Here is a 57671-nt window from a genome sequence, read left to right as displayed (position 1 = left end):
TTATCGAAGTTGTGCTGTTTAGTGGTGCATTTGCACCATGCGTTATCGAAATAACTTATGCCTTTCTTGCTAACTTTGTCTAAGTTTATGATTTTAATGAATTTAAATTTTGGCATTGCTCATGCTAAAGATATAAGTGTTAACTGTGCTACTTCGTAACGTTAACCCAAACTAGTGCCAGGCAACGCTAGCTAAGGTTGTTATTGTTTAGCCCGTAAACCTTACCCATGTTGGTTTTTCGTGTCCTGAGGCCAACATGGGTTTTTTTATCCTATCCCACCAACAATTCCCAAACTTTTATCTTTTCTATCACTGTTTTTGTTAGACTAATCTCGTCATATTTATCAGGGATGTATTCGAATTGCTGGCTCTGTATCCGTCGAACAAAATTGAGCACCTTAGTTTTCTACTCGCCACTTTGCTTGAGCAGCAACAGAGCAGTATCTTTGAATCCCAAACCATACTGGTTGAAAGCCCGGGAATGCAGCACTGGGTGAATATGGAACTTGCAAAACATCATGGCGTGGCCATGAACCTTGATTTTCCTCTGCCTGTTAGATTTATGTGGAATGCCGCCCGAGCTATTCTTGGAGAAGACACCATTCCGCGTCAGTCACCCTATCGACGAGAAATCCTCACTTGGCGTATCGATGAGCTTATTCAGCGCTCCGATATTCAAAACAAGCCAGAGTTTAGCGAGGTAAATGCATACTGGCAGACAATCGAGAACTCTCAAGAGCGGGGTGTACAGCGCTTGCAGTTCTCAACTGCGATGGCCGACGTGTACGAACAATACTTAATGTATCGGCCTGAGTGGCTATTGGCATGGGAAGCGGGTGAGTCGCTAAGTGTGCAAAACTCCATGGAACCTTGGCAAGGTGAACTTTGGCGAGAGCTCGTCAGCCAAAACCCACTGCACCCTGCAGGACTTTTAAAGTCTGCGCTTTCAAGTCTACAGCAAGGCACTGTCCCTGAAGGGCTGCCCTCAAGTGTTATTGTATTTGCGATAAACACAATGGCGCCCCAATTTGTTCAGCTACTTGACGCATTATCCACGCATATTGATATACATATTTTTCATCTTAACCCTAGTGTGAACTATTGGGGAGATGCCAAAAGCCGAGGTGAGCAGGCCCGGGTTCTCAGAGAACAGGGTATAGAAAAATGGATGAGTGAAGCACAAAGTCATCCGTTACTTGGAAACCTTGGTAAGCAAGGGCGGGAGCTTTTCAACTTGCTTACCGAACTCAACACCTTCGAAGTGAGCGCATTTGACATTCCCCCGCTTGATGAGGAGCACACGTCGAACACCCTACTCCAGAGAATACAAATCGATATTTTGCATGGAGAGTTATCGGATGCCCCGGTAAATGCTGACGATAGTCTAACTATAGTCTCTGCCCATTCTGCTCTGAGAGAAGTGCAACTACTACACGATCATTTACTACATTGGTTGTCACAAGACCCAGACCGTTCGCCGTCCGATATTTTGGTGATGTGTCCGGCTATTGAGAACTACGCGCCTTTCGTCGATAGTATTTTTCAGCGTGTGGGTACATTTGCGCCTACGCGAGAGGTTCCGCGCTTACCCTGTTCAATTGCCGATAGGAGTCCACTTGATGCCAATCCTATTGTGTCTGCGTTTATAAGCTTACTTTCGTTACCGGATAGTCGTTTTGGGGTGGTAGATATTGTCGATTATCTTCAGTTACCCGCAGTTCAGCGCAAATTTGAGTTTACCCAAGATGATGTGGCGCAGATGACCGTATGGTTACACAAAGCCCATGTGCATTGGGGATTGGACGCACATCATAAAGCGTTAATGTCCGAGACTGAAGATACTAGTATTCAAGATACCTACACTTGGTGGTGGGGACTCAAGCGCCTTCTTTTAGGTATGGCTGCTACCGACAGTGAAACCTTAGTGAATGGGCTACTCACAGTTCCCGATGTAGAAGGCCAAAATACGCTCGTGCTAGGCAAACTCATTGACCTAGTGAGTGCCCTACAACAGCAAGCGAGGTTACTTAACCAAAATCGAACTGCATCAGAGTGGCACAGGTGTTTAGTCGATTTGCTGAATACGTGTTTCGATGCGGACGTAAAAGAACAATCCACCTGGGATATGCTCACTAATGTATGTGCAGATCTTGAACTGCGCTGTGAGGAAGCAGGCTACACCAGCGAACTGCAATTAAGCCAAGTGCGTATGTTGTTACTCAATCGTTTTTCGTCGCCGGATGCGGGCAACCACTTTATGACAGGTCAAGTGACTGTATGTTCAATGTTGCCGATGAGAAGCATACCCTTCAAAAAAGTCTGTATTCTTGGTCTTAACGACGGAGAGTTCCCTCGTCAATCCACACCCATGGGACTCGATCTGATGGCCCAGTCTTCCCGTAAAATTGGCGACAGATCTCGGCGCTTGGAAGACAGATACTTGTTTTTAGAGGCATTGATATCTGCTCGTGACAGCATTTATCTGAGCTATCAGGGTAATGACGTTCGAAACAACAATGAACGCCAAACAAGCCTGGTGCTTGGTGAGCTACTAGACGTTTTAATTAACGGTTATGGTCTTTTGAAGTCAACACTTGTTACACAGGCCCCGTTACATCCTTTTAGTGAGGGAAATTTTACCAGGCCAATACCAAGTTACGAAGCAGGATGGTTGCGCTTAACTGAGTCAATGCGACATCAAATGGGCACAAGTGAATCATTGGACGAGATCGAAACAGTGGTATTGAATGATGTGTATCAAGTCTCAGACATCGCGAATGCATTCAATGACCCTTTGAGTTACTTTGGCCGAAATGTGTTAGGGGTTTACCTAACACAACCTCATATCGAGTTAGACAGTAGCGAACCGTTTGATGTTAACAGCCTGGTGCGATATCAGGTGGTTGACGCACTTATTGATGATGTTGTTGGCCCAGTGCAACATAACGCCAGCTTTGATGCCATTGAGCTAGCTACCATGCGCGGTGATATTCCACAGACACCTGCTACCGAAGTCACTACGGGCGTGTGGAAAGAGGCAACAACTGCTCTGCACGAGGCCATCGGCGATTTACCACAGGAGCTAACCCAAGTTAGCTGGCAGGGTGAACAATTTCAGATACAGGGAGTGGGGTGGTTGGCTGATGATTCAACAATCAATCTTTGCCCCACCGCAATTAGTGATAAGCGAGGTTTCGCCTTTTACCTGTCTCAATTGTGTTTTTGTGCCAGTGGCATTCAACAGCCACTTGACGTTTTCTTCCCGGTTTGGGAAAAAGGAGAGTACAACATCAAAGTGGCGCGCTACGCGCCTGTTGAGCCTCAAATTGCAAAAGATATGTTGTCTATTGTCGAGGAACTTTTCAGTCAATTGCATCGCTGTCCAACGCCCATCTATCTCAGCCTTATTACCGAGTTAGTGAAAAAAGCCGGTAAAAACGATGTGTTTGAGTATCTCGATACGGCTCAGGCCTATGCTGATCTAGCGAATTGGCAAACTCAGTCAAATCAATCGGCAAACATTGCCAACGATAACCCCTATTTATCCTGGTTACTGCCCAGTGGTATCTCGATGGAGCATATAAATCATGCTCCGATATTCACGCTGTTGAGCCACGTGGCCAGTATTAAGAAGGTGGTGAAACTATGAGTTCAAATAACCATCTTGACGTTACCCTTATGCCACTACAAGGCAGACACCTTATTGAAGCAAGTGCAGGGACGGGAAAGACTTACAATATTACTCGGATCTACCTACGGTTACTGTTGGAGAAAAAGCTCTCAGTAAAAGAAATCCTGGTGATGACTTTTACTCGTGCAGCTACCGAGGAAATCCGTAGCAGAATTGGTGAGACACTCCGTGAAATAACACCCTTGTGGGAGCAGGCAGTGCAACAAAATGGAGCGTTGCCAATTGATGCCGATCCCGTGTTTAAACAGGTCTTTGAGGCGAGTGACACGCAGGAAGGGTTAGCGCTACTCAAGGCTGCCCAACTTGAGTTAGATGAGGCGTCGGTATATACCATTCACGGGTTCTGTCAGCAGGTTATAGCCCAACTGGCATTTAAGAGCGGGTTTGCCATGTCGCTCAATCTGGAGACAGATACCAGTGATCTATACCTGACCGCTGCTGAAGATTGGCTCAGAAAGCTGCGCAACGAGTCAGACGCATTTTTGACTCTTGCCGAGCATGGTTGGCATGTGCCTCAAGGTCTACTCGATAGTTTTGGTAGCGCCTGTCGACAATCTCAAATGAGAAAATTGATGGACGAGCCCACGCTCGAGGCAGAGTATGAAGCGGCTATCGCCCGTTTAACTCAATCACTGGCAAATGAATTTGAGTCAACTCGACAAGGCTTACTCAATAACGAGCAAGCCATACTCAGTGGTGTGGTTTTCGGGCACAAAGACGAGCAAAAAAGAACGCAGGAATGGGCAGCTATTCTAGAGTGGCTATCGCTAAAATCATTAACACCGTTAGATAAAACAGCAACGGCTTTTTATCACGGGGGGCGATATAAAGGAGCTGCAGTAAAACCCTTGGTCCCCTTATTTGATGATCTAAAATCCCTTGTGGCTAAGATTAAAAAATCAGTCGCTGACTTAACCGCGCGTAAGCAAAAAGCCCTTGAGAGTTTACCTGCCCTCACTTTGGTAAACGGTGGGATTGATTATATTCAGCAAAGTGTAGCTTCGCAGAAGCAACGTCTTGGAATCATGGATTTTGACGATCTTATTCGCTTACTGGCGAATGAAATTTCCAAGCCAGATACATCAATCGTTTCGGCTCTAAGACAAGCCTATCCGGTGGCACTAATCGACGAGTTTCAAGACACCGATGCTGATCAATATACCATTCTCAATACGGTTTACGAAAAGGGAAGTATAGATACTGCCTTGATGATGATAGGTGATCCCAAACAGGCCATTTATCGATTCAGAGGCGGTGATATTTTTACCTATCTTAGAGCCGGAAATGACGCTGATTTTCGTTGGGTAATGAATACAAATTGGCGCTCTGTTGAGGGAATGGTTGGTGCCTACAATCGGCTTTTTTACGGTACCCCACTATCAGAAACTGGGACAGAAGTGTTTGGTTTTGGGATTAACTATTTACCCGTTGAGTCTACACCTTACGCTAAGGCAGCCAACACACCGTTATCTGACCCAGAGTCCAACCGTAGCGCCATGAACTATGTTTGGTTGCCTGCTAATGAAGATAAGCCAAACGCGCAAACCATGCAGCGTCAGATAAGTCAGTGGATAGGTAACGAGATACACAGACTGTTTAGCAAAGCTACTTTGGGTGAGGCATCAATTAAACCCTCAGATATCGCTATCTTGGTAAAAAATCGCAATGAAGCCTCAGTGATAAAAGCTGTGCTAGAAGAGCAAGGCTTAACCTCGGTATTTTTGAGTGACAGAAACAACCTCTTCACCAGTTCTCAAGCAAGGGATCTGTTCAGCGTGCTTGATGGTATATGGCATTTAGACGACGGAAGAAAAGTCTCGGCAAGCTTAGTGAGTCCCTTATGGGGCATATCGCCCAGAAAACTGGTTTCATTGCTATATCACGATGATGAAGGGCAGTGGGATGAGGTCATGAATGTTGTGTCACAGATGCGGGTACTTTGGCAGCAGAAAGGTTGTATGGCGGTGGTATTGGAGTTACTGCAACAACACTACACCCCCACTAGTAGCCAAACTGAACGAGCACTGACCAATTATCTTCATTTGGCGGAAGTGCTAGAGCAGGCCGCAATTGTGCACAAACGCCCAGAGCAACTATTGGTGTGGCTTTACCGTCAAATAAACTCTCCGCAAGCCGACGAGGAGATGACGTTACGCTTAGAAAGTGATAATCAACTCATTCGCATTGTGACCCAACACGGTTCAAAGGGGTTGGAGTACCCCATCGTGTTTGTGCCTTTCGCCAGTGGCTATAAAGATCCTGCAAAGGTGGGTAACAGCTACGCTAATGTCATGAGCTATTACGATGAATCTTCGCAACAATTAACCTTACAGCTTGGTTACAGTGAATGTGCTGTCGCTCGTTTGAGAGCCGAAAGTCACGCTGAAGATACACGTTTGTGCTATGTAGCCGTTACTCGTGCTGCCCACCGATGCTATATGGGAGTGGCTGAGTTTAAAGACAATGAACAAAGTGCGTTAGCGAGAGCCTTGGGAGTGGCTTCGTCATCAGATGACGGGGGCTGGCAAAACTCATTGGAGAGCATAGCCAAAGAGCCAGATGCTTTTAGTTGTTGTATCACAGTGGAGCCAGATGGCTTAACTCAAGAGCCGATCCATGTTTCGAGTAACCTGGCAGAGCCTCAATTACCAACATTAAGTTTGAGTAAGTTTGCAGGCAAAGCAGAAGAAGCATGGCGTTTGTATTCATTTACCGCACTGTCTAAGCAAACAGCGTCGAACAGTACAGCGCATGTCGTTGATCAACAAGCCAGAGCGTCTGAGAGTTACCCAACGACAGAGGATGATATAGGTTCTGAATTAGCTGATAACGAAGAAACGGCATTACCCTTGAGATTTACTTTAGAAAAAGGGGCAAACTCAGGTAACTTGCTCCACGATAGCCTTGAGCAATTAGATTTTTCACAGCCTAATTGGGCTGAATCTTGTGATCCAATTGCATTGAAATACGGTGTAGGTGATGACCAAAAACCGCTGTTATATGAATGGTTAGCACAGGTACTTGATTCACCGTTATCCAAACAAGATCCCGAATTATGTTTGGCGGCACTTGAGCATAAACAGACGTTGCGAGAGGCTGAATTTTATTTTCCTATGGAACATACTCAGTGGGGAAAGTTAGCCAATTTACTCATTAAACATCGGAAAAACGGCATCCTTGGTACCGATTCTGTTGCAGTCCCCACAAGTTATGCTTCCAACATGGAGGGTATGATGCATGGATTCATCGATCTGATATTTGAGTACGAAGGTAAATTCTACGTGTCCGACTACAAATCTACCTGGCTAGGCGATGCTTTAGTCGATTATGACCGTCTCTCTGTCGCGAAAGACCTGCAGTCACACCTTTATGACTTGCAGTACCTGATATACAGCTTGGCGCTACATCGATATTTAGCTAAGCGTTTACCCGACTACGATCCAGAGATACATTTTGGCGGTGTGTACTACTTGTATTTACGGGGTATGCACCCAGAAAATACGCAAAGTGAAGGTGTGTATTTTTCCAAAATAACCACACAGGAATTGCAGCAACTGAGCGCGATTTTCTCTGACGCCTCAGATACATCAACATCGAATGTATCAACTAAGGAGGGGCAAGTATGAGCGCAGGTAGTCGTAGCGAAAACAATGAAGCTCCCAAAGTCGCCAGTATCGATATTCATTTTGCTGATGCAGTGAGCGAGGTTTGTTCGTTGCCTGAAGGCAAGGCTAACGTTTGGTATCAGCTACTCATTGCCTTGTCGTATTTCCAGCGTCAAGGACACAGTTGTGTTGTCCTAGCTGAACTTGCCAATACCCAGGTGTTGTCGCCCTCAGTTGAGAATAAAACGAATGAAGCAAAACTGAGTGAGACCTTTCCATCACTTTCTGTTTTACAACAAGTGTCACAATTGGCCACCAGTGACCCTCGGCTTACCCCCTTATTGAAGTTTGATGGTAAGCGTTTGTATACCCAGCGTTACTGGCAGTTCGAACAAGAGGTTGCATCATACATAAGTGCTAATACTCAGCCTCAACCTCTATCTGATAATCAAATAAACGCTCTAGCTAAGTGCTGGCCTGCCATGTTTCCAGTGGAAGAGGTTAATGAGCAAGACTGGCAGCAAGTGGCGGTAGCAAAAAGCGTCACCCAGAAATTTAGCGTAATTAATGGTGGACCAGGTACCGGAAAAACTTACACCGTAACTCGTTTACTGCTAGCTCTGCAAAGTATCAATGGCTCACCCAAAAACATTGTGCTAGCTGCACCTACCGGTAAAGCACAACAAAGGATGACTGAGTCTATTTCAAAGAGTTTGTCAGCATTGGAGAATAAGATACCGGACGCTTTGAAGGACAGTATCCCCACTCAAGCGAGTACGATTCATAGCCTCCTCGGTGTCAGAGAACACACCATTGATACACGGTATAGCAACCACCAAAAATTATCGCTAGATGTACTCATTGTTGATGAAGCGTCCATGATAGACCTTGCATTGATGGCTAGGCTAATGCGTGCTATGCCCGAACATGGACGTCTTTATCTTATTGGTGATGCTGACCAGTTACCCGCAGTAGAAACGGGCAACGTATTGGAGCAACTTGCGATTGATGACAATGTCACCGGTGCTGCTCCTAGCCCACTCGTAAATTGGGTCGGTCAGCTTTGCCCACACTTACCGAAATTGCCTGTTAACGAAAACGCCCAACCATGGCTGCATACCCTGGTAGCGGCTCAGCGATTTAAGGGGGCACTTGCAGCGCTAGCGACGGAAATTCAACAAGGTAATGATGACGCTGCAAGCGCTTTGTTGAACAACATTGAATCGCCTCGATTGACGCTTCCCGGTGATTCGGTCTTTATGGCAAACGACATTGACGTTGACATTGAGCGTTTGCAGGGGGTGGCGAGGGAAAGTTTCCAACCTTTGAGGAGTGCTAAAAATCCACAGGAAGCGCTTGACGTTCTGGCTCAGGTAAGGTGGTTAACACCAATCCGCAAAGGTACCCTTGGCGTTGAAGGACTAAACCGATTGATAGAGCGCTCGCTGTCAGTCAATTCCCGCACACCTGAGAATGGGTTTTATCGTGGTCGTCCGATAATGGTGACTAAAAATAATCATGCTCAACGGCTGTCAAATGGTGAGGTGGGAGTCATTTGGCCAGATAAAACAGGTGTACTTAAGGCATGGTTTGAGGGTGATGATGGAGGATTACGCAGTGTATCTTTAGCGCGCCTTCCCAACGTGGAAACGGTATATGCAATGACAATTCACAAGTCTCAGGGTTCTGAATTTGAGCAGGTAGTTATGTTTTTACCTGAACTCGCTGACGAAGTCGCGTCTTCGGTTGGGCATCGCGGTATTTTGTATACTGGCCTTACTCGAGCAAAGCGAGGTTGTTTGATCATTTCCCAACTGCACACTTTTAAAAGAATGGTTAGTACGAAAGCGCAACGTTTTTCTGGTCTTTCAGATGCAATCTGTGAATCACATACATAAAAAAGCCGTATTCTTATGCCAGAGTCGCAAACAGAATACGGCTTTTGCATTATCGTGCAATCCCAGGGTGAAGTGCACGAATATTGGCAGACTACTGTCTACGACGCATGACTAATAAGCTCAGTGCCAAAAGGAGTAGCATTGGGCCTGTTGAGCCACCACCGCTGCTATTGTCAGAGTCTGAAGATTCAACTACTGCACTCACAGTCACTGATACTTCGCTTGTTGACTCATGCACACCATCGCTAACTGTTAGCGTGAAGGTGTGAGAACCAACCGAAAGACCTGACACTGAAGTACTTGCTGCATTTACATCAGCAATATCTCCCGGGCCAGACCAACTGTAAGTTAAGCTGTCACCGTCCATATCGTGGCTCTCGGAACCGTCTAGCGTTGCTAATTGACCTTCGTTGATGTTAGACGCCGTAGCCATTGCCACAGGTGCATCGTCCATCGCAGTAACGGTCAGCAGGAAACTCGTTGATGCCGAATCGTTAGTGTAAAGGTTGTCAGTGACCGTTACGGTAACTTCAGTTTCGCCACTAAAATCCGCATCTGGTGTGATGTCAATCATCGAACCCGCATCGTGGCCATGAACTTCAGCAGTGATATTCTCGCCAGTCACCGTAATGGTGTTAGCACCTGAATCACTGTCAGAATACGCAACCATGATACCCTCGAGTGTCGTGTCTTCAGCAACTGTTTGGTTGTTGATCGCCCCCACGTTGATTGAGCTAGGTACAGAGATTTCGTAAGTAACTGACGCATCGTTCATGCCTTCGATAACATTATCGAATTGAATAGCGATGGTTTCACCGATTGAACCTTCGTTAACACGTACTTGGAAGCCAACGTCAAACTTAGTTGAATCTGGACCCACATAGTCGTAACAAATGATGGTACCGCTTTCAACGTGGTTCGGTAGGTTGTCGTACGCATATTCTGTACCTAGGTAGCCGTAGATAGGTGAGAAGTATCCGCGAGCACCACTGTAACCTTGAAGACCAATTGAACCTTGTCCATTTGAAGAACCAAAATCAACATTGTCGTAGGCCATCACAAGCTCATAGTCACCTTTACCATGACCAGGCTTGCTAACATCCAAGAACAACTCAAAGTCATATGAGTCATCAAAATTGTTCAGCCACAAGGTCTCGCCAGTTTCCCAGTTAAAACCGCCGTAGGTTTCAGTGCGTGCACCATCCCACTCGATGATCACTGTATTGTCTAACGTCGCAACGGAAATACCATTAACTCTTTCTTTTTCCTCGTCATATTCATAGGGAGTACCCATGACTTGAGAAGCAAAGAAATCACCCTTCCACATTACACCAATCAGTTGGTCTGGGAAGCTGTAATAAGGGAATGGTAAGTGAATCGACCAGAACAATGGCAGGCTATCAAGCTTGACATAACCCATAGGACTAATTTCTAGGAAGTCAGTCGCTGCATACTCATAGTTGTTGTATAGCGCATATTCTACGTCGCCGTACCAAAGATAATTGAACGGTAATACAAAATTCTCAGAATAATGTCCACCAGCGCCATATTCAGGATTGATACCATGATCTTCTAGGTTGAGGTAACCACCGTCATGACCTGTAAAGGTAGGTGTATCACAATAGGGATCTTCGACATTGGTTGTGACTACATAGTCATGAGCCCATTCCGCAGAGTTAAGCTGCGTACCGGATACGGTAATGCTATTGCCGTCTTCCACTACGGTGTAATCGTAGTTAGACCGTGTGTAAACGCTGTTAGGGATCAGTGTTACGTGCTCAGGCAGTATCGTGCTAATGTCAAACACGCGCTCACCACCAGTTTGGTTAGATAGTACGCTAAGTTCAACATTAACAATATCACCTGCACGGGCTTGTGTTTGTGAACCCACAACAGAGATTTCATTCTCTCCGCGTTCTAAACGCACAGGAATAAAACCAAGGTTTCCTGGGTTGCCTGCATCCGTACCAATATCTAGCGCAGCGTAATATAGGTCGCCTTTTTCAAGTTCTGGCATATCCCAGTTCACGTCAAATGTATATGGTGTTAGGCCATCAGACATCGCCGGGCCAGTGGCAGTAAGCTCAGCACCCGCTGCTTCGCCAGTTACCACTGCATAAGCCACTTCATAAGTATCTTCAACTCGCTCATGCATGTAGTTAGGGAAGTTATGGACAAGCACCCAATACTTACCAGCATCTGGGTTATTGATGTTACACCAGTTACTTTCATACGCTGCGTTCGACCAACAAATCGCTTCATCTTGAGGGTCTACTTCACCATCGCCATCCATATCGTAACCAACTAACATACCGGCTACACCTTCTTCATAGGCTTGGCTCGCCGTAGAATCTACATGGCTAAGTACTTCAGCGATAAGGCGAGTCGAACCTTCTTCAACGTCTAACCAAATAACATGGTCGCTGTCTTCTACTAAGCCGTCATTGATAGGTGACCACTGGTCGTCATCTTGAGGAATAGTGAAAGTTTCAACTGTCGCTGCTACTGGTGCGTAAACACGTGAAGTAAACTCTGCAATAGGCGACGTAACCAAGTTACCAATGGTCTGTTTACCATCGTTGCGGTGGGCAATAATGTTAATAGCTTCTGGTAAATCGCCGTGGTCAAATCGCATTGCCGCCGGCCAATGAACCTCAGGGATATCTGTATTGTCTGGCGTTAGGGTGATTTCACCGTGAACTTCTAGTTCCGAGTTACCCATTCTGGTTTGACTATCAAGGATTTCACCTTGAATGAGAATGGTCTGAATTTCGCCCGCTTTTAGGGTAAAGGTTTCAGGGTAGGCGCGAAGTTTAACACTGTACTCGCCAGTTTCGGCTGAAACTGTCCACGTCGCATCTCTTGTCGCCTTAACTGTACGCACCCAGTTACAGGTTTGCTCACAGTTCATGTCTAGCACTTGAGGCAAGTTCAAGTTGCGCGGATCACCACCATTGCGAGGGTTAGCGCCGGTAAATCCTTCAACGGTCTCATCCATGATTAGACCAGTAGCCAGTGCATCAGCAACATTGATAATGCCTGAGCCTGAATCGTAGTGACCCGCTTCGCTGCGAACCCCCGTCCAATCTGGAAGCGTAAAGGCCTGCATTGCAGTCATTTGAATTGCAGATTGAATTTCAGATGGAGTCCAGTCTGGGTTTGCTTGCTGAATCAGCGCTAGCGCACCAGCAACGTGTGGGCTAGCCATTGAGGTACCACCCAAGAATGCCCAGTCTTTTGAACCATTGTTGTCGATAAATGGCAGTTCATCAGCGTATGGCGCGTAAATATCGACGCCCGGCGCACCAATGCTAGGAGCAAAGTGGTGTGAGTGGGTTCTTGATGGACCACGAGACGAGAAGTCTGCAACGGAATCGATGATTGCTTCATTGGTTGAAACACTAATCGTAGATGCCGTAATAGTTGCTACGTGATCTGTACCTGTCGCCAACCAGTTCGTCAGTTGATAACCACTGTACTGATCTATGTGAGCGCCGGGTAGAGGATAAGCGTCGTTAAACAAGTCACCTTCGCCATTGTCACCCCAAGATACAGTGTTGTACAGGATGAATCCACCCGCACCACCGGCAAGTACGTTTTCAGCTTTTGCTACACGGGCAATATCACCACGGGCACAAACAACGATTTCGCCGTCAAAAGTGCCTTCGGGGAATGGCGTTAAACAGGCACCGTCGCCAAAAGCCGCTGCATCTACAATAGGGCCAGTGTAAGCATCTGAAATCCCCTGCGCTGAGAGGGTATACGGAGGTGCAGTATCACCACCAGAGAAACCTTCAACAACTTTTCCCTCAACCGCAACTTCACGACCGTGAATAGTGGCGGCAACTACGTTTGTCCATGGTGCAGTGTGACCAATGTTATAGAAACCTGAATTACCCGCAGCGACAGCAACATTGATACCTGCATCACGAGCGGCAAGGAATGCCAGTTCTGTGGGGTCTTCCCATGGGTATGGCTCACCACCACCGATAGAGAAGTTAATCGCATCAACGCCATCTTCAATAGCATCGTCGATAGAGGCAAGAATCGCTTCGTCAGGACACCCTTGGTATTCTACTGAGTAGTTTGCTGGGTAACAGACGCTGTATGAAACTATGTTAGCTCGTGGTGCGACACCAGAGACCATTGGGAATTCATGATCTATTGCCACACCGTCAGGTTCACCAGGGTAAGCAACTAAGATGGGTTGGTTAGCAATTGGGTTACCCGCAGCAGTACCTGCAACGTGAGATCCGTGACCATTAAAGTCTTCACCTACTTGAGGTGCAATTAGTTCATTTGGATCCCATGGTGCTTTGTTAGGGTCTTGGAACTCGTCTGCGTTATAGATATCAGTGATCACTTCATAAGAACGAACACCAATGAGTTTGTTGTTACACATTGATTCGAAGCCGTCGAGCAAACAGTCACCTGCATAAATGCCGTCGCCCCAAGGATTAATATGCACATAACCGTCTTCAGCAACTTCAGCAAATGATGCATGGTCTGTGTTAACACCGGTATCTATGATACCAATAACCATGCCTTCGCCTTTGTATGGCACACCACTGGTAACGTCACCAGACCATACTTTATCCGCGCCGATGTGACCTGGACCCACATCGGTAAATAATTGCTTGTTTGTTGAGCGAGTAATCTGCACTACATCGGGAAGGCTTGCCAAGCTTTGCGCTTCACTTTGGGTTAAACGTACTGAGAATGCGTTAATAGCGTTTGTGTATTGCTCGCGAATATCAAGAGTAACCCCCAGAGATTCAGCTTTCGTAACCACAACCTCTTGTTTGGAATACAAGTACTCTTTGTAAGCTTCTACCGCGGTTAAATTGGCGTTTTCAGGGCTGAATAATTTGACGCTACTTTCGTTACCATAGCCAGAAGAAGCTGCCATCACATTGGTCGCAGCGTAAGTGGCGAGCCTTCCGTCGTAAGTAGCGACTGGAGCGTCTTTCAATCGCACAATGTAGGTTTGTTCACCTACAATACCCTCTTCAGGAATGAACTTTTGACGAGGTTTACCGCCCATGATTTGGCGGTTAACCTTTTGGGAGTCAATGTACCGTGCTGCCGCGGACATTTCCTGACTGTTCTCTCTTTGTGGCTTCTGGATCCTGTCTAGAACCTCTGGTGGAAGCTCTAAGCCTTTGAGCACACCACTGGGTGTGTGCGAGGCGTCTAGAGCAGCCGCAGCGGTTCCCATGCCATACAATATGGCTGCGGTAGCTGAAACTACTGTTTTTATTTTCATGGTATATACCTTTGTTATAGATGTTCCCTGCTGGTCGTTGCCACTTAGTATTGAGGCTTGTTTTTCGACCAGGCTTTTTTGGTATATCACGAAATATTTCAGTCAAATCAGTACTTAATTGTTCGAATTTGTTCGTAAAACGAGCGAATGGGGGCTGCAGAAGAGAATTGTTCGAAGTTGTTCGAATTGATGGCGAGGGGCTTGTGCTTTATAGAAATTTACAACATGGGTTGATACTATTTACGCAGCTACTGCAGTTTAAGTTTAATGAGATTTTAGTTTGTTTTCCCGTCTTCCGAGCGTTCTTTTCATTTTTTGCATATTGATAGTTACGTCCAATACATCCTTTGCTAGTTCATCTAATTATTCTTATTCAACTACTCACAATACTGTCGGGGAATGGCGTATTGGTGCAGCGTTAGGCTATGGCCAAATAGATAATCCAATTGTCGACGCTAGCGAGATCGACTTGTATGTGTTGCCAACATTTGCGTATTACGGTGAGCGTTTCTTTATCGAGAACTTGTCTTTAGGATACGCCTTGCTGGAATCTGATGAAGTAGTTATTGATCTTGCTAGTCGCTTCAACTTAGATGGCATTTATTTCTACCAACAAGACCCTGATTTGCTTGCTGCACTTGGATTTAATGGTGAATTTTATCGACAACCACCAAATCCATTACCAGTGGAACGTGACGTTTCGTATCTTGCCGGTGGAGCAATGACCTTTACGCAAGACAGTATAGACGTGTCTTTTCGATGGTTTTCCGATGTTACTGGTGTACATGGTGGTAACGAAGCAGAGGTGAGTGTCTACCGCTCGTGGCACTGGGATGATTGGCAAATTGCATTAGAAGCCCTAGTCACTAGAAAGAGTGGACGCCTCGTAGACTATTATTACCGAGTTAACGAAAACGAACTGGGATATGTTTTTGACGGTTACACGCCAGCCTCAGAAGCGATTAACTTCAGTGTTTTTCTCTCTATGCGACGCACTATTAATGACAATTGGAACTATTTGTTCACCTATAAACACACCTATTTAGATGATGTGATATCCAACAGCCCTCTGATTAATAATAAGGGTGTCGCTTCATATTTCCTGGGCATTGAATACTATTTATAGCAAGGAAGAGAATGCGATACATCACACGTAATATCGCCATCGCTACATTTGCGTTTATTAGCGCCCAGGTTTGGGCGCAAGAGCAGAGTTGGTTTAGCACCCAGTCAGTCGCTAAATACATGCTCTCGATAAAGCCGCAGATCTGCGAAGTTAAAGAATTTGGTGAATACTGTGATGTCTCTATCTTTGTTTCTGCACTAGAACCCTCCATTGCTCAAGTTTGCTTATACAAGGAGGAGTGCAACGAGCCTCTGTGGTGTGGAATGGTGTCTGATTCAGAGACCAAATTGGCACAACAGCTAGTGAATGAAAATCAGCGGTTCTACCTGGCGGAAGGGGAGCTAGAGGTTGCAGCTGTTGATTTTCGCGTTGCCGTTTTTCAACCAGCCCAAACTCGAAAACGCAGAAGATATGGTTTAGGTTTGTAGTACTTATGGCTCTAAATACGTCTATTTTACTTATCGAAGATAACATCAAGCTAGCGAACCTTATTACCCGCTATGTTACACCTCATGGCTATACTGTCGAACATAAGGTTAATGCAGCCGATATAGAAGACATAAGAGAAATGACCTTCGATTTGATACTGTGCGATGTAATGTTGCCCGATGGAAATGGTTTCGCGCTGTTCCCTAAGCTCCGAGAAGTATGTGATGCACCTATTATATTTCTCACCGCACTTACCGACGTGAAAGACGAAATCAAGGGGTTAGATCTGGGGGCGGTAGATTACATTACAAAACCTGTACATCCTCAGTTGTTACTCGCTAGGATTAGAGCTAATTTGCGCGAAGGGCCGCGAGAGTACGATTGTTCAACCCTTTCAATAGGTGATAGCTTAATTCTCGACAAAAATGCAGAAACCGTTACTTATCAAGAGCAAGCACTAAATTTTACACACCATGAATTTGAATTGTTGTGGATTTACGCACAGTACAAGGACAGGCCTCTGACAAGAGAGTTTATCTTTAACGAGTTGATGAAACGGGAATATGACGGGCTTGATCGTACTATTGATGCAAGAACAATGCGTCTGCGTAAGAAGTTACAAGGTCTTGCCATTCCGGGATTAAGTATTCGTACTGTGTGGGGAAAAGGGTATGTATTGGCTTACGAGCCACCGACAACAGTTGAACATTCTTCATGAAACGCCAGTTCTATCGTCTTTACGGCTTAATTTTGCTAGTAGGTTGTTTACTGGTTTTTTCCTTTAACCAGCTAATTAATGCTTTAGAAAAACAAACGACAGAATATCAAATTAACGTAGATTACCTCTTTACGGCATATGAGCAGGAATTTGAATCTGGGGGCGAACAAAAACTCCCTCGTTTTTCTTATGTATTACTGGAAGATTTAGCCTTAACACCGAATCTACAGGCTAGACTGCTGAAGGGAGAAACGGTGTCTTTATTGGATACTCATGGCCTTACATTTTATTATCGTATATCTAATAAACATGAGCAGGCATTGCGTTTTGGGCCGTTTTACTCAGAGCCACCAAAGTCAGATTACGTCCCTTATTTGATTGTCGTTTTTTATGGATGCTTAGGTCTGACACTACTCGCCTTCATGCGCCCGCTGTTCAAGGACTTATTTGCGTTGCAACGTCAGGCAATAAGATTTGGAGTAAAGCCCCAGCACATTCCACTATCTATTACTAGGTCTTCGAGCATCTACCCACTCGCTAGTGCCTTGTCGACGATGTCAGAAAAACTAGTCAGTCTATTGCAGCTTCATAGAGATTTGTCGCGAACACTTTCACATGAAGTTAGGACGCCTTTGAGTCGTATGAAGTTTTTGCTTGAAATATTGTCTCCATCCATTGAATCGGAAGACAAAAAGCAACTGTTTGATGATATTCGCGAAATAGAAGCAATGTTGGAAACGTATCTCAATTTTGCAAAGGCAGATAATGCGAGCGTACTCGTTTGTCAAAAAGTCCATTACATTCGCGCATTGTTCAAGGTGATTGCTCCTAAATATGCAATGCATCGACACACGCTTGATATTAGGTTTACGCACAATACGGAAAAAGCTAACTTCGACCGCAATCTCATGTTACTCGCACTACAGAATTTGATCATTAACTCGATTCGCTATGCTCGCAAAACAATTGCGGTAGATATATCGATTGTTGGTGATGAGTACAGCCTTACCGTTGAAGATGATGGGCCCGGGGTGTGCGACGAAGCGACACAACTGATTCAAGTGTTTCAACGGGGAAGTGATGAGCAAGATGAAACGTCTGGTTTTGGGTTAGGTTTGTATATTGTACAAACTGCGGCACTGAAACACCGTGGTTGCTTTTCGATTGAAACCTCTCAACGCTTGGGCGGTGCTAAAATGTGTTTGCGTTGGCCTCGAATGACTTAGTCGCTATTGACTATCTTGATGTGCATATGTCTGACTGGTAACTCTGTTCCTACCCATTGATTTAGCGCAGTACATCAGCTCATCAGCAACCGTTAATAACGCAGTTGTGGTGACATGTTCAGTGCTTCCTGATACCGAGACTACGCCTACGGATACCGTAACATGTGACAGTGGTGAGTATTTATGTGGTATTGCGAGATCTCGAAATTGAGCGGGTAAATCAGACAGCCATGGGAGGTCACACGTTGGTCCTGTTTTTACTAAAATGAACTCTTCACCGCCAAAACGAACCACCATATCAGCATGTTGCTTGCTTAGTAAGTCGGCAACTTTAACTAGCACTCTGTCGCCTTCTAAATGACCATAGTTGTCGTTGTATTTCTTGAAATAGTCGATATCAAGCATGGCCAACCACAGCGTATCTGTGGGCGCTAGATTTTTAAGCAGTTTATTAAAATTTGTATCGAAGCTGTATCGATTATATAGACCCGTCAACTTATCCGTTTTGGCTTTTTCAGATTCAACCAACTGGGCGCGAAATTGATTTCTCAATAATACATCGAGCTGGTATTGCAGAATAATCATGATAACTGTCATGGCAATGAAATAAAAAATGGCCCAGTACAACGAAATCCCTGTGAAGCTCTGGATAATGAAGAGGCCAGCTCCCATAATGCTCCAGAGAATCAGTTTATGACCTAGGTGTAACATGGGAAGCGTGATTATTGCTGCCGAGACTAACATTGGACCACCTTCGTTCAGCTCGCCATGACCATGAGCAACACTTCCGAATAGTCCTACGCTTGTTACAGTAAATACTGCGGCGTAGAACAAAAAACGTTTGTCAGCATTTTCCGAGTATTTGTTACTGGTTCTGTAAATACACACTATTGAAAGCGCTATCATTACCATGCGAAGGGCATTTTCCAGCGCATTTTTGGTGAAAGCGCCGCTAAATAGGTCGGTTAAGGAAAACGCGGAAAGCAGTGCAATAAGAATGTAAAACATGATGGCAACAAGGCGATGAGAGCTCTTGTTGATGTGTACTTGGAATTTTGCTTCGGTTTCTTTATCGAAAAAGTATGTCGCAGGTATCAACTTCAAAGTGCTGCCTTGGTAACAGTTACCGCTTTAACGTTGAGTATAGAGCATCGCATGAAAAATTCGACGATAGATATAAATTATATCCTTGAACTGTATTGATTTTATAGTGGTGAAAACAACATCCAACCATGGTGATGTATATCTTGTGGGGTACTCGCTAGCAGTCGAATTTTCAGTGGCTGAGTGGTTCTCAGTGTGCCATCGTCAGCAAAAAAGTACTGCGTTCTGAGTGCGCTCACATCTACGTTTTCACCTGGCAATAACACAGTAGGTTTGATGACTAAATGATCTAATCGATTGTGGTCGAGCCAACCTAGCAAACAACTTGGGGGAGCGACAAAGTTGGTTTCGCGCAGTGACGCAGGAAACAAGGTGACATGCGCGCCAAAAACAGGCTTATCAGAAATGGCTATTTCTGCAGCTTTGCGAATAGAAACACGAAAGGATGTGTCACTCTTGGGCAAAACATGCGAAGCGTTGAAATGATTTTCGCTCATTAAATTTTAAAGGCGGCGACTGGGTGATGGTATTGTGCACAAATCCTTTGATACTAGGGTTGATATGGATCAAGGGGCCGTTATGCCCCTTGATTTTGTTGCTTTCTCGTTTCTGCTATCGCTCAATTGTGAACGTAAGGCCTGCTTTTTTCGTTAAGCGTTGAATAATGGCGTCGCCAAACGCTGCCGCTGGCGTGTAGAAACCACCAGGTAGATTCACATCATTAGCCAAACACAACGCAGACTCTGAAATCATTTTACTGGTAGAACCATACCCTGGATCTTTATCACCTTTTACCGAAGTAATTAACAGATTGCCGTCGTCAGTTTGGCCCACAAACATCACATCATAAAAGCCGGTCTCGCGCTCTTCTTTGCTCGGACCTTCACCGGGTTTCGGACCATCATCACTGGCAAGTGACTTGTCTTCAGCAACATGTTGCGCCATAGCTTGGCCTTTTTCACCAGGACCTGTCAGCAGCATTTCGTCATACTGAAAGTCTTCACCATAAGGGTAGCCTGCTAAGTGATTAGATCGGTGGACGTTTTTCGTGTTAATTGCAGCCATTATAAATGGTGCTGACCAAGAGTTTAGAGACTCATCCAGGTGCGGAGTATTTCCGTCTGGTTGTGGATGGGTATTCGCAGGGTTGGCTAGAGAGTAGGGGTTTTTCAGCGCCGCAAGAACTGACTTGTCTTGATATGCTGCTGCCATCGTCGCTTTTAAGCTTGCTGCCGTACCGCCAGAAAACGTACCCTTCATGGCTCTTACTCGGCCTTTGACGTATTTCAGCGTCTTTCCCGTCTCCGCTTTTGCATGTTGTTGGAAATAGTAGACCCCTAAATCAAAAGGTATCGAATCAAAACCACATGAGAATACAATGTTGGCTCCAGTTTCTTTCGCGCGAGCTTCATATTTTCCAATCATTTGATGCATCCATGCCGGTTCTCCACATAAGTCTGTGTAGCCGGTGGCGTTTTCTACGCACGCTGCCAATAATTTCTCACCGTATATTTGATACGGACCAACGGTAGTAAGCACCACACTAGTGCGCTTGGTTAGGTTTGAGAGCGCCTCATCATCATCGCTGTCAACTACGATAGATGCCACACTATCGCTAATTGAGAGCGCCTGCTTAACGCTTTCTAGCTTGTCGGCGTTACGTCCAGCAATTGCCCAGCGTATCGATTCATTATCAGCATATTGTGCTTGAAAGTATTCTGCGACTAGCTTTCCGGTAAAGCCTGTAGCACCAAAAATCACTACATCAAATTCACGAGTAGATGCCATAAATTGAGTCCTATTTGTTGTGGTTCATCAAATATACGCAAAGCATAGAATAGGTATCATTTTTTTCAGTAATAACAGTCTATTTAAGAAATGAATTGCTCACTGGTAATACGATGATTGGTGGGGTAACGTAGTACAACAAGTACGCAATAATCGGCGTTCAAAGAATGTCCGATTGATGAATTCATAACAAACAACAAGTACTTGACAGGGAATCATAATGAAAAAATACCTTATCACCTTGATGCTTTTTGTGTCATCGGTGTGGGCGGATGTGCCTACTATCTCCGATTACACTCAAAACATGGAGAAACGCGACGGGCTTATCCCCATTTATTACGACGAAAGCAAAGACAAAGTGTTTCTTGCTGTGCCCGTTGGCGATACGCAATACCTCTTTCAAAGTAGCTTGCCCCATGGTGTAGGATCCAACGATATTGGTTTGGATCGGGGTCAGCTGGGTCAAACTCGCTTGGTAGTCTTTCAGCGTTTTGGCAACAAGTTGCTACTCAAGCAATTGAACACTGATTATCGCGCTGTTACGGACAATCAAGCCGAGCGCAGCAGTATTGATGAAGCTTTTGCCGATTCAGTGATTGCGGGTTTTAAGATCGTAGCTATATCTGAAGAAAGTGTGTTGATCGATTACACTCCTTATTTGTTCAGTGATATTCACGGTATATCAAACCGATTAAGCGGCCGTGGTCAAGGTAGCTTCAAGGCTGATAGCTCTCGTAGTGGTGTCTACTTACCCAGAACCAAAGCATTTGTTGAGAATACAGAACTGGAGGCGTTAGTAACCTATGGCGGGACTAAGCCGGGAGAATTTGTTTCTCAGGTGACACCTGACCCCATCAGTATTTCAGTACATCTGCATCATTCGTTTATCGCACTCCCACCGGCAGGCTATGAACCTAGGGTTTATCATCCTTATTCAGGTTACTGGAAATTCCGCTATTTTGATTACGCAACTCCCATTGACGCAGCTACTGAACAACGATTTATTACCCGCCATAGACTGGAAAAAGTATCGCCAGAGTCGGATGTGAGTGAAGCGGTTGAGCCAATCATATATTACCTTGATCCTGGTATTCCAGAGCCTGTAATGTCGTCGCTAAAAGAAGGTGCACAATGGTGGAATCAAGCATTTGAAGCGATTGGTTATAAAGATGCTTTCCAAGTCAAAGTGCTGCCTGAGGGCGCTGACCCTATGGACGTGCGGTACAATGTGATCAATTGGGTGCACCGTGCTACTCGAGGGTGGTCTTATGGCTCATCTGTGGTTGACCCACGCACTGGAGAGATCATTAAAGGGCACGTTACATTGGGTTCGTTGCGAGTGCGACAGGATTACTTGATTGCCCTTGGCCTTACAAGCCCGTTTAGCAATGGAAACGACGATACCGTTGAACAACAGACAATGGCACTTGATCGTATTAAACAGTTGTCTGCCCATGAAGTAGGCCACACCTTGGGTATCGCTCATAACTTTGCGGCGAGTGAAAACGGCCGCGCATCAGTGATGGACTACCCCCATCCAAAAATTTCCCTAGTCAGAGGCAAAATTGTGTTGGAGGATGCTTACGATAAAGGTATGGGCGCATGGGATTTGCACACTGTGGCCTATGGTTATCAAGATTTTGTATCTCAAGATGCTGAGACATCAGGATTAGCAAGTATTATTCAAACCTCACGTGATGCGGGATTATTATTTAAATCTGATGCTGATACTCGTAGTGCTCGTCACGGATCGTCAACCGGTCATATGTGGGAGAACGGCAGTGATCCTTTGGTCGCTTTTGAAGAGCTATCCGCTATTCGTGCTCATGCACTAAAGAACATGGGGCTAGATACTTTGCGAGATGGCGACAGTCTATCGTCTCTAGAAAATGCCCTTGTTCCCATTTATTTATTGCATCGTTTCCAATTGGAGGCGGTTGCAAAGCAAGTGGGGGGCTTAAATTATGAATATGAACGCAAAGGTGATTACGGCGAAATAAAAGGGCAAACCTTTGTCGCTCCATCAACACAATTGAAGGCTATTGAGCAATTGATTTCGGCAACTCAGTCGAGTTATCTAGCCATGCCTGAAGCTGTGTTATCAATTATTCCTCCCACCTCATATGGCGATGATATCACTCGCGAGCACTTTAACGGCCGTATGGGGCTAATGCTTGACCCTATTAGTGCAGGGGCATCGGCAGCAAATTTTGCTTTCTCGCTACTACTTCACCCAGAAAGGCTAAATCGTTTGCAGTATCAAAGTGGCATGGTAGACAAACTACCGAGTGCTGGAGAGCTAGTGTCCAAGATTTTAGAAACACATTGGTATAGTAATAAACGCGCCACTGACAATCTTGATGTGCGTTTACAAATGGTATCTATAAACGCTGTCATGGCGGCGGTAACGTCACCTCAGCTATCGTCAGAAGCTAAATTGTCCATTCAAAGCGCCTTGTTGGAATTTGAAGAGTGGCTAGATGATGATAGTAAACGAGATGCAGATGAAGTCTTGTATAACCAGCTGTCGACTTATCTTGAAACGGGAGAGTGGACGGGAGGATTTGTTGTACCTGCGCTACCACCGGGTTCTCCGATTTAAGGTGAATTATCAATAACAATGAAAACTCTTCACTTTGTTGTAGGTTCAGTCACAGGCACTTCCCGAGGGTTTGCCTGTGATTTACGCGAGAAACTCGCTAGCACTTACAAGATACATTTTCACGAATATTCAACGCTAGATGATGTACTAATTGCGCCTACGCAAACGGTGGTGTTTTTTGTATCTAACACTGGCGCAGGAGAATTTTCTCCATATCTTAGGCGTATCTATTTGCAGTTAATTAGGCAGCAATATTTGTTGCCTGATTGCGAGTATTTGATTTTAAATTTTGGCGACAGTCGCTATAAAGAATTTGGTACGGCTGGTTGCTTACTTGATGATGCCCTTCGCAATGCGGGCGCAAAGCCATTAAGCGACATACTCACTCTAGATGCATACAATAACAATCATACCGATATTCCTATCTACGACTGGGTAATGAATAATTTACCTGAGTAACCTTTCCCGTGCTTAGAAGTTAGCATTGTGATTTGCTAGACTGCCTGTAAAAGCATTGAGGGAATTTTTATGACGCATTATCTTAAAAAGGCTGTTTTTATTGGACTAGTCAGTGTTGGGCTAATCGGATTGTCGGCGTGTAGCGACAGTGAAGTCGGGGATGTTTCTTTGGGAGTATTTACCACCAAAGACATTAAAATTGATGCCTTACAAGACCCCATAGTAACAGGTGTTACTTGTCATATTTCGAGTATAGAAGCAGACTTGGATTTTTCAGACCCATCAGACAGCTCCATTGCATGTCGCCAAACGGGGCCTATCACCGCTGAAATGCTTGCTGCGATTGATATGTCAGATTCTGGCGAAGTCATTTTTAAAAAATCGAAAAGCGTATTTTTCAAGAATATGAAATTACGCAGAATTTATGATGCAGATTCAAACACATTGATTTACCTGTCTTACAGTACCAAGGAAACCTCAGGAAGCTTTAAACACAGTATTTCTACCGTGCCTTTGTGGAATACAGGTGTAGACGTAACTAGCGTTCAATCGAGTAATTAAAATGAAAAAGCCGCCACATCATCAGATGCGGCGGCTTTTTTACTTGATGAAAAGCGTTATAAAGACGCTGGGGTCCTACCCGGTGTCCATGGCGCGTTAATCGCATCCATTTGCGCTTCTAATTCAACCAATTCTGCGTTGATTTGCGACAGCTGTTCAGCCACACGCTGGTACTCAGTTTCGGCAATCGCCAACGAAGTTAAGTGGTTGCCCGATACATTAAACTGGTTGTTGATGATGCTGCGGTATACTGAGGAACTACGGCCTCTTACCGACCATGGTACTGGCTCTTGTCGAGAACTAATGACACTGTCGCCGTAAAGCAGCACGCCAACATTGGTCAAACGTTCGCTCAGCGCACGAATCGTCTGTGCTTGATCTTCAGTTGAACTTACGGCTTCAACAATTGCTTGCTTCACATGGTTTATCCGAGACTTAATCTCACTGTAGCTTTTCGCTGCACCTTGTACTTTACTGTATAAAGTACCTGCACGCATTTGAGCAGCCAGAAGGGCTTCGCGATCAGTACTAATTTCAGGACTGTTGTTGAGCAACTTCACGGTAAAGGTTTGCGGTACACCAAGGGCTTCAACTTTTCCAAATTGACGTTTCATTAGCGTTGCTGTGTATTCACCTGGCAATGCCATAGGCCCCTTAGGTGGGTGGCCCCAAGGTGGAATGTAGCCACTTGGTTTAACAAGGTTAATGGGGCTAAACGACGGGTAGCGTAGATCCCAAGCAATACGGTGGAAGCCTTTACCTGTGCTTGCAGGTACACGTCTTACCACATTGTCGTTACTGTCTTTAACTTCTATGTAAACACTTGGCGCTTCTTCGTTGTCTTCCTCTCTTAACGCGTCCCAGCTTGGGTAAGGCGTATCTTCACCCTCAGCAGCAAGGGCTTGTTCGCTTTTTTGACGTTGAGCTTTTAGCGTTGTATAGCCATCTTTGAGGTAGTAGGAGAATACGGCCCCATAGGTCGGGTTATCTGCGGTAAATAACGAATTACCGTTTGAACCCTTTTGTTCGTTTCCGTATTGATTCCCTTCGACGTATAGCCATGGATCTTTTACTTCAAACAAGGTTGCGGCTGACTCGGTGAGAGTTTCAGCATTTGTTCTTAGCGGAGAATAGTCGTCAACAATGTAAATGCCTCGGCCAAAGGTACCTACCACAAGGTCGTTTTCACGCTGTTGAATTTCAATGTCGCGAACCGCAATGGTAGGTAATCCACCAGTCATTTTTGACCAGCTCTCACCACCGTTTTGTGAGAAGAATAAGCCATACTCAGTACCGACAAACAGGAGGTTAGGGTCGACGTGATCCTCTGCAATAGTATGTACTGACCCCCATTCAGGTAAGTTACCCGAAATTAATTTCCAACTTTTACCCTTGTTGGTAGTTTTCAATACATATGGCGCAAAGTCACCACGCTTGTGGTTGTCTACGGTGGCATAAGCAACATTTTCGTCGTGCTTAGAGGTAATGATATCTTCAATCAGAGACATGTCAGGCACGCCTCTAAAGCTGTCTTCTTGTCGCCAGTTTTCACCGCCATCTTCTGTGACGCTGATGACACCGTCGTCAGTACCCACGTAAATAAGCCCTTCTTTAATCGGACTCTCACTTAAGGCAATAATCGCCCCCCATTTAGAGGTAGACACGTTTTTAGCAATAGTATCAACGCTCCACACTCTTCCCATGACGTCTAGTTGGTTACGATCCATTTGACGCGTAAGGTCAGGACTAATGGCAGTCCAGTTTTCACCTCGGTCATTCGACTGAAATACCTTTTCAGCAGCGTAGAATAGCCGAGTAGAGCTATGAGGGCTGATAAGTACAGGTGTATTCCAGTTCCATTTGTAGGCATTCTCACCACTATCGGGGTGAGGTGTAATCGACACCAATTCCTTAGTACGCTTGTCATAGCGAGCTAAGCCGCCATATTGGTATTGAGCGTAAATGGTGTTTTCGTCAGTAGGGTCGATTTGCGGTTTGTAACCGTCGCCACCAATGACAATAGTCCAATCAGCATTAGTAATCCCGTGAATCACGTCGGTACGAGAGGGCGCGCAAAGTGAATTGTTATCTTGGGTACCACCGCATACGTTGTAAAACGGCTCAGCGTTGTCTGGTTGAATACGGTAGAACTGGGCTAACGGAAGGTTTTGCGCGTGGCGCCATAGTTGACCGCGGTCCCAACTTTCATAAACACCACCATCACCACCAATGATTAGGTGGTCGGTATTATTCGGGTCGATCCAAAGTGCATGGTCGTCTACATGGCGGAATTCGTTAGACAGTGGCGCAAAGCTTTTTCCACCGTTTTCAGACACGGAAGTAAAGGTATCTAGTGAGTACACTCTGTCTGGATTTTTAGGGTCTACCACAATCTCGTTATAGTACTGTGGGCTTGAAGTAATGTGTCCAGAGCGCTTTTCCCATGACTGTCCAAAATCCGTTGAACGATACAAACCTTGTTGCGCACTATCGCCTTCAATAATGGCATAGAGTGTGTCAGGTGCAGACGGCGCCATGGCTAAACCGATTCTACCCATGTCTTTGGACGGTAATCCGGCGCTGACCACTTGCCATGTTTTACCACCATCTGTGGTTTTATGAATGTCGCTACCGGGGCCGCCGTTAATGAGGGTCCACACGTGTCGGCGACGTTGGTAGCTGCTCACCACTATGTTGTCGAAATCTCGCGGGTCGACAACAAATTCATTAACACCTGTATATTGGTCGATTTCCAGAATGCGCGTCCAAGTTTCACCACCGTCGGTAGTCTTGTACAGACCACGATCGCCACCGTCACTCCATAATGGCCCTTGAGAGGCAACAAGTACCTCGTCGTGGTTGGTGGGGTTTATCCAGATTTGTGAGATGTGACCAGAGTTTTTCAACCCCATGTTAGTCCATGATTTACCACCGTCTAATGATTTGTAAACGCCGTCACCATTGGCAACTGAACGTTGTGAGTTGTTCTCTCCCGTACCAATCCAGAGCAGGTTCTCATTGCCCTGTGCCATTTCGATAACGCCGATGGAATATGCGCCTTCGTGCTCAAAAAGTGGCGTCCAGGTGGTCATGTTGTTTTCGGTTTTCCACAAGTTGCCTGATGCTGTGGCGGCAAAAAACTCGTTAGGTTTATTTGGGTTAAAGGCAAAATCAGAGATTCGCCCCGATATCATCGCTGGACCAATGTTTCGCAGCGGTATGGATGCGAGTGGATTTGTCGTTGTGTCCTCACTTGCAAGCGCTAGTTGTGGCGATACCAGTGCCGATAGCATGCAAGAGAGAAGTGCTGTTTTTCTTATGCTCATAGTTACCCCGGGGTTAAGTGCATGATGGTGTATGCCCCATCTTTGCGTCATATAAACTCAAACTCGTTGAGTATGGTTAAGCACAAGTTGTTTAGCTAGTTCGCTACATCACAAGGCTCATGCTTAACACAAAACGGGATATACATTACGCAAAAAGCACACAAAGGGGTAGGTAGTTGAGCGAGATATACTACCGTTTAAACGCATTGTTGATTTACGTCAGAGTCTCATACTCAGTAAACACCTTATACAACTGCGTTCCACTCAGTACCGATGCAGACGGAAAGTGCAAAATAGGAATAAGATCACATGGAGCGCTTAACACTCGACTGCCGTTTTCATTGTCCAAATCATCAATGTTGAGGATTTGCGCTAATGGCTCCCCTTGTTTGATGTATTGCCCCGGTTTTGCGATGTACTCCACCATGCCACCCCAATCGGTAAATAGGGTTTTGTAGTTCTTCAAATACACACCTACACGGTCGATAGCTTTGGGGGCAATTGCGTTTTGGTGTAGAGAACCTTTGGCATTTAAATAGGCCAGAATACTTTCGGCATCCTCGTCACCTTCTTTAAAATTGATGACTTCTTGGCTACCCATTTCAAGGGTGAAGGCTTCTACCTCAAAGTTCACCTTTCTGCCAGTGCTGTTTTCTATCGCTTCGGTCAGTGTCCACCATGGGCAGAAGGTCGCTTCGTCTAGCGCGCCAGCAAAAACATTAGGGATAAAAATACAGTGGGGAATGTTAAATAACGTCGCACTCGCCTTGGCGTATTCCGGCACATAAATATGGCGGGTCGATACTGGACCATTATGCAAGTCCAGGACGTAGTCGGCGTTAACGGCGATTTGTTGAAGTTTAAGGTTAAGCTGCTGCGCCAGACCAAGTCCCCATGGAGAGGCGAGCTTCTCATCAATGGCTGTAGATAAGCACTGGCGAAAACGACGTTTAATGCCTTCTATGGATTCTTCTGGGGTAACGGTTTTAGCAAAGTCAGCCACTAAATCAGGAACATAGTGATAACCCCGATTCCAATTAGTGCCGTTAACGGGGTCGAAACGCCCGAGAGTGTATTCACCCGCTTTTATATTTGTCCCTACTGGGTTGCAGTTGGGCACTAAAATAACTTCACCGCAAATATCCAACTGTTTTAACCGCTGGATGAGATGATAAATGACAACGTTACCTTGTACTTCCGCACCGTGTATTGAGCTTTGAATATATACGGTTGGCCCAGGGCGACTGCCTCTCAATCGGTATATTGGCACGTTCATGTTACGTCCCGAGGCGTTTTGCGCGACAACGATATGTTGCTTAGTCACGTCTATGGTCATGTTGGAAGTCTCTCTGTCGTTTTGTTCTATTTTTTATGGGTGCTTTCACCACAAACGGGGCAATTGGGCTGTTTAGGCAAAGACCATTGCTGCCACTGGTGACCTAGTCCATCAAAGGTGAGTAGGGCGTTTAGCGGTACTTCACCTACCTCCATAATGAGCTGCATGGCAAGCATAGCTTGATAGATACCAATAATATTTACCACGGGGGAAAATATCCCCGCCTCAGTACAACTCAGCTCGGGTGCGTCAAAAAGTGTGCGAAGACAGGCATAACAAGCAGATGCTTTCGGCTTGTAGACAAATAGCTGCCCTTCAAAACGGATGGCTGCCCCAGACACTAAAGCTACGCCCTGTTCTACGCAGGCTTTATTAATGGCATCGCGACTATCTGTGTTATCAGTACAATCGAGCACTACGTCGTGTTGTGCGACCAACGCATTGATATCTTGCGCTTGAATTGAAGTGGAAAGGGCTGTGATAGCACATGCCTGGTTGATGGCTTCCAAACGCTGCTTAGCAGCAATGACTTTTCCTTCACCAATTTGGTTTTCATCAAACAAGGTTTGTCTAGGTAAATTCGTCGCCTCAACGGTGTCGTTATCCACTAAGGTGAGGTTTCCCACACCGCTGGCGCACAAGCTATTTGCCGCAGCACTACCAAGTCCACCTACGCCGATAACCAAAATGCGGCTTTCTGCCAAACGCTCTTGTCCCTCAAGATCTATTTGAGGAAGCACTATTTGGCGGTTAAAGCGCATGGCGTCAGTGTGAGAAAGCGGTTTAGGCATAGCTATTTACATTTCGTTATTGAATTCAACGTGTTTAGCCTTACTTAATAAGGTACATTTGTTGGATAAAATTAATGAGTTCCAAAAGCCTAGGGCGTCGTACTCAACTTCAAGGGTATGTACTGTAACAAAACCCGCTTGGAATTCGCAGCGCATTTTAGGAATTCTTATGTCTACTGTAAGCCAGCCGTTGAACCTTGCCGTTCTCACTATCTCAGATACACGAACCTTAGAAACTGACAAGTCTGGGGATTATTTGGTGGAAGCCCTCACATCGGCTGGTCATGTGCTTGGAGCACGGGATTTAGTCAAAGACGACATCTATCAACAACGAGCCATTGTGTCTCAGTGGATCGTTGATAAAAACATTCATGCCGTTCTCATTACTGGTGGCACTGGATTTACCCATCGTGATTCAACGCCAGAAGCCATTAGCGTGTTATTCGACAAAGAAGTTGACGGATTTGGTGAACTCTTCCGTCACATTAGCTACGAAGAAATTGGTACATCCACTATACAGTCTCGTGCCATTGCAGGGTTTGCCAACAACACAGTGATTTTCTGTTTGCCCGGTTCAACAGGTGCTTGTCGCACTGCGTGGGAGAAGATTATCGCAAGTCAGTTAGACGCAGACTTTACTCCGTGTAACTTCGTCAAGCACTTAGTGTGAGGCGAGTATGAGCACTTTCAGTCATTTAAATGCCGGCGGTGAAGCCAACATGGTGGATGTGAGCGAAAAAGCGATCACCGTTCGTGAAGCCACCGCCGAAGGTTATCTTTATGCGAGCGCCGATGTGTTGCGTCAAATCAGTGAAGAAAAATTGCCAAGGGTGATGTATTTGCTGTAGCTAGAGTTGCCGGTATTCAGGGAGCCAAGCGCTGTGCTGATCTTATTCCGCTGTGCCACCCGTTAGCCTTGTCAAAAGTTGATATCTCTTTTGATATCGACATTGAAAATCAACGTATTCGCGCACAGTGTTATTGTAAACTCAGTGGTAAAACCGGTGTTGAAATGGAAGCGTTAACGGGCGTAAATGTGGCACTGCTTACATTGTTTGATATGTGCAAAGCGATTGACCCGGCAATGCATTTTGAAGGCATTCGGGTGCTTGATAAAAAAGGTGGAAAGACAGGCCATTGGCAAAACAATCAAGCATCAATCCAGAGCTGTTAACATGGAAAACATTCTTGTTATTAAAACCTTCGCTCAGGTACGCGAAGTGAGTGGTGAAGGTGAGTTGGAGTTCTCGCTGGACGCCCATAAAACCATTGCAGATGTGTTGTTGAGTTTGAAAGCAAAAAATGACAAATGGGCGCTTGCCCTCGATGGTACTGTGATTTGCGCGAAGAATCAGCAGCTCTGCACGCCCGACACGCCAATAGCGGCGGGTGACGAAGTCGCTTTTTTCCCACCAGTGACTGGGGGCTAGTATGTATGCGCGAATAGTCACCAACGACTTTTCACAACAAGGTTTGTACGACGAGCTACTTGCACAAGCTCAACAGGAGCATGCGGGCGCCGTTGGTGCCATCGTGACTTTCACGGGACTGGTGCGTGATACAAACGCCGATGGAACCATTGATGGTATTTCGCTGGAGCACTATCCGGGGATGACAGAAACCGCGCTCACTCAGCTAGCGCAGGACACCATGGATAAGTTCGCATTGCGAAATATTGGTGTGGTGCATCGCGTAGGGCGGCTACACAACAACGAACAAATCGTTTGGGTCGGATGCTGTGCCTCCCATCGAAAATCTGCCTTTGACGCAGCCTGTTATTTAATGGACTTCCTTAAAAAATCGGTTCCTTTGTGGAAGAAAGAATTTGCTGCTGATGGTGAGTATTGGGTTGAGGTGAAAGCCTCTGACGAACACGCAGCGTTGGCGTGGTTAACGCCAAAAGAGAAAGATTAGCATGCATTGTCGGCGAACACATGGGGTTAGCTGGGCTGTTAAGGCTGCCGCCTTACCCATGATGTTTTTTGCGATGATATTTGTGAGTTGCGCGTTCGCCACGCAGAACGACGAAGACCCATTAAAAATAGCCGTTTCAGCTAACTTTTCTCAACCGGCCAAGCAAATCGCCGCCTTGTACACGGAAAAAACGGGAATACCAGTACGCATTTCCGTGGGTTCTAGTGGAACACTGTTTGCGCAGATATCTAGAGGCGCGCAGTTTGACCTGTTTTTATCTGCCGACAGTGCACGACCAAATGCACTTATTACGTCAGGTAAAGTAAACGCCGACGACGTTTTTCCATACGCTAAAGGGCAGCTTGCTTTAATGGTAGATGCAAACCTATTCGATATGGATACACTAAATTGGCAGCAGTTAGATGACGTATTTTGCGGTTCCTCTCAACGCCTAGCTATAGCAAACCCCGCTATTGCGCCTTACGGTGTGGCTGCAAAAAAAGTATTGTCGCAAGGAAACGCTTGGGAATGTGCACAAGCGTCAATGGTCAAAGGCAACAATGTGATTCAAGCCTATCAGTTTTTCGAGTCGGGTAATGTGCCAGTAGCATTTGTTGCACGCTCGCTGGTGGTAGACCGAAACGATATCCTAGAGGTTCCATCTCACTTACACGATCCCATAGTACAGAGCTTAGCCATTACCGCCCTTCAAGATAACAAACATCGAGCTAATGCCTTTGTGGACTTTCTATTGTCGGCTGAAATACAACAGCGTCTAGTTGCTCTCGGATACGAGACTATTGTAGAACCTGGGGCGAATGAGTAATGCCTTTAGACTATCTTCCCGCCCTTTGGCTCACCGTTAAATTGGCCCTAGTGACCAGTGTTCTACTCTTGATTATTGCTACGCCACTGGCGTGGTGGCTCACTCGGTGGCAATGTGGGTTTAAGCCTATAGTGCAGGCTATCATTGCGCTTCCTCTCGTATTACCCCCCACGGTATTAGGCTTTTATTTACTTATTGCATTTTCCCCTGACAGTCCACTGGGAGCGTTTTGGCTCAATACCTTTGGTAGCACCCTCGCGTTTAGCTTTGAAGGCTTGGTCTTGGGATCACTCTTGTATTCATTGCCCTTTGCGGTGCAACCTCTGTATGGTGGCTTTTCACAACTCGACAATCGTTATTTAACGGTAGCAAAATCCCTTCATCTTACACCTTTGGCCATTGCCACAAAGTTGGTACTTCCGCTGTGCAAATCGTCTTTTGCAGTGGCATTTGGTTTGAGCTTCGCACATACCTTGGGTGAGTTTGGTGTGGTACTGATGATTGGAGGGAACATCCCACATGAAACTCAAGTGGTGTCGATAGCCTTGTACGAACAGGTTGAGTCGTTGAATTATACCGGCGCTCATACGTTGTCTTTAGTGTTACTGGCGTTCTCACTACTGTTGATGGTGGTATTGTACTGGTTTAACGGAAAAGGAGGTCTTGGATGGAATTCTCAGTCTCGTTAAATCAGCGAGTTTCCTTGTCGGCCTCATTTTCACCAGCGGCTAAAATGCTTGGTGTATCAGGAGTATCAGGTGCTGGAAAGAGTAGCCTACTCAGCGCACTAGCGGGTGCTGAGCCCAGCGCAAAGGTCAATGTAGATTGGGGCATTGATGCCGCCAGAGTGGGCGTGGTGTTTCAGCAGCCTATGTTGTTCCCAAATCTCTCTGTGCAAGACAATCTTTTGCTTTCTAAGCGCTATGCAAAGCAAGGTAGTATTGAATTCCAAAAGGTTGTCGAAGGGTGTGAAATCAGTGAGTTATTGCAGCGCCCAGTTACCACACTCTCTGGTGGAGAAGGGCAACGCGTTGCTATTGCGAGAGCTCTACTCAATGGCCCTGACATTTTGCTACTTGACGAAGCGTTAAGTGCCATCGATATCACGCGAAGACACAGAATCTATCGATTCTTGTCGGCCAACGCTGAAACGGGCTATTTTAGATGTGTGTATGTCTCTCACGATTGGCAAGATCTCGCCCTGTTCAGCGATGCACTATTAATCATCGACAAGGGCCGCAAGCAACACAGTGGTATGACTCAAGATGTACTAAACGCGGTGTCGGTAGATGAATTAGGAAGCAATCCTTTTGCCCTTCTCGAAGGCGAAGTCACACAGACTGCCGAGCAATCTGCTCATGCCTTACAAATCGTGAGCATCGACAATACACCACTGTTTGTGAATCAGTGCTCTGTGGTGGATAGTCGAGCTAAGTTTGTTTTATATGCCAGTGATGTGAGCATATCTATTCCTGCCAAGGACAATTCGTTAGAAAGTGAGCAGTCAAGTATACTCAATGCACTGTGCTGTGAAATTAAAATGATTAATGACAGCGAGGCAAAAACTTCGGGAAAAGTGTTGCTTACCTTACAAGCGGGTAATCAGTGCTTTTACTCTCGCATTAGCGTGTTGTCGTTATCGAGACTTGGGCTTGAGAAGGGGCAACAAGTGGTTGCGCGATTTAAAGCGCTCTGATCTCAAAGCTCGTCGATAGTTTCAATTTGCCCTAAATTTAGTAAAGTTTTGAGTAAACTAAATAGTTGCTACTGCGACTACAGAAATTTTTCCCTCTGCTATATTTTTAATTATGAATACAAAATGGTTCGCCTTCGCTTTTATCCTCTTTTGTTCGGTTTTGTCTACCAGTCAGGCCAGTGACAGGGTAGTTACCATTGGTGTTGCCCATTTTCCGCCTTATAGCTTTGCTGAGGAGGGAAATATTGCTGGTGTGGAAGTAGAAATCATTCGTGAGAGCCTCTCTGCGATGGGTTACTGGCCAGAGTTTGTGGGGTTCCCCTATGGTCGTCTTCCGATTGCATTTACCAATAAGCAGGTTGATGCCTCTATCGTAACCATGAAAAGCTATGACGGCCTTGAAGTGTTCTATTCGGATATAGTTCTCCCTGAATATCAAACGGTTGCTATCCAAATTAATAACCGAGAAGGGATGATTTCAGGCATCAGTGATTTAAAAGGTAAGTCTATTCTCGCTCACCAAAGAGCCAATCAGTTTTATGGTGTAGAGTTTTCGAATATTGCTGAGGAAAATGCAAAAAACGAAAAATATCATGAGATTGCAGATCAACAACGGCAAGTTGAGATGCTTTTCCGCAATCGGGTGGAAGTAATCGTATTGGCGTATGAAATTTTCCTGTATTACAAAGAGATCAGTGAATTCAGAGATACGGATATTGAGTATAACGTGTCGAGGATATTCGGTAACAAATTTGGTTTTCACAATGTTTTTTGGGACGAAACGGTGCGCAATGATTTCGAAGAAGGGCTCAAGCATATAAAAGAAAACGGTACTTATGAGCATATTCTTCGTAAATACTTAAAGGATTATCATGCGAGTAAAAATTAGAGTTTAACCCCATAAATAAAAAAGCTCCTGCTGATTGGTACTGAAGTGAACCTACTTACTCGGCCTTTGTTATTTCCGTAATGATTACGAGCATATATCGACGCGGCAAAATATTCGTATTTCTCATAAATAGTAAGTCTATCCATTTTCATCCAATGTGCCGAGCAAAATCCATGGATTGATGTAGAACTCTAATAACTCGAATGCCGTATTCGAATTTTCTGAAAATAATCGTATGTTTGCTGACGATAGACGAAAAACACCCTTTCTTTATGTCATCTCTTGGTGCAGCTAGCGCTGAGGTCTTACCAATAGCCACCAAGTAACCAAGTTGCAAGCCGCATTCGGTCCAAGCGCTAAAGTTGGAAGTGTTGATAGTTTCAAGGCCAAGAAGCGCCAATTGTGATCCTGAGTATGTGCGCTAGCGACGGCAATGAATCGCCAAGAGGCATTTTCCGTTGGTGAACTTGTTTGCCGGGTTAATCAGTGAAGATAGTTAATAATGCACATATTGACTTCACAATTGTTGTTTAAGCTATAAGAATTAGTAAGTTAGGAATGTTTATGAACGATACGGAAGCAAAGGCCTATCTAACGACAAATTATGGCCAGCCAGTAAAAAGCACTAAAAAACTCGACATATTTGTTAATTCAAAAGGTATGGAGTTGGCATTGGCGGTTGGTACAACCTCTAGAGCAACAATATACGCAGCTAGTGTTCCTGCAGTTGCCGATATAAAAATGCCGTTAGAGATTTATGCAGCGGATGACTCATCTCGGCATAGTAATCTGAATGCGACGAACTCTCTTGGTGTTGGCCACTCTATTTCTAAATTCACAATCTATGAACAGTCAGAATTAACAGAGCTATGTGAGCTTTACGACAGTCTCGCTAGCGAACAAGAGAGTTTTGCCACATATGTCGAGCACATGCTGTCTAATGCAACCGAAGATCCTAGTAAGTGGTTTGAGGGATATAAAGAGACTTATGAGATGGCGATGACTCGACCGGGCGACGACGATACGCTTCATCGTTTGTGGCAACAACGAGACAATCATGTATCTGGACTACCACAAGGTAAACCTTCCGGTGCGGAATTTCTAGAAAGCAAAGACGCCTTCCGAGAGATGACCGTTCGAATTGTAGAGTCTCCATCGGAAGAAACCTATCAGTATGTTTTATCGCGTCTTCAAGGGCTGAAAGAGCAGGGGAAATTAAGGCACTTACCGAAAGCTACCGCAAACAGAGTGTTCGCCGCGGTTGCGCCTGATTTAGTGACCTCAACAGTTAACGAACAAAGCTTTCTAAAAGTCGCTAAATATCTTTCTTCTCGATTCAAATTAAATCTTCATCTCGATGGAAGCTGGTTTCAGAACAACTTAGAACTGAAACAAGCCCTTGAGAGGTTGGGCTCAAAAGATATACATCCAATCAAAGTTAACTTTGCGATTTGGATCCAATTCGACGAATTAGAGAAAAACCAAACTAACCGCCCGAGCGGGAAGGTGTCAGAATCTAATGCTAAGGAATACAAAATGAAAAGCGCCTCGCCTCTTAATCAAATTCTTTATGGGCCACCAGGAACCGGTAAAACCTTTCATACTATCGAAGCCGCAGTCATGGCTGCAGACCCTTCATTTGCGTCGTCAACTCGTGAAGAGCTTAAGGCCGAGTATGACAGGCTAATCGGTGAAGGTAGAATTCAGTTCGTTACTTTTCATCAAAGTTATGGCTATGAAGAGTTTGTAGAGGGGTTAAAGGCGACGTCTGAAAACAGTGACGTGAGTTATGAAGTTGCCTCAGGTATTTTCAAGAACATTTGTCGTTCAGCTTCTTTAAGTAATACAAAAAGTGTAAAGGAAATCAATACTGCACTCGAATCGTTCAATGCAGAAATCGAAGAGTTGGACCTCATTACTTTATATACTAGTCGTGGCAAAGCGTTTGACGTGACTTACCTCGGAAAGTCGACATTCAGAGTGTTTCCAAAGGAAAGCCTCCAAGAAGACCTAAAAAATGGTTACCCCGTCTCGATCGAGAATATTGTTCGATTATACGAAGACGAGTCTGCGAAAGGCATATATAACCCATCATATGCAAAAGCGATACTGGCGTACCTTCGTTCAAATCATGGATTAACTGAAAGTATCGGTTTTAACGCAGTTACAAAAGAAAACTTCGTCTTAGTCATAGATGAAATCAACCGAGGCAATATCTCTAAAATCTTTGGTGAATTGATCACCCTTATTGAAGATTCCAAGCGCAGCGGCGAGGGCAATTCGGAGTCTTTAGAGCTTACACTTCCATACTCTGGTGATACTTTTTCAGTGCCCGATAACCTTTACATCATCGGTACAATGAATACGGCAGACCGTTCTTTGGCAATGATGGATACGGCACTGCGTCGTCGTTTTGATTTTAAAGAGATGATGCCGGATGCCAGTCACTTCAATGAAACTAATGTTAAGGGTATAAATCTAGGGCAGTTACTGACCAAGCTTAACCAGCGTATTGAAGTCCTTTACGATAGAGAGCATACCTTAGGGCACGCATTCTTTTTCCCAGTAAAAGAAGTGCTTGAGACTCAAGGTGAAGATGCTGCATTCAACAAACTAAAATCCGTTTTTCAGAACAAGATATTGCCACTTCTAGAAGAGTACTTCTTTGAAGATTGGCATAAGATCCGTTTGGTATTGGGCGACAACCAAAAAACAAAACAAAATGAGTTTGTCAAGGAAGTGAGCGTTTCGTTTACATATTTGTTTGGTTCAAACAGCGGTTTAGATGACGGTTATTTCTCGCAAGAAGATGCCCTAAACAAACGCTTTGAAGTCTCTAGTTTTAAAGATGAAGAGAGCTCTTGGAATAATCCTGCTGCTTATAGAGGTATTTACCAAGGCCATCAAGTTACGGACTCTGAGGTATAAGGTAGTATGCTTCATACCACTGTAACCGAATACGGATGTTTAGGTGCTTGCGAGCGTTCGCAAGCATCCAGTCGTATAACCTCGATTCCAAAGGCAGCGTTTGAACACCTTCAAAATCTGTGTATTTGTGACGATTCTGATACCCCGTTTCTCAAACTCAGAAACCGAGACGGTGCGGCGGTTCTGCAAGTGCAGAACTACGCCGGCGTGATCTTGACTCCGGACGGTACACAGATAGAGGTTCTTCCTAAAATCGCAAAAGGCGAAGACGAAAACGCACACTCAAATGCTCGAAAAGCACTGCTGAATATGCTTACCGCGTTAAAAGGTTTTAACCATCTTCAAACTAGCTCAGCTGATATTAGCAAGGCCAAAGTTCCATTACTGGAAGTTTTTATAAGCCAGTTTTTAAAGTCCGTTAATGAGTTGGTGAAACGTGGGTTAAAGAGCGGCTATGTAAAACAACAAGACAACCTGTTTTATTTAAAAGGCAAATTGCTGGTGGGGCAACAACTTAAAAAGAACTTAGTGAATAAACATAAGTTTTTTGTTGAATACGACGAGTACCTGTTAGACAGGCCAGCAAACAGACTTATCCATACTGCATTGCTCAAGGTGGCTAAGATATCTAAATCGGCGCAGAGCCAAAAGTTACTTCGCGAGCTAAATTTTGTTTTTGACGAGGTACAAAAAAGTAAAGACATCAAAGCCGACTTTTCGAAGGTAAAGCTCGATAGAGGAATGGGATATTACAAAGTACCACTCAAATGGGCGGAGCTCATCCTCAATAACTTTTCGCCACTTACCCTTAAAGGGCAACGCAACGCAATGTCGCTATTGTTCCCCATGGAGCTGGTATTTGAAAGTTACGTAGCACAACAGTTACATCGAGCCTTGCCAAACCATATGACACTCAGTGCACAAGCTCGGTCAAAATACCTGGTTACCCATGGCGACACGCGCTTCTTCAACCTAAAACCAGATTTAGAAATCAAAGAAAATGGTGAAACCACGGTTATTTTGGATACCAAGTGGAAGTTAATAGATGAAAGCCTAAATAATGGCACCGACAAATACGGACTGTCACAAGTCGACTTTTATCAAATGTTTGCTTATGGCCATAAATACCTCGGTGGTAACGGTAATTTGGTTTTGATTTATCCAAAACACGATGGATTTACACAACCTATTGAGCACAGTTTTGATTTTGATGAAAAGCTTAAGTTGTGGGTCATACCGTACGATGCAGTCTCCAAAGATACCAATTTGAATAGTACAAACAATAAAATGTTAGCGGAGTTAGGCAGTCCAAGTATCGTAGCCACCGGAAATACTAAGACGTCATATTTTTCAAATAAAAATGTCAATTAAGTCTGTCAAGAATTCAAAAGAAAATCTGTCTAATAAAGTATGGTCGATTCAAGTATTCGTCTAGATAGAGTGCAATTAAGTTATGATGGCGTCTTAAATTTTCAAAAAGTAGTTTGCAGTATCACTGAAGAGCTACTAAGCAAGGCGTCAAAGTCGAATTCGTAACAGTTGGCTCTATTCCGCTTCGCTTCACAATATCGCCAATTAATCCTCACCGCTTAACGCGGCGTTGAACGTCTGCTGTTTGTCTATTGCCATCAGTCGCTAGAGCGAGTAGGAAAGTCGTTAAATATGAAATACTAAACAACTAAATGGCTTTAGAGTAACGCGCACTAAGCCCTACGTCTTTAAAATACGCATCGAAGTGTGCACAAATAGCCCGAATGTATATGCGCGCTTTTTCGGGTACATGTAGGCGTTCGGCACCTAGTTCAATCAATCCATCTCTAGCAACTTCTTCAAGCAGCGTGAGTTCTTCAGCGAAATACTCGTCAAAATTAATGGCAAACTTAGATTCGATAGCGGATTTTTCAACGTTAAGGTTACACATTAACGCCATGATGACTTCTCGACGTATGAGGTCGTCGTCAGTGAGCAGTAAACCCACCTTGGTCAATGGGGTATTCTCGTCAATGCACTCGTAATAGTCTTTGAGTACTTTTGGGTTTTGCCCATAGGCGTTGCCAATGGTGCTAATGGCAGACACGCCAATACCCAATAAATCAGTATCTCCACGGGTGGTGTAGCCCTGAAAATTCCTATGTAGTTCGCCGTTTTTCTTTGCAATGGCGAGAGTATCTGTAGTGCGAGCAAAGTGATCCAACCCAATCATGTCGAAGCCTTTGCTAGTAAAGTGATTTACTGCAAGGTCATAAAGTGCTGCTTTTAATGTCGCATCAGGAAGAAATGACTCGTCAATTTTCCGTTGTGCTGCAAAGCGGGTGGGAAGGTGAGCGTAACTAAATAGCGAAACTCTATCAGGCATCATTGCCAAAGTTGCAGATAGTGTGGTTGAAAAGGTCTCTAAGGTTTGATGAGGTAACCCATAAATGAGATCGAGATTCACTGAATGAAAGCCATGAGATTTAGCCGCAAAGACCAAGTCGGAAATATGAGCAGTACTTTGTACGCGATTGATTGCGGTCTGTACTTTGTGGTCGACGTCTTGAAGTCCAAAGCTCACCCGGTTGTAACCAAGGTTGGAGAGTGCTTTTAGGTAATCAGTATCAACGTGCCTTGGGTCGAGCTCAATGGATTTTTCGCACCCGTCTTCAAAAACAAAATTGGCATCAAGCAAGGCCATCAATCGTTTGTGTTGGCCTGAAGTGAGAAAGCTAGGTGAACCCCCGCCTAGATGCAGCGAAGCAATCCGTTTTTCCTGATGTAAATAGCGTTTTATCTCGATTTCTTTTTGCAGATAATTAAGGTAGCCATCCGCTTTGTCTTGGTGTCGCGTTACTATTTTGTTGCATCCACAGTAGTAGCACAGGGTGTGGCAAAACGGGATGTGAATATATAAACTCAGGCTATCGCTACCATAGCTCTCAGATGCCAAGGTAACATCTTGCTCCTGAATATGACTGAATTTTAGTGCCGTGGGGTAGGAGGTATAGCGCGGTGCTGATTGGGCATATTTGGCAAGATTACGGGTACAAATAGATGTGATTGTATTCATTGTCATTGTGCTGGATGTTTATCGTCATCTGAGTAATGCGGCGCAGTTTACCTATTAGCGAAAGGAGTCGTATTGATCTCGTTCAAATTAGTGTTATTTAATGTGGTACTTGTGCTCTTGGCTCCGGTATTAATTGCACAAGGTAAACGTGTGAGAGCGACAACGCCTAAATTACCGGAACCTAAAGGGGCTAGGCAAGGTTTCGTATCCAATAATTACCCGAATTTAGCAGTGTGGATATTAGGTGATTCTGCTGCCGCTGGCGTGGGCGTTGAACATCAAAATGAAGCTCTGAGTGGTCAACTCGTTGGTCAGCTGGAACAAAGATTTAGTCTCAAGTGGCAGCTTGATGCCAGCACCGGGCGAACTAGCTCAGACTTGCTTGGGGTGGTTCAGTCTTGGCCAGAAAACCAAGAAGGCAACCCAGCAGTGCTTGTCTCAATCGGCGTGAATGATGTGACTTCTCGTGCGTCGTTGGCTTTATGGAAAGCGAATATTCACCAAATTATCGAATGCCTGCAACAACGTCACAATGCCAAGCATGTCATATTCAGTGATTTGCCGCCCATGGGTAAGTTCCCTGCGCTACCTCAGCCCTTGCGTTGGGTTCTCGGATTGAGGGCTAACATATTGTCTGATGTATTAAGTGACATTACAGAGCACAGTGAGGGTGTGTCAGTGTTGAAATTCGATGTATTGCAAACTAATGGCAGCGACAACTCGGCATTGATGGCTTCTGATGGGTTTCACCCAGGCCGAGCAACCTATAAGAGTTGGGCGAGAGTGGCGGCTGAGCAAATATCTTCGCTCAGCCAATAGATTAAAACTGCTTGCGCATACTCAATCCGTAACTGCGCGGAGCACCGGGGTAGGCCATAATTTTCCCCGCCTGTACGGGTACGTCAAAACCATTGCGAGCCACGTACTCTTCGTTAAGAAGGTTTCTAGACCACAAGGTAATCTCCGCATCCCATTGTTCAATAGGCACTAACAGCCTTGCATTGACTAGGCTGTAGCTGTCCGATTGCTTGTACGGATCGTTTGAATCGTCAAGCATCAAATCACCCGTGTATTGATAGTCGATACTGAGTCTCATGGACTGATTTGCTAACACAAAGTCTTGATTCACACTAACGGCAAGGGTGTTCTCTGGTTCAAATCCGAGACGATCGCCACTTCTGTCGCAATAAGGAGTCGTGGGTGAGGACCTTCCGGTATCGTCAATGCCCGTATGCCACGTGTAGGCTACCCAACAGGTGCCCCGTTCAAAAGTGTCAAAGGTGGCATTGGTATGCGCGGCGGCAAGGGTGATCTGCGTGTTGTCAGTGGCCTGCCAAAGGGCTTCTAGTTCTAGACCTTTTACAGAAATATCGCCGGCATTTTGCAAGTTAAAGCCCGTTCCTGTAAAGGTCGTGGCCTGAAAATCCTTGATTTGACTGTAGTGAGCCGCAGTATTTACTCGAAGGTTCATATGGGGCACTTCAAGTTTGTAACCTATCTCCCAAGATTGGGCTTTTTCAGCCTCAAATATCGGGTCGAGAGACGTTAAAATACGATCCGTGTTGGTACCTCCCGCTTTGTAGCCGGTTGAAAATCCGCCATACACAAGACTGTCTTTATCTATCGCATAGGCCAGCTTTAATGTACCTGTGAGCTGATTATCATTGAGTTCTTCATTGAGCGGAGGTCGAGGTAGCACAGCTGCTGAACCCAAGAAGAAATAACCCCAACCGGCCTGTTGAAAAGGAGCAATACCCGCTAATGCATCGGCACTAGGGAGATTACCCGTGGCAAGTGCAAGGCCAATATCCTGTAGTGCACCTACTGCAACAGTGGGATTGGGCCAAAGGCTTGGATCTTGCGGTAAATTGTTGATACCTGGACCTTGTTCCGTGAATTGCCCTTCAATGCTTTTGTCTTCCCACGTTTGGCGAAGGCCAGTCGTTAATGTGAGTTTGTCGCTAAGCAGCCAGTCAGTCTGCAAAAATAGGGCATAGCTGTCTTGCTCTTGATTCGCAGAGTGCGCAAATGCCGTATTTCCCGGTGCAGGTGCTGCGCTAGGGGCAATTAGACCACCCGAGAGCGCGCTGAGTTGGTCGATGCCTTGTGCCAGTGGCAGCAGCTGTGCGCCTAAAACTGCGAAAAAGGCGTCAAACTGTGACTGTGTAGTAGTATTAAAATCTAAGTCTAGATTTTGCGAGAAGTAATACAACCCGGCCATTGTGCGTGCTTTATCCGTGTTGTAGTGGAGTCTCAGTTCTTGTGAGAATGATTGCTGGCTAGCGTCATTAGTGGCCGTCAGCAGGTCAGCGTTAGAAAAATCAGTATCGATAATATCTAGACTGTCAAAACTGCGATACGCAGAAATACTCACCAAGGACAGCGCGTCAGAAAATTCATGATCAATTTGCACTGAAAGCCCTTGATCCTCCATCTGTGACAAAGGAGGTTGTGACAGCGAGGTGGTAAAATCGTAGTAGTCGTCTTTGGTGTACAAGGTTGCATTGAAAGGAGGCTGAGCCAAAATAGCGTCAGTACCAAATTTCCCGGGGATGTCATTGGCCGTTAGGTTTCCTTGCCATGTCAATGCCGCGCAGCATCTCTCGTCAAGCTCGCCATAGTCAGCAATGATTCGTACTGAAGTCTGCTCTGATGGCGTATACAGCAGCTGAAGTTTAGCCCCCCAACGGTCTCTGTTATTTAACCTTGTGTCGGACTCAGCTTCTGTGACAAAGCCATCCCCTTTGGTTTTAAAACCACTGATACGCATCGCAAGTGTATCGTCTATCAGCGTAAGATCTTTTGCACCGGCCAATCGAATCAGATTGTCATTACCTAACACCAGCTCTGCAAAGCCGCTACTGTCGAAACCAGGTGCAACCGTATTAATGGTAACTGCGCCCGCAGGTGTGTTTTTACCGAACAACGTGCCTTGTGGCCCTCTGAGAATTTCTATGGTGCCAATATCGATGAGGTCGTTGATAAGCGCATTTTGTCTAGAGCGATAAACGCCGTCAACGTAAAGGCCCACAGATGATTCAAACCCAAAGTTTTGTGATGAAGTACCAACCCCGCGTACAGAAAAACTTGAGTTAGTGACACTTTGGCTTTGAAATGCGGCGAATGCGGGCACGTAGTTCTGAATATCAAAAATATCCAAAGAAACGGTTTCTTCCAGCGCTGTCCCTGAAAAAACAGATACCGCCACGGGAACATCCTGTAAGTTCTGAGAGGTTTTCTGTGCTTGAACAATGATGCGTTCCAAACCCTCAATATTGTCTTCGTTATCTTCTTGTGCTGCTACTGACGAGACGAGCGCCACTGAGCACAATAAACCACTCAAAAGCTGAGCTTTGTTCCTTACCATAAATAATGTCTTCTTCTTACCTGAATATTTGTTAGAGGAGTGAATACTCGACTAAACCGATGCGTAAGCGTAGCGAACCAATCCGCGGATACCTGAAGGCGGACTCATTCCAACACACCCAGAGAGGTATTTCAAAACTGGATCTCTGAAAATTCCATAGTTTCACATGATGAATGCACATTCATATTATCAATTAAACTTATGGGGTTCAGTTTTTTTACTATGCTCACTGATGATTTTACATAATTGTAACAAGCTACTCTTCAATTCCTGTCTATCACTGCACGGGTATTTGCATTGAGCATAGACGAAGGTTTTGAGGAAAACAGGGTAAGCGTAAAAAATATGACAGATATCTATTTAGTGCGTCACGGCCAGGCATCATTTGGTAAGGCGAATTACGACAAACTCAGTGACTTGGGCGTGCAGCAGGCGCAGTGGCTTGGGAAATACTTTCGAGAACGGGATGTAGTGTTCGACGCCTTGTATCGCGGTGATATGGTGCGCCACCAAGAAACCGCTGACGGTATCAAAGAGGGACTGGATTATCTTCCAGAACCCACAGTTTCCTCTGAACTCAATGAATTTAATTTTCAAGCAGTCGCTCGTGCCTACTTGGCTTTGCATCCAGAAGACCAAGTCGCAGAGGGAGCGCCGCCTGCCGACTATTACCGCTTATTGAAAAAAGCCATGCTGGCATGGGCTAAAAATGAGCTTGATACCAATCAATTGGATGAGACATGGGCAGAGTTCGAAAACCGAACACTTAATATGCTGACAACGCTTCAATCGTCAGGCGCGAGGAAAGCGCTCGTTGTAACCTCTGGCGGAGCTATTGCCATGATGCTTAAGCATATTTTGGGTTATGACGCTCCCATGGTGATCAACATGAATTTACAAATACGAAACGCCAGTTTCTCTCAGTGTTTCGCCAATGCGAAAGGAGTACACCTGAACAGTTTTAACAGTGTACCTCACCTTGATGTCATCGACCGGCTACACGGCATTACTTACAGTTAACCGAGGCAACTATGAACTTTGATTACAACGAAAAGACGCAGGCTCTGCTAGCTCAATTAAGAGACTTTATGGAAAAAGAAGTCTATCCGATTGAGAAAGAATACATACATGCCGTCGAGAATGGTGAAAATCGCTGGAAGACACCAGAGATCATGCAATCGCTCAAACAAAAAGCGAAGGATGCTGGTTTGTGGAATTTATTTCTTCCTGAAGAATACAAGCCTTATGGTGCGGGTTTAACGAACGCAGAATATGCCCCACTATGCGAAGAAATGGGTCGCGTGTTGTTCAGTTCGGAGATTTTTAATTGTAGTGCCCCTGACACTGGCAACATGGAAGTATTGGCGAAGTACGGTGATGATGCGCAGAAGAAAGCCTGGCTAGAGCCACTGCTTAACGGAGAAATACGCTCTGCATTTGCAATGACAGAACCTGCGGTTGCGTCCAGTGATGCCACGAACATAGAAACGTCGATTACTCGCGATGGTGACGAGTATGTCATTAACGGCCGAAAGTGGTACACCAGTGGTGCGATGAACGAAAATTGTAAAATTATGGTTGTGATGGGCAAAACTGATGTCAATGCCCCTCGCCACCAACAGCAATCACAAATACTTGTACCTATGGATACCAAAGGTGTGACTGTTGTCCGACCAATGGCAGCCATGGGGTATTACGATGAACCCGTTGGACACGCCGAAGTGCTATTCGACAACGTAAGAGTACCCGCGAGCAATCTCATTGTGGGCGAGGGCAAGGGGTTTGAAATTGCCCAAGGGCGATTGGGGCCCGGTCGAATTCATCACTGCATGCGTTTAATTGGTTGTGCCCAACGTGCATTAGATATGGCGTGTGAACGAGTTGAGCAACGGGTTGCCTTTGGTAAACCACTGAGTAAGCAACAATCTGTGCGCGAGAGTATTGCTAAAATGCACTGCGATATAGAACAAGCGAGACTACTAACACTCAAAGCGGCGGACAAGATGGATCGCTACGGAAACAAAGTGTCTCGTGACCTTATTGCGGCAATCAAAATTGTTGCACCAACAATGGCGTGCAATGTGATTGACGAGGCTATTCAAATGCACGGTGCCGCAGGTACCAGCCAAGACTTTGTGTTATCGGCAATGTACGCCTACGCTAGAACCATTCGTTTGGCCGATGGCCCAGACCAAGTTCACATGATGCAGTTAGGTCGCAACCTAATTGCAGATTACAACGGATAGAGGAGCGGTTGTGAGCGCACATTCCTTAGATTTAAACCAGTTAAATGCGTACTTAGCAGAGTTTGCACCAAGTATCGGCACAGTCACTGCAGCAGAAAAATTTGCCGGCGGGCAATCAAACCCTACATTCAAACTCGTCACAGATCGCGGCGAATTTGTATTGCGTCGTCAGCCGCCGGGTAAATTGCTAAAATCTGCTCATGCAGTAGACAGAGAATATCGTGTGATCAAAGCCTTGGCGGGAAGCGATGTGCCGGTACCAGAAGTGTTTCACTTGTGTGAAGACACCCAAGTCATCGGCAGTATGTTCTACATAATGGCACTTGTGGATGGCGATATATTCTGGAACAGTGCGCTTCCTGAAATTGAATCACCAACTACTCGCGGTGCTATGTATGACGAGATGAATCGCGTGTTAGCTGCACTTCACAGTGTAGATATCGACTCTGCTGGATTAAGTGATTACGGCAAACCGGGCAGCTATTTTGAACGTCAGTTGAGTCGCTGGACCAAGCAATACCGAGCCTCTGAGCTGGAAAAAGTTGATGAGATAGAGTCTCTCATTACCTACTTAGAAAACAATCTTCCTGAAGACGACGGTCAGGTGAGTCTGGTCCACGGTGACTTCCGTCTTGATAACATGATGTTTGATATGAGCGACGTTGCTCAACCAAAAGTTATTGCTGTACTTGATTGGGAACTGTCTACCCTTGGTCATCCCTACGCCGATTTAGCTTATCAATGCATGCAGCTTAGGCTTCCTGCGAATATTGCTCATGCTGCAGGATTAGGCGGCTTAAATCGTGATGAATTAGGAATTCCCTCAGAGCAAGCTTATATCAAAGCGTATTGCGAGAGACGAGGCATTGACGGTATCGACAATTGGACTTTCTATCTAGCGTTTAGTTTTTTCCGTCTGGCCGCGATTTTACAAGGTGTAGTAAAGCGTGCTCACGATGGTAATGCCTCGAGCGAGAAAGCCATGCAACTCGGCGCTATGGTGCGTCCACTCGCGCAAATCGCGAATCAAACTATTCATCAATCGTCGTAGCTATGCTTTGTAAGCATGGTTAGATGTGAAATTCGAGAGTAAAAGGATCAACTATGAAAGCTATTGTGTGTGAAGCCTTTGGGCCAGTAGATGAATTACAGTACAAAGACATTGCTGACCCTGTGGTTAAAGCTGGGCACGTTGTGGTTAATATCGAAGCAGCGGGGGTTAACTTTCCTGATGGCTTGCTAGTGCAAGGTTTGTATCAAATGCAGCCGCCATTTCCTTTTATTCCGGGGAACGAAGTCGCGGGGACCATTGCAGAGCTGGGTGAGGGCGTAAATCATCTTAAGGTAGGGCAAAGAGTCATCGCATTACCCTTGCTTGGTGGTTACGCTGAAAAGGCCTTGGTGCCCGCCACCCATGTCATGCCACTGCCAGATAGTATTCCTGCAAACGAGGGGGCTGCGTTAGTCACGGCCCATGCTACTGCTCATCATGCCCTTAAGCAGCGGGCCAAACTTCAACCGGGTGAAACGCTAGTGGTTACTGGTGCCGCAGGTGGAACTGGCTTGGCGGCAGTGCAAATTGGTAAAATCATGGGCGCTAAAGTAATAGCGGTATGTTCTACCGAAGAGAAACTTGCGCTGGCTAAAGCGAATGGTGCAGATGTACTCATTAACTACACCGAAAACGATCTAAAAGACGCACTGAAGGAAGCCACTGGTGGAAAAGGTGCTGATGTGGTGTATGAATGTGTGGGTGGCGATACATTCCATGCGTGTAGCCGCAGCATGGCATGGGAAGGTAGGTTGCTTGTGGTTGGATTTGCTGGTGGAGAAATCCCTAAATTTCCAGTGAATTTGTCGTTAGTGAAAGGCTATTCCGTTGTTGGTGTTTTCTGGGGTTCATTCACCCAACACGACCCCAAAGGTTTTGCGGCAAACATGCAAGAGCTGCTTGGTTGGTACGTGCAGGGTAAAGTAAAGGTTGTAGTAGATGAGGCACTACCGCTCTCCAGAGCTACTGAGGCTATGGAAAAGGTTATGAACCGCCAAGTTAAGGGTAAGATGGTGGTCACGCCATAAGCCAACGTAAACAGTAGCAATCAGCCCCATTGGCTAGAGGCTACATAGGGGTTAGTTTTCCGTTCATGGCCAATAGTCGTTGTAGGGCCATGACCGGGATAAATCTTCATATCGTCAGGCAAAACAAGTAGCTTTTCTTTGATCGAACTAATCAACTGGTCGTGATTACCCTGAGGGAAGTCAGTTCTGCCAATAGATCCGGCAAAAATAATATCGCCTACAATGACTTGATTGCTCTTGTGCTCGACTAACGCCACATGACCCGGTGTATGACCTGGGCAGTGTAATACGTCGAGTGTAAGGGTTCCTAACGTGATTGTGTCATTATCTTCAAGCCATTGAGTGGGGCTAAATGGCGTCGCACGGGGGGAAGCCAAACATCTGGCTTTGCTGCATCAATGCATCTAACCAAAATTTGTCACCTAAGTGAGGTCCAACGATGGGTACATCGTAGTGTTTGGCAATTTCCAGTGTGCCGCCAACATGGTCGAGGTGACCATGGGTCAGAATAACTTTCTCTATGTCTACCTTGTTTTCATTTACCGCACTTTTGAGTTTTTCTACGTCACCGCCGGGATCCACCAATGCGCCCTTCATGGTGGCAGGGTCCCAAATCAGCGAACAGTTCTGTGCAAAAGGAGTAACAGGGATAACGGTGATGTTCAAAATTGTGCTCGTGAGGTAAATCGATAGACGCTAATTTTTTCTGTTTTTGCCAGACGGGTCAAGTGCCATATTTTCTAACATGTTTGATAGCGCAGATAGCATTTTGCAATAGCTATGTTTGTTAGGGTGAACGCCATCTTTCGCGTCGGCCTTATCCATAAATCCTTCATCGTTTGCTAAACAAGCAAAAAAATCTACAAAGTCGACATCTTCTCGGATTGCGAGGTTTTTTATCTCATCATTCAACGACAATACACTGTGATAAACGTTACTACATTCGCGCCAAGGAATGATGGTGACCGGAAGTAGGTTACTCAGTAATACATGGGTATGAGATTGTTTGGCAGCTTTAACAATTGTCGCTAAATTTTCTACAGTGTCGTCCTGAAAATACTCACCACTATTACCGGCAATATCGTTTATCCCTACGTGGATAAGTACAGCATCGTGGGAGTGGCCCACTAAATCTGTGGATAGGCGATGTAATAGATCTGAGGTTGTCTCTCCACTCACGGCTTTATTTGTCACTTCCCAGTTATCTAAGTTGTTTTGCAACAGAAGATACCAATTAGACAGAATTGAATCGCCAAACAGTAGCAACGATCGAGTAAGGGCGTTATTGTTCATTAATAAGTCATTGATTCTAGTAGATGTTAAACAACACTTTATCATTGTGTTAGCCGATGACACAAAAGCATCACAGGTGTAAGGTAGCTTTGTAATCAATTTTGGCTAACATACCTCACTTATGAAAAAACTCGTTACAGTCGCGTTCATTCTCGTCGTTTTCACAACGTCGTTTCGCTATTTCTTGGGCTTTTTTCCATGGCACTTGGTAGCAGCGTTAGACGTTGCTACGGGGTTGGGAGCCAAACTCGCTTGTTCCGGATATTACATTTCCAAACAAGAGGAAGGTCAAATCATCGAAGACCTAGCGTCCTATTCACCAGCAACACGACTGGTTGCTTTGGACTTTTCTGAGCCAAATAGAGTGGTTGCTGATCTCAAGGGCTTGTCTGTAAACAGTGCGACCTATAGACCGCATACAGGATGTACACTTGATGTGGGAGACACACGTCCGCTCGATAATATTGTTCAGAGTACACACGCCATTGGGGCCGAGAATTGGCCGAAAGGTAGCGGTACTGCCAATATTGACCTTGAACTACAGCAATTAGTTAGTGCGCTTTTGACGGAAGATAACGCTGGTGGCCTGCAAACACGTGCCTTAGTCGTTGTAAAAGATGGCCAGTTAGTCGCAGAGGCTTATGCAAACAATATTGATGCCTCTACACCACTGCTTGGCTGGTCTATGGGGAAAAGCCTGACAGCAATCATGGTTGGACGCTTTGCAACACTGGGCACTAATATTGATATGCAACAAGAGCGTTTGTTTGGGAACTGGACAAACACACGTAGTAATATTTCTCTGGAAGACATGCTTCAAATGAGTAGTGGATTAGCATTTGATGAGACCTACGCACCGGGCAGCGACTCCACCCACATGCTCTTTTCTGCGTATAGCGCGTCCGATGTCGCACTGGATAGCGAGCTAGCATTTGACCCTGGCACTCATTTTTCTTATTCATCGGGAACGACCAATATGATCGCCCGATGGCTTCATGACCAATTAGGTGGAACACAACAAACCGTTGATTTTCTGAATAACGAAATCTTTCACTACGCTGGAGTAACCACAGCTACGTTTGAAACCGACCCTAGTGGTGTATTCGTCGGAAGCTCTTACATTTATGCAAGCGCTAGAGACTGGGCGAGGCTTGGATGGCTAATGGTGAACGACGGCAAAATTAATGGCGTGCAGTTGCTAGACTCAAATTGGGTAGCTCAGGCAACATCACCCAATGAGAGCGACAACTATCCTCAGTATGGTTATCAGTTTTGGCTGAATAGTGACCGGAATTCACCAGAGCCAAAGCTGATATGGCCTGCGCTTCCGCAAGACGCCTACTTTATGATGGGTAACCGAAAGCAAGTCGTGATGATGTTGCCCTCGCAAAATACCGTGGTTGTGCGATTGGGCTGGACTTCAGGTGACTATCCGATGGAAGTGCAGTTTTCCAAAATACTCGCTGAGTTAAATCAGTAATACACAGGCCGCAAACTAAAGGCGGCCTGTATATGTAACGTTTACTAGGCTTTAAACTTTCTGCGTAAACCCACCATAAGAGCAAGGAATACAGCAGCCCAACCCATAGTGCCACCGCCGCTGTCACTGGATGGATTACTAGGCGTTGATGGAGGATCAACAGGTGTGTTGCTAGTAGCCGGTGGCTTTGTTTCTGGATTTGTAACTGTGTTCGGGTCAGTCACAGTAATAGATTCTATGAGTATTACATTGTCTAATGTGAGTTGGTCACCCGCTTGTGGATCATTACGCAATGGCCAATCAGTAAATGCGCCACCAGAGTTGTATTTTGGAACGTCGGCAATACTATCAATAACTTCCATGCCATCTCCCATTACCGTACCAAAACGGTAAAACCCTCGTTCTGAAAATCTAAGTTAGCACTGTTATCAGCTAAATTGATAAACCATTCGCTGGTAGCACTGTTTGGATCTCCTCCAAGTTTCGCCATAGCGATAGTGCCACGTACGTTAGAAAAAACAGGCTCATTCACCACTGGGTCAAATGCATCAACACCTGTTAACGTACCCGTTTCACTGTTAAACGTGTAACCACCAGTTTGTGTGATGAAGTTATTAATAGAGCGGTGAACGATTACATTGCTATATCGCTCTGCCTCAACATAACGTAAAAAGTTGGCAACAGTTTCGGGCGTATCTTCATCAGTCAGGTTAATTTCGAAGTTACCTATATTGGTTTCAACAAATACGACGGTAGCATTTGCAAAAATAGGTGATAAAGAGAGAAGAGTGGCAGATGCCACAGCACAGAGTGCTCGTGAATTAAGTAATTTGCGCATGTTAAAAAAATTGAGTTGTTATAAGAAATCGAGCAACAGAATAAAGGAAACCTAACTCCGCTGCAGCTATTTTTTGAGTAAAATGAATGCGCTACGTAAATAGGACTGTGTGTAAAAATTTTTATGAAGGAGGATGTTTCTGCGAATTAAGTGCGGTTTTGCTCACTTGATTGAGAATAACGTGTCGGCACGATAAGACTAACAGGTTGCTTGTTTGATGTTTGATGTATCAATCGCGATTGTTGTGAGCGTGACTCAACAACATTTAGCGTCACTGAATTTGAACGTTGCTTCTTATATGTTTCAGCAGCGGTTGTTCTGTAGTTTTCTTGAGAAACCTCAACTGTTGGAACAGCACAAACAGAAATACTTACAAGAGTCATTGCTGTTGCGGCTATCGCTATTCTGAAAGACTTCATTGCATACTCCTAGACTAGTAAACTGACTGAGGAAGCGGCTAAACCGCTTCGACGGTCGGCTTGTTTGTTTGTTCGAGTTCATTAAAACCCATTGAATTGATAAACAAAATGCAATCGTTCATACATGGGTATCTAATTTAATACCCATGCATAATCTTTCAGTATATTGAACACTTCACCAAGCAGTTACACCTCCATCTACTGCAATGGTTTGGCCGTTCATGTAACTATTGCCTGGAGACAAGAGTAGCATCATGGTATTCACCACTTCTTGAGGATCCGCCAAACGCTTCATGGGACTGCCCATGGCAAGTTGTTGTTGTGCTTCTGGTGTGTTGTAGCCGTCGACATTGAGAATGTTAGTGGGGCTGTAGAAGGGGCAAATAGCGTTGACTCTCACGTTTTTTCTTCCGTATTCGATAGCAGCGGTTCGGGTGATTCCTGACACCGCATGTTTGGCAGCTGCGTATGCGCCACCCTTGGGCGCTCCGCCGAGCCCGGCAAGAGAACTAACATTTAAAATGTGACCGCCTTTTTGTTTGAGCATGGCAGGGAGTTGGTACTTCATGCCAAACATGACACCTTTAACATTTACGCCAAATTGCTTGTCGATAATATCTTCGGTCATTTCGTGCACTGGTGCGGGGTTGTGTGCGACTCCTGCGTTGTTGACCGCTATGTCTAATTGCCCAAACGTATTAAGCGCCAATTCAACCAAGTTTCGGTTTAGTGACTCTTCAGCAATATCGCCTGCAAGGGCCACAGCTTCCGTGTGTTTTGATACAGATTTGCGGGTGTTTTCCAAGTTATCTTCGTTAATATCCGACAGTACTAAATTGGCACCTCGACTGGCTAAACCTTCTGCGAGCTTCAATCCAAAACCACTACCAGCGCCGGTAATAAGCACAGTTAAGTTTGAAAAATTTAACAATGGATCCATGACGAATATATCCTATAGATTGTGAGTTGATTGAATGAATTGAACGAGCAGTCTAGCGAGCTCTGGCCCTTTGTCTTCTTGCACAAAGTGGCCACCTTGTCTAATGGTGGTGTGCTTCATCCCGTGACAACCGGGAATGACCTTCTGCATTATTTTGTCGCCGCCCGCGGTAACAGGATCGCTATCACTAAAAACGGTGATAAAGGGCTTGTTAAAGTTTGCTAGCGCATCCCATGCCTTTCTATTTTCATGGGTCTGAGGGTCGTCCGGCGTAGCGGGGACCAATAGCGGAAACTGCCGAGCACCGGCTTTGTGATCTTCCGTTGGGAATGGCGCGTTATAGGCGGCAAGTGTTGTATCAGAGAGTGTTGAAACGGTCGCACCTTTGACGATACCAGCGGGTGGAAAAACGGGGACTTCTTGAGAAAAACGTCGCCACTTTAAAAAAGCTTCTGACGGCGTATGTTCACCGGTGGGCAATCCAGTATTCGACGCCATAACACCTGCAAACCGTTCAGGCAGTTCTGCTACCAGTCGCAAGCCAAGTAATCCGCCCCAATCTTGGCAAAACAAGGTGCAGGGCCCTTGCACCACTTGGTTAAACCAATCCTTTACCCAAATGAGATGCCTCGCGTAGGTGTAATCTTCTTTTCGAGAAGGTTTGTCGGAGCGTCCAAAGCCTATTAAATCAGGCACCAATACGTTATATCCTGCACTGGCGAGTATAGGCATCATGTATCGATACAGATAACCCCAAGTGGGCTCTCCGTGTAGCAGTAATACAGTATGACCGTCTTTTGGGCCTGTTTGGTAATAAGCCATGCGTAGTTCACTTTTCACCGTGTCGGTCACATTGACAAAATGCGGCGTATACGGGAAATCAGCAATCTTAGCAAAAGCGCTTTCTTCGGTTTTTAAGATTTTCATCAACTAGGCTCCATAGGCCAACTGGTGACCCTTCCTTTCAACTCACATTCGTGCGAGTTATTTTCGAACAAAGAAACTGTAAATCAGATGTTAACAAAACACTGGATTCGCTATCTGTCAAATGACGAAGAAGTCATGTTCTGCGTGTGCTGAAGGAGGATTACAGGATGTACAAGGGATAGACAGTAATATTAAAGTTTATGATGTATGTCTATAACACCAATAAACTTGGATGATTTACCCCCCTGAAATAACATCTGATTAACGTGATAACTAGGACACCCATATGAGTCAGATGGAAAACAATGCAGTGGTTTACGCCGTTAGCGAAGGCGTTGCCACATTAACAATGCAAAACGCACCCGTGAACGCGCTGTCGAGAGACGTACGCGTTGGGTTGATTAGCGGTATTGACAGTGCCTTAGCTGACGAGGCAGTGCAGGCAGTTGTGATAACGTCCTCATTGGCGCTGTTCTCAGGCGGGGCTGATATCAGCGAGTTCTCGGGTGGAGACCTTTCTCCCATGCTTCCAGAGGTGTTGGATAAAATTGAAAACGCCTACAAGCCTGTAATCGCAGTATTGCCCGGACCTGCTTTTGGTGGTGGATTAGAAGTAGCACTAGCGTGCCATCATCGTATAACTTTTGCACAGAACAAGGTCGGGCTGCCTGAAGTGAATCTTGGTATTTTACCGGGTGCAGGCGGCACACAGCGTCTACCGCGCTTAGCCGACGTACAAACAGCCTTGACTATGATAGCCACTGGTAGACCCACATCTGTGGTTAAGCTTCCTGGGGTGTTTGATAAAATTTCAGACAAGCCAGAATATCTACTCGTGGATACTCAAGAGTACCTTTCGTCACTAACACCTGAAGCTGCAATCAAGCGCACGAGTGATATTGCGCTAGAACTTACCGATGAAATTAACGCTGTATTTGACGCCGTCATTGCTCAAACAAAAAAGCAGCACGCGGCTTTTTTGCGCCACTTAAATGTATTGAAGCAGTGAAAGGCGCTTATACCTTGCCATTTGTTGAAGGCCTCAAAAATGAGGGTGCACTGTTTATGGAGTGTATGCAGACGCCTCAAGCGAGAGCGCAACAACACTTCTTTTTTGCAGAGCGTGCAGCCGGACATGTGAATGACTTTGATAAATCCACGCCGGAGAGAGAAATCAATAAGGTGGCAATCATTGGTGCGGGTACGATGGGCGGTGGTATCGCGATGAACTTCGCTAACGCAGGCATTCCGGTGACCATGCTTGAGCTCAAAGAAGAAGCGCTTGAAAAAGGCTTAGCGATTATCCGCAAAAACTACGAGAACTCTGCGAAGAAGGGCAAATTAACGCAAGACCAAGTTGAGCAACGTATGGCGCTTCTCAGCGGCACTACAACCTATGACGACCTAGCTGATGTCGATTTAGTCATTGAAGCCGTATTCGAGAAGATGGAAGTCAAACAAGCGGTTTTCCAAGCCTTGGATAAGGTTTGTAAGCCGGGCGCAATTTTGGCGTCTAACACGTCGACACTTGATGTAAATGAAATCGCAGCAGCCACGTCTCGCCCGCAAGATGTGATAGGGCTGCATTTCTTCTCGCCAGCTAATGTGATGAAGCTCCTTGAGGTAGTGAAAGCAGAACAAACCGGCGCAGACGTGATTAAAACGTGTATGAAGCTCGCTAAGCGCATCAGAAAAGTCGCTGTGCTCGTTGGTGTTTGTTTTGGCTTTGTGGGTAATCGCATGATTGAACCTTATGGCCGCGAAGCAAATCGATTATTGCTAGAAGGGGCTAAGCCAGAACAAGTCGACCGCGTACTGACTGAGTTCGGTATGCCAATGGGGCCATTTACCATGGGAGATATGGCGGGCTTGGATATTGGCTACTACGTTCGTCAATCTCGCCAAGAATTCATCTCACATGATCCCGCCTATGGTGCCGTCGCTGATCGCCTAGTTGAAAAAGGGCGAAACGGTTTAAAAACTGGTCGAGGAGCTTATCTGTACGAAGCGGGAAGCCGAGTACCAATCCCAGATCCAGAAGTACTAGAAATCGCCAAGCAAGAGGCTGAACGCCTTGGTGTGCAGCAACGAGATAACATCAGTGATGAAGAGATATTGGTGCGTTGTTTATTCACTCTCATCAATGAGGGTGCCTGTATCCTTGAGGAAGGGATTGCGGCCAAGTCGAGCGATATTGACGTTATCTATGTGTATGGCTACGGCTTCCCTGTATATCGCGGTGGCCCAATGAAATATGCAGATGAAATTGGTTTAAGTACCTTGTTGGACAAGCTTTGTACATATCGCGACCAGCTAGGTGAATACGGTGAAATGTGGCTTCAGCCAAGTGACTTGTTAGTCAAGTTGGCAAAAAACGGAACCAGTTTCTCAGAGTTTAAGCATAAGGAATAACACATGCGTGATGCAGTCATTGTAAGTACAGCAAGAACACCTATAGGGCGAGCGTATAAGGGCGCGCTAAACAACCTACCTGCACCTTCATTGGGTGGTCACGCCATAGCGAATGCAGTTGCACGAGCAGGTATAGAAGCTGCCGCCGTTGACGATGTTGTCATGGGGGCGGCGCTGACACAAGGTTCTGGCGGAATGAACATTGGTCGTTTGGCGGGACTCTCAGGCGGCCTACCGGTAAGTGTCGCTGGAATGACCTTAGATCGTCAATGTAGCTCTGGCATGTATGCCATCGCAACAGCGGCAAAAAGCATTCAGACCGGTGAGGCTAACGTAATGGTGGCTGGCGGTTTGGATTCAATTTCATTGGTACAAAACAAGAACATGAATATGTTTCGTGCCGTAGACCCAGCACTTGTTGCCAAACATAAGTCTATTTACATGC

General features: G+C 45.5%; 42 protein-coding genes and 3 pseudogenes (1 of these 45 only partly in view). 28 read left to right on the top strand and 17 right to left on the bottom strand.

Translation table 11 applies throughout. The annotated features are described in order from the left end of the window. Positions 1-361: 361 nt before the first annotated feature. The 3 genes from recC to recD are packed head-to-tail and all read left to right on the top strand — an operon-like array spanning position 362 to position 9194. Positions 362-3649: an exodeoxyribonuclease V subunit gamma gene (gene recC, locus EYS00_RS16650; protein WP_165399413.1), complete on the top strand. Its 3288-nt coding sequence runs from the start codon at positions 362-364 to the stop codon at positions 3647-3649. After that, positions 3646-7317, top strand: coding sequence for an exodeoxyribonuclease V subunit beta (recB, locus tag EYS00_RS16645; protein ID WP_130638620.1), 3672 nt, complete (start codon positions 3646-3648; stop codon positions 7315-7317). Before recC ends, recB begins: the two co-directional genes overlap by 4 nt. After that, on the top strand, positions 7314-9194 hold the full coding sequence (gene recD, locus EYS00_RS16640) for an exodeoxyribonuclease V subunit alpha (protein WP_130638618.1): 1881 nt from the start codon (positions 7314-7316) through the stop codon (positions 9192-9194). The genes recB and recD overlap by 4 nt, the downstream gene beginning before the upstream one ends. A 91-nt stretch (positions 9195-9285) precedes the next feature. Here recD and EYS00_RS16635 read toward each other — a convergent pair whose 3' ends face one another. Further along, a complete protein-coding gene (locus EYS00_RS16635; RefSeq protein WP_130638616.1) occupies positions 9286-14460 on the bottom strand; it encodes a S8 family serine peptidase in 5175 nt (1724 codons plus the stop codon). Positions 14461-14740: 280 nt separating this feature from the next. On the opposite strand from EYS00_RS16635, the gene EYS00_RS16630 reads away from it, so the two are divergent. From EYS00_RS16630 to EYS00_RS16615, 4 genes are read left to right on the top strand one after another with little or no spacing between them, the layout of a single operon-like run. Continuing rightward, on the top strand, positions 14741-15586 hold the full coding sequence (locus EYS00_RS16630) for a MipA/OmpV family protein (RefSeq protein WP_130638614.1): 846 nt from the start codon (positions 14741-14743) through the stop codon (positions 15584-15586). Positions 15587-15597: 11 nt separating this feature from the next. Beyond that, positions 15598-16014, top strand: coding sequence for a DUF3019 domain-containing protein (locus EYS00_RS16625; RefSeq protein WP_130638612.1), 417 nt, complete (start codon positions 15598-15600; stop codon positions 16012-16014). A gap of 5 nt (positions 16015-16019) precedes the next feature. Then, positions 16020-16733, top strand: coding sequence for a response regulator transcription factor (locus tag EYS00_RS16620; protein WP_130638610.1), 714 nt, complete (start codon positions 16020-16022; stop codon positions 16731-16733). After that, entirely contained in the window at positions 16730-17959 is a 1230-nt protein-coding gene (locus tag EYS00_RS16615) for an ATP-binding protein (protein ID WP_130638608.1), read from the top strand. Before EYS00_RS16620 ends, EYS00_RS16615 begins: the two co-directional genes overlap by 4 nt. 3 nt (positions 17960-17962) lie before the next feature. On the opposite strand, the gene EYS00_RS16610 is transcribed toward EYS00_RS16615, so the two are convergent. From EYS00_RS16610 to EYS00_RS16600, 3 genes are all read right to left on the bottom strand, one after another. Then, entirely contained in the window at positions 17963-19063 is a 1101-nt protein-coding gene (locus EYS00_RS16610; protein ID WP_130638606.1) for a GGDEF domain-containing protein, read from the bottom strand. 101 nt (positions 19064-19164) lie between these two features. Beyond that, positions 19165-19560, bottom strand: a complete 396-nt coding sequence (locus EYS00_RS16605; protein WP_130638604.1) for a hypothetical protein — start codon at positions 19558-19560, stop codon at positions 19165-19167. A 115-nt stretch (positions 19561-19675) separates the two neighbouring features. Next, on the bottom strand, positions 19676-20851 hold the full coding sequence (locus EYS00_RS16600; protein WP_130638602.1) for a trans-acting enoyl reductase family protein: 1176 nt from the start codon (positions 20849-20851) through the stop codon (positions 19676-19678). A gap of 220 nt (positions 20852-21071) precedes the next feature. On the opposite strand from EYS00_RS16600, the gene EYS00_RS16595 reads away from it, so the two are divergent. The 3 genes from EYS00_RS16595 to EYS00_RS16585 all read left to right on the top strand — a co-directional run bounded on the left by EYS00_RS16595 (position 21072) and on the right by EYS00_RS16585 (position 24473). Then, entirely contained in the window at positions 21072-23453 is a 2382-nt protein-coding gene (locus tag EYS00_RS16595; protein ID WP_130638600.1) for a zinc-dependent metalloprotease, read from the top strand. Between the two features lie 18 nt (positions 23454-23471). Next, a complete protein-coding gene (locus EYS00_RS16590; protein ID WP_130638598.1) occupies positions 23472-23912 on the top strand; it encodes a flavodoxin domain-containing protein in 441 nt (146 codons plus the stop codon). Positions 23913-23981: 69 nt separating this feature from the next. Next, a complete protein-coding gene (locus tag EYS00_RS16585; protein ID WP_130638596.1) occupies positions 23982-24473 on the top strand; it encodes a CreA family protein in 492 nt (163 codons plus the stop codon). A gap of 56 nt (positions 24474-24529) precedes the next feature. On the opposite strand, the gene EYS00_RS16580 is transcribed toward EYS00_RS16585, so the two are convergent. The 3 genes from EYS00_RS16580 to EYS00_RS16570 all read right to left on the bottom strand — a co-directional run bounded on the left by EYS00_RS16580 (position 24530) and on the right by EYS00_RS16570 (position 29926). Continuing rightward, positions 24530-27799 carry a glycosyl hydrolase gene (locus EYS00_RS16580; RefSeq protein ID WP_130638594.1) on the bottom strand — a complete coding sequence of 1090 codons (3270 nt, stop codon included), beginning with the start codon at positions 27797-27799 and terminating at the stop codon, positions 24530-24532. Between the two features lie 214 nt (positions 27800-28013). Beyond that, positions 28014-29135, bottom strand: a complete 1122-nt coding sequence (locus EYS00_RS16575; protein ID WP_130638592.1) for a succinylglutamate desuccinylase/aspartoacylase family protein — start codon at positions 29133-29135, stop codon at positions 28014-28016. 26 nt (positions 29136-29161) lie between these two features. Continuing rightward, a complete protein-coding gene (locus EYS00_RS16570) occupies positions 29162-29926 on the bottom strand; it encodes a molybdopterin-synthase adenylyltransferase MoeB (RefSeq protein WP_130638590.1) in 765 nt (254 codons plus the stop codon). 169 nt (positions 29927-30095) lie between these two features. On the opposite strand from EYS00_RS16570, the gene moaB reads away from it, so the two are divergent. The 8 genes and pseudogenes from moaB to EYS00_RS16530 all read left to right on the top strand — a co-directional run bounded on the left by moaB (position 30096) and on the right by EYS00_RS16530 (position 35251). Beyond that, positions 30096-30596: a molybdenum cofactor biosynthesis protein B gene (gene moaB, locus EYS00_RS16565; RefSeq protein WP_130638588.1), complete on the top strand. Its 501-nt coding sequence runs from the start codon at positions 30096-30098 to the stop codon at positions 30594-30596. 7 nt (positions 30597-30603) lie between these two features. Further along, positions 30604-31100 (top strand): annotated as a pseudogene (gene moaC / locus EYS00_RS16560) (cyclic pyranopterin monophosphate synthase MoaC). A gap of 1 nt (position 31101) precedes the next feature. Continuing rightward, positions 31102-31356: a MoaD/ThiS family protein gene (locus EYS00_RS16555; RefSeq protein ID WP_207301725.1), complete on the top strand. Its 255-nt coding sequence runs from the start codon at positions 31102-31104 to the stop codon at positions 31354-31356. A gap of 1 nt (position 31357) precedes the next feature. Next, the gene (locus EYS00_RS16550; RefSeq protein ID WP_130638586.1) at positions 31358-31840 is read left to right on the top strand and encodes a molybdenum cofactor biosynthesis protein MoaE; all 483 of its coding nucleotides are present in this window, start codon (positions 31358-31360) and stop codon (positions 31838-31840) included. Between the two features lie 82 nt (positions 31841-31922). Beyond that, on the top strand, positions 31923-32666 hold the full coding sequence (gene modA / locus EYS00_RS16545) for a molybdate ABC transporter substrate-binding protein (protein ID WP_165399412.1): 744 nt from the start codon (positions 31923-31925) through the stop codon (positions 32664-32666). After that, complete coding sequence (gene modB / locus EYS00_RS16540) at positions 32666-33355, top strand: molybdate ABC transporter permease subunit (RefSeq protein ID WP_130638582.1); 690 nt, start codon at positions 32666-32668, stop codon at positions 33353-33355. Before modA ends, modB begins: the two co-directional genes overlap by 1 nt. After that, positions 33334-34362, top strand: a complete 1029-nt coding sequence (locus tag EYS00_RS16535; RefSeq protein ID WP_130638580.1) for an ATP-binding cassette domain-containing protein — start codon at positions 33334-33336, stop codon at positions 34360-34362. Before modB ends, EYS00_RS16535 begins: the two co-directional genes overlap by 22 nt. A gap of 160 nt (positions 34363-34522) precedes the next feature. After that, a complete protein-coding gene (locus EYS00_RS16530; protein WP_207301724.1) occupies positions 34523-35251 on the top strand; it encodes an ABC transporter substrate-binding protein in 729 nt (242 codons plus the stop codon). A gap of 148 nt (positions 35252-35399) precedes the next feature. On the opposite strand, the gene EYS00_RS16525 is transcribed toward EYS00_RS16530, so the two are convergent. Beyond that, positions 35400-35651, bottom strand: coding sequence for a type II toxin-antitoxin system RelE/ParE family toxin (locus tag EYS00_RS16525; protein WP_130638576.1), 252 nt, complete (start codon positions 35649-35651; stop codon positions 35400-35402). A 164-nt stretch (positions 35652-35815) separates the two neighbouring features. Between EYS00_RS16525 and EYS00_RS21065 the strand changes: the two genes are divergently transcribed. Next, complete coding sequence (locus tag EYS00_RS21065; RefSeq protein ID WP_242618802.1) at positions 35816-38179, top strand: McrB family protein; 2364 nt, start codon at positions 35816-35818, stop codon at positions 38177-38179. Positions 38180-38185: 6 nt separating this feature from the next. Next, complete coding sequence (locus EYS00_RS16515; RefSeq protein WP_130638574.1) at positions 38186-39550, top strand: McrC family protein; 1365 nt, start codon at positions 38186-38188, stop codon at positions 39548-39550. Positions 39551-39857: 307 nt separating this feature from the next. On the opposite strand, the gene hemN is transcribed toward EYS00_RS16515, so the two are convergent. Continuing rightward, on the bottom strand, positions 39858-41231 hold the full coding sequence (gene hemN, locus EYS00_RS16510; protein WP_373995577.1) for an oxygen-independent coproporphyrinogen III oxidase: 1374 nt from the start codon (positions 41229-41231) through the stop codon (positions 39858-39860). 66 nt (positions 41232-41297) lie between these two features. Here hemN and EYS00_RS16505 point away from each other — a divergent pair, with 66 nt between their 5' ends. Further along, positions 41298-42044 carry an SGNH/GDSL hydrolase family protein gene (locus EYS00_RS16505; RefSeq protein WP_130638572.1) on the top strand — a complete coding sequence of 249 codons (747 nt, stop codon included), beginning with the start codon at positions 41298-41300 and terminating at the stop codon, positions 42042-42044. A gap of 1 nt (position 42045) precedes the next feature. On the opposite strand, the gene EYS00_RS16500 is transcribed toward EYS00_RS16505, so the two are convergent. Continuing rightward, positions 42046-44592, bottom strand: coding sequence for a TonB-dependent receptor (locus tag EYS00_RS16500; protein ID WP_130638571.1), 2547 nt, complete (start codon positions 44590-44592; stop codon positions 42046-42048). Positions 44593-44937: 345 nt separating this feature from the next. Between EYS00_RS16500 and EYS00_RS16495 the strand changes: the two genes are divergently transcribed. Genes EYS00_RS16495 through EYS00_RS16480 form a run of 4 tightly spaced genes read left to right on the top strand, consistent with a single transcriptional unit; the run spans position 44938 to position 48917 of the window. Then, positions 44938-45612 (top strand): histidine phosphatase family protein, encoded by a 675-nt coding sequence (locus EYS00_RS16495; protein WP_130638570.1) that lies wholly within the window; start codon positions 44938-44940, stop codon positions 45610-45612. An 11-nt stretch (positions 45613-45623) separates the two neighbouring features. After that, entirely contained in the window at positions 45624-46838 is a 1215-nt protein-coding gene (locus EYS00_RS16490) for an acyl-CoA dehydrogenase family protein (RefSeq protein ID WP_130638569.1), read from the top strand. A 10-nt stretch (positions 46839-46848) separates the two neighbouring features. Next, positions 46849-47889: a phosphotransferase family protein gene (locus EYS00_RS16485; RefSeq protein ID WP_130638568.1), complete on the top strand. Its 1041-nt coding sequence runs from the start codon at positions 46849-46851 to the stop codon at positions 47887-47889. 53 nt (positions 47890-47942) lie between these two features. Beyond that, a complete protein-coding gene (locus EYS00_RS16480; RefSeq protein ID WP_130638567.1) occupies positions 47943-48917 on the top strand; it encodes an NADPH:quinone oxidoreductase family protein in 975 nt (324 codons plus the stop codon). A gap of 20 nt (positions 48918-48937) precedes the next feature. On the opposite strand, the pseudogene EYS00_RS16475 reads toward EYS00_RS16480, so the two are convergent. Both EYS00_RS16475 and EYS00_RS16470 read right to left on the bottom strand, forming a co-directional pair. Next, a pseudogene (locus EYS00_RS16475) lies at positions 48938-49583 on the bottom strand (MBL fold metallo-hydrolase). 30 nt (positions 49584-49613) lie between these two features. After that, a complete protein-coding gene (locus EYS00_RS16470) occupies positions 49614-50210 on the bottom strand; it encodes an SGNH/GDSL hydrolase family protein (RefSeq protein ID WP_165399411.1) in 597 nt (198 codons plus the stop codon). Positions 50211-50331: 121 nt separating this feature from the next. On the opposite strand from EYS00_RS16470, the gene EYS00_RS16465 reads away from it, so the two are divergent. Then, a complete protein-coding gene (locus tag EYS00_RS16465; protein WP_130638565.1) occupies positions 50332-51690 on the top strand; it encodes a serine hydrolase in 1359 nt (452 codons plus the stop codon). Between the two features lie 44 nt (positions 51691-51734). Here the strand turns inward: EYS00_RS16465 and EYS00_RS21060 are convergent, their stop codons facing one another. The 5 genes from EYS00_RS21060 to EYS00_RS16445 all read right to left on the bottom strand — a co-directional run bounded on the left by EYS00_RS21060 (position 51735) and on the right by EYS00_RS16445 (position 54814). Further along, positions 51735-52052, bottom strand: coding sequence for a GlyGly-CTERM sorting domain-containing protein (locus EYS00_RS21060; RefSeq protein WP_242618801.1), 318 nt, complete (start codon positions 52050-52052; stop codon positions 51735-51737). Between the two features lie 11 nt (positions 52053-52063). Beyond that, positions 52064-52492 carry a peptidylprolyl isomerase gene (locus EYS00_RS21055; protein WP_242618800.1) on the bottom strand — a complete coding sequence of 143 codons (429 nt, stop codon included), beginning with the start codon at positions 52490-52492 and terminating at the stop codon, positions 52064-52066. A 182-nt stretch (positions 52493-52674) separates the two neighbouring features. Then, positions 52675-52947 carry a hypothetical protein gene (locus tag EYS00_RS16455; RefSeq protein ID WP_130638564.1) on the bottom strand — a complete coding sequence of 91 codons (273 nt, stop codon included), beginning with the start codon at positions 52945-52947 and terminating at the stop codon, positions 52675-52677. Positions 52948-53122: 175 nt separating this feature from the next. Beyond that, positions 53123-53887: an SDR family NAD(P)-dependent oxidoreductase gene (locus tag EYS00_RS16450; protein ID WP_130638563.1), complete on the bottom strand. Its 765-nt coding sequence runs from the start codon at positions 53885-53887 to the stop codon at positions 53123-53125. A 12-nt stretch (positions 53888-53899) separates the two neighbouring features. Beyond that, positions 53900-54814 (bottom strand): haloalkane dehalogenase, encoded by a 915-nt coding sequence (locus EYS00_RS16445; protein WP_130638561.1) that lies wholly within the window; start codon positions 54812-54814, stop codon positions 53900-53902. A gap of 286 nt (positions 54815-55100) precedes the next feature. Between EYS00_RS16445 and EYS00_RS21215 the strand changes: the two are divergent. Continuing rightward, a pseudogene (locus EYS00_RS21215) lies at positions 55101-57226 on the top strand (3-hydroxyacyl-CoA dehydrogenase NAD-binding domain-containing protein). 3 nt (positions 57227-57229) lie between these two features. Continuing rightward, positions 57230-57671 carry the 5' portion of an acetyl-CoA C-acyltransferase gene (locus EYS00_RS16435; protein WP_130638559.1) on the top strand. It continues 740 nt past the right edge of the window, so the window shows 442 of its 1182 coding nt (coding positions 1-442); the start codon lies at positions 57230-57232; its stop codon lies beyond the right edge, outside the window.

Origin of the sequence: Alteromonas sp. KUL49, assembly GCF_006538345.1 — a bacterium.
Taxonomy (GTDB): Bacteria; Pseudomonadota; Gammaproteobacteria; order Enterobacterales; family Alteromonadaceae; genus Alteromonas.
This window is presented reverse-complemented; position numbering and strand designations above follow the sequence as displayed.

Coding starts and splice junctions, on each gene's coding strand:
- EYS00_RS16635 (WP_130638616.1), bottom strand. CDS start 14,460: ATGAAAATAAAAACAGTAGTTTCAGCTACCGCAGCCATATTGTATGGC.
- EYS00_RS16590 (WP_130638598.1), top strand. CDS start 23,472: ATGAAAACTCTTCACTTTGTTGTAGGTTCAGTCACAGGCACTTCCCGA.
- recD (WP_130638618.1), top strand. CDS start 7,314: ATGAGCGCAGGTAGTCGTAGCGAAAACAATGAAGCTCCCAAAGTCGCC.
- EYS00_RS16605 (WP_130638604.1), bottom strand. CDS start 19,560: ATGAGCGAAAATCATTTCAACGCTTCGCATGTTTTGCCCAAGAGTGAC.
- EYS00_RS16600 (WP_130638602.1), bottom strand. CDS start 20,851: ATGGCATCTACTCGTGAATTTGATGTAGTGATTTTTGGTGCTACAGGC.
- EYS00_RS16595 (WP_130638600.1), top strand. CDS start 21,072: ATGAAAAAATACCTTATCACCTTGATGCTTTTTGTGTCATCGGTGTGG.
- EYS00_RS16490 (WP_130638569.1), top strand. CDS start 45,624: ATGAACTTTGATTACAACGAAAAGACGCAGGCTCTGCTAGCTCAATTA.
- EYS00_RS16625 (WP_130638612.1), top strand. CDS start 15,598: ATGCGATACATCACACGTAATATCGCCATCGCTACATTTGCGTTTATT.
- EYS00_RS16555 (WP_207301725.1), top strand. CDS start 31,102: ATGGAAAACATTCTTGTTATTAAAACCTTCGCTCAGGTACGCGAAGTG.
- EYS00_RS16535 (WP_130638580.1), top strand. CDS start 33,334: ATGGAATTCTCAGTCTCGTTAAATCAGCGAGTTTCCTTGTCGGCCTCA.
- EYS00_RS16515 (WP_130638574.1), top strand. CDS start 38,186: ATGCTTCATACCACTGTAACCGAATACGGATGTTTAGGTGCTTGCGAG.
- EYS00_RS16570 (WP_130638590.1), bottom strand. CDS start 29,926: ATGCCTAAACCGCTTTCTCACACTGACGCCATGCGCTTTAACCGCCAA.
- recB (WP_130638620.1), top strand. CDS start 3,646: ATGAGTTCAAATAACCATCTTGACGTTACCCTTATGCCACTACAAGGC.
- EYS00_RS16480 (WP_130638567.1), top strand. CDS start 47,943: ATGAAAGCTATTGTGTGTGAAGCCTTTGGGCCAGTAGATGAATTACAG.
- EYS00_RS21060 (WP_242618801.1), bottom strand. CDS start 52,052: ATGGAAGTTATTGATAGTATTGCCGACGTTCCAAAATACAACTCTGGT.
- EYS00_RS16500 (WP_130638571.1), bottom strand. CDS start 44,592: ATGGTAAGGAACAAAGCTCAGCTTTTGAGTGGTTTATTGTGCTCAGTG.
- EYS00_RS16620 (WP_130638610.1), top strand. CDS start 16,020: ATGGCTCTAAATACGTCTATTTTACTTATCGAAGATAACATCAAGCTA.
- EYS00_RS16615 (WP_130638608.1), top strand. CDS start 16,730: ATGAAACGCCAGTTCTATCGTCTTTACGGCTTAATTTTGCTAGTAGGT.
- hemN (WP_373995577.1), bottom strand. CDS start 41,231: ATGACAATGAATACAATCACATCTATTTGTACCCGTAATCTTGCCAAA.
- EYS00_RS16580 (WP_130638594.1), bottom strand. CDS start 27,799: ATGAGCATAAGAAAAACAGCACTTCTCTCTTGCATGCTATCGGCACTG.
- EYS00_RS16450 (WP_130638563.1), bottom strand. CDS start 53,887: ATGGATCCATTGTTAAATTTTTCAAACTTAACTGTGCTTATTACCGGC.
- EYS00_RS16550 (WP_130638586.1), top strand. CDS start 31,358: ATGTATGCGCGAATAGTCACCAACGACTTTTCACAACAAGGTTTGTAC.
- modB (WP_130638582.1), top strand. CDS start 32,666: ATGCCTTTAGACTATCTTCCCGCCCTTTGGCTCACCGTTAAATTGGCC.
- EYS00_RS21065 (WP_242618802.1), top strand. CDS start 35,816: ATGAACGATACGGAAGCAAAGGCCTATCTAACGACAAATTATGGCCAG.
- moaB (WP_130638588.1), top strand. CDS start 30,096: ATGTCTACTGTAAGCCAGCCGTTGAACCTTGCCGTTCTCACTATCTCA.
- EYS00_RS16455 (WP_130638564.1), bottom strand. CDS start 52,947: ATGAAGTCTTTCAGAATAGCGATAGCCGCAACAGCAATGACTCTTGTA.
- EYS00_RS16445 (WP_130638561.1), bottom strand. CDS start 54,814: ATGAAAATCTTAAAAACCGAAGAAAGCGCTTTTGCTAAGATTGCTGAT.
- EYS00_RS16585 (WP_130638596.1), top strand. CDS start 23,982: ATGACGCATTATCTTAAAAAGGCTGTTTTTATTGGACTAGTCAGTGTT.
- EYS00_RS16495 (WP_130638570.1), top strand. CDS start 44,938: ATGACAGATATCTATTTAGTGCGTCACGGCCAGGCATCATTTGGTAAG.
- EYS00_RS16575 (WP_130638592.1), bottom strand. CDS start 29,135: ATGACCATAGACGTGACTAAGCAACATATCGTTGTCGCGCAAAACGCC.
- EYS00_RS16465 (WP_130638565.1), top strand. CDS start 50,332: ATGAAAAAACTCGTTACAGTCGCGTTCATTCTCGTCGTTTTCACAACG.
- EYS00_RS16470 (WP_165399411.1), bottom strand. CDS start 50,210: ATGAACAATAACGCCCTTACTCGATCGTTGCTACTGTTTGGCGATTCA.